Here is a 54942-nt window from a genome sequence, read left to right on the forward strand (position 1 = left end):
CCCAGCCATGCCCACATCTCAGGACATGACGACCGAGCTCGACCCCGGCCTCCTCGATGCCCTCCAGCACCAGGTGGCCGTCTTCGCCCGCCGGGCCGAGCAGACCCGCCTCGGCGGCACCGGACAGCTCCGCAACTCCATGGACCGGGCCGCCTACCTCCTCCTCAACCGCCTCGACCGGGAAGGGCCGATGGGCGTCAAGGCGCTCGCGGCGGGCATGGGGATCGACTCCTCGACCGTCACCCGCCAGGTCGCCCCGCTCGTCGACTCCGGCCTCGTCAAGCGCACCTCGCACCCCGAGGACGGCCGCGCGGTCGTCCTCCAGCTCTCCCCGCGCGGCCTCGACCGCCTGGAGGAGGTCCGCTCCTCGCGGCGCACGCTGATGGCCGAGGTCACGGACGGCTGGACGCCCGAGGAGCGCGCGTCCTTCTGCACCCTCCTCACCCGTTTCAACGCGGCGCTCTCCGCCCGCCAGTCGGCGCACCACGCGGCCGGCGGAGGTTCCTCGCAAGGGGGTTGACCCCGCCTCGGCCCCGGTGGCTGTATGAGGTGTGGGGAAGCAGCGGACCCGATCCGAACGCGCCGCCCGCGCCCGGGAGTTCGAGGACTTCGTCGCGGGGGCGGCGGGGCGGCTGCTGCACGTCGCGACGCTGCTCACCGCCGAGACCCGGATCCGGAACCCGTACGCCCAGGAGCTCCTCGCCGCCGCCCTCGCCCACGCCTACGCGGTCCGCGAGCGGGGCCACGACGAGGATCCGTACGCGCTGACCCGCGACGGCCTCGCGCTGCGCTTCGCCCGGACCGCCCGGCGGCACCGGACCGGCCGGGGCGGGATCCTCGGCGCGCTCACCCCGACGGAACGGCTCGTGCTGGTGCTCTGCCTGTACGAGGGCGTGCCCGAGGAGCAGGCCGGCGCGCTGCTCGGGCTGCCGGAGGCCCGGGTCCGGGCGGTGTGCGCCCGCGCGGTGGCCCGGATGAGGAGCCGTACGGGGAAGGGGGCCGCCGCGTGAGGCAGGGGGACAAGGAGGCGGCCGTCCGGCGGCTGCTCGACACGCCCCATCCGCCCGTCCCCGGCGACCTGGCGGCGCGCGCCGCGGCCCGGGGCGACCGGGCGCGGCGGCGGGAGCGGACGCTGCGGCGGACCGGCGGGGCGCTGGCCGGGATCGCCGCGCTCGCCTTCTCGCTGTGGGCGGCGGAGGCCCGGCCCTGGGAGCCGCCGCCGGCCGCGACGACGCCGCCGTTCGCCGGGCCCTGAGGACGGTTCTAGCCTGGAAGGAGGGGCCGGTCGGAACACCATCACGGGAGGCCGACATGACCAGGAAGGCCGCCGACTGCCGGGACACCCCGAGCGTGTCGGGCTGCACCCTCTACATCTCGGGCGAGGAGGAGGAGGTCGTCCGCGCCGCGACCGAGCACGCGGTCTCCGTCCACGAGCACGCGGACTCCCCGGAGCTGCGGACGGAGGTGCGGGCGAGCCTGAAGGACGCGCTGCCCGGGACCTGAAAGGCCCGCCCGGGGACCCGGACCGTCCGCCCGGGACCTCGGGCGGTCGGGCGGGCCCGGGGTCCGGGGGCGGGCCGCCCCCGGGCCCCCTGCGCGCGTCAGCCCAGCGCCTCGCGCAGGTCGGCGATCAGGTCGTCGACGTTCTCGATGCCGACGGAGAGGCGGACCAGGTCGGCCGGGACCTCCAGGGCCGAACCGGCGACGCTGGCGTGCGTCATCCGGCCCGGGTGCTCGATCAGCGACTCGACGCCGCCCAGGGACTCGCCCAGGGTGAAGAGCTTCGCGCGGTCGCAGACGCCGACCGCCGCCTCCTCGCCGCCCTCGACGCGGAAGGAGATCATGCCGCCGAAGGACCTCATCTGCTTGGCGGCGACCTCGTGGCCCGGGTGCTCGGCCAGGCCCGGGTAGAGGACCTGGGTGACCTTCGGGTGCCGGGTGAGGAAGTCCGCGACCTTCGTCGCGTTCTCGCTGTGCCGGTCCATGCGCACGGCGAGGGTCTTGATGCCGCGCAGCACGATCCACGAGTCGAACGGGCCGGCCACCGCGCCCATCGCGTTCTGGTGGTACGCCAGCTCCTCGCCGAGCTCCGCGTCGGCCGCGATCAGGGCGCCGCCGACGACGTCCGAGTGGCCGCCCATGTACTTGGTGAGGGAGTGCACGACGACGTCCGCGCCGAGCGCCAGCGGCTGCTGGAGGTAGGGCGAGGCGAAGGTGTTGTCGACGACCAGCTTCACCCCGGCCTGGCGGGCCACGCCCGCGACGGCCTCGATGTCGGTGATGCCGAGCAGCGGGTTCGACGGCGTCTCGACCCAGATGAGCTTGGTGCGGTCGTTGACGGCGGCCCGGACGGAGTCGACGTCCGAGGTGTTCGCCACGGAGAAGTCGACGCCCCAGCGCTGCACGACCTTGGCGAAGAGGCGGAAGGTGCCGCCGTACGCGTCGTTCGGGATGACCACGTGGTCGCCCGGCGCGAGGAGGGTGCGCAGCAGGCAGTCCTCGGCGGCCAGGCCGGAGGCGAAGGCGAGGCCGCGCCGGCCGCCCTCCAGCGCCGCGAGGTTCTCCTCCAGGGCGGTACGGGTCGGGTTGGCGCTGCGGCTGTACTCGTAGCCGCCGCGGAGTCCGCCCACACCGTCCTGCTTGTAGGTGGACACCTGGTAGATGGGCGGGACGACCGCGCCGGTCAGCGGGTCGGCGGTGTTGCCCGCGTGGATGGCGCGGGTCTCGAAGTTCTGGTGGTTGTGCTGGTCGCTCATGGTCAGGAGCGTAGTGCCGGGGCCGGTCCGCCGCCGCGATTCGTCCACAGGAGCGGCGTGGGCGGGCGGAGTTCGGGCGGTTGTCCACAGGTCGGTCCCGGCCCGGTCGCCCGCGGGCGGCGTCCTGGACAATGGACGCATGGAGATTCTCTGGTTCCTGATCGCCCTGGGCCTGCTCTTCGGCGTCCTCGGCCCCTATCTGCTGCGCCGCCGCGGCGGCGGCATCCGGCAGGTCGCGCCCGGCACGCCCGACGCCGCCGACCCGGAGGCGTACGGCTTCGTCCGGCAGGAGGAGCTGGACGTGCGGCTCCCCGGGGCGGACCGGGATCTCCTCGACGTCCTCGACGTCGTGCAGGCCACCCAGGACTGGCGGGCCGCGGCCCAGCTCCTCGCCGGCACGGAGAAGGAGGGCGAGGTCCGCTGGCAGCGCGTCCAGGCCTTCGCCGGCGCGGCCTCCCTGGAGCTCGCGTCGAAGCCGGGCGTGGGCGGGGCCTGGCTGCGCGCCTGGCGCGCCGACGCCCCGAAGGACCCCGGCGCGGCCGCCGTGCACGCGGAGTTCCTGGTGCAGCAGGCGTGGCGCTCCTCGGCGGCCGGCACCGACGACTTCCGGATCATCCTGGAGGAGGCCCGGAAGGTCGCCGAGGAGGCGGCGCTCCTCGCTCCCGGCGACCCCGTCCCGTACATCACGCAGCTGGCGGTGGCGCGCGGCCTCGGCTATCCGCACGAGCAGTTCGACCAGGTGTGGGCGAAGGTCATCGACCGCGCGCCGCAGCACATGGGGGCGCACCTGGCGGCGCTGCACTACTGGTGCGAGAAGTGGCACGGCTCGCGCGAGGAGGCCGACCACTTCGCGACGACGGCCGCCGCCCGGGCGCCGCGCGGCTCGCTGCTCGCCGCGCTGCCGCTCTTCGCGGTCTTCGAGCACGTGCCGGACGTGGTGCTGGTGCAGGACTTCTACCGCACGGCGGTGGTGAGCCGGGCGATGGAGGGCGCGCTGTACGCGGTGCACTCGGCCCGCCCCGACGACCCGATGCTGGCGCACGTGCGGCACCTGCTCGTGTGGTTCCTGGTGCGCGGGGAGCGCTGGGCGGAGGCGATGCAGCAGCTGGTGCGGGTGGACGGCCACGTGGGCGCGCTGCCGTGGACCCTGAGCGGCGACCCGGCCGCCGACTACACCCTGCACCGGAACCTGGCGGTGGCGGGGTACGAGGCGAACGGCGGGAGCCCGGCGACGCTGCGGCACTGAACCGACGGGGCCCGGCGGGGGTCCCACGGGGCCCGCCGGCCCCCGCGCGGGGAACACCGGTCCGCGGGCCGGTGTTGTGCGGACTGCCGAACCGTGCCGAGGAGAGATGCAGCATGTTCCTGTCCCGCACCCCCGTCCTGCCCACTCCGGAGCAGGCCCTGCGCGGCCGTCCGGAGCCGGAGTTCTCCGTCCCCGAGCGCCACACGGTGCTCGGCACCCCGCTGCTCGGCCCGTACCCGGAGGGCCTGGAGGTCGCCGACTTCGGCCTCGGCTGTTTCTGGGGCGCCGAGCGGAAGTTCTGGCGGACCGAGGGCGTCTGGACGACGCTCGTCGGCTACCAGGGCGGCCACACGCCGAACCCGGTGTACGAGGAGGTCTGCTCGGGCCTCACCGGGCACGCCGAGGTCGTGCGGGTCGTCTTCGACCCGGCGCGGGTGTCGTACGAGTCCCTGCTGAAGGTCTTCTGGGAGGCGCACGACCCGACGCAGGGCTTCCGCCAGGGCAACGACGTGGGCACCCAGTACCGCTCCGCCGTCTACACCCACTCCCCCGCCCAGGCGGCAGCGGCCGAGGCGTCCCGGGCCGCCTACCAGCGGGTCCTGACGGCCGCAGGCCACGGGGAGATCACCACCGGGGTGCTCCCCGCCGCCGGCCGTCCCTTCTACCCGGCCGAGGGCTACCACCAGCAGTACCTGGACAAGAACCCGGCGGGCTACTGCGGCATCGGCGGCACGGGCGTCTCGTGCCCGGTCGGGGTGGCGCCGGCGGAGTAGGCGGCGCGCAGGGCCGCGGCCGTCGCGGCCGGCGCGTACCCCTCCGGGGTGCCGTCGACCAGCAGGACGTCGCCCGCCATGTGGCGGGTCCGCAGGGGCAGCAGGGCCTGGTACGGCTCGGAGTCGTACCAGGCCCTCGCCTCGTCGTAGGACGGGAAGGCGATGACGACGACGGCGCCCGGCCACTCCCCTTCGAGCACCTCGCGGCGGGGCGCCCCGTGCACGAGGAAGCGCCCGCCGAAGGGGTCCAGGGTGGCCTGGATCCCCTCCATGTAGTCGAGCACCTCGGGGTCGAGGACGGGCTTCGGGCTCAGGTTCGCCATCGCGTAAGCGGTCATGGGAACAGCGTGGCGGGGTGCGGCGGCGGGGTCGATTACCCCGGAGGTCATCCTCCGGCGGCGGGGCGGGCGCGGAGGGCGAGGCGGGCGGGGGCGGTCCGGTACGTCTCCAGCGCCTCGGCCAGGCGGCCGTCCCGGTGGAGGGCGGCCACCAGGCGTTCGCGGTCGGGGCGGCCGGCTTCGGCGAGGGCGGGGGAAAGGTGGCGCGCGGGCTGTGCACCGTGGACGGGACGTACGCGCTGGAGGTCTCGGCCACCGGCCACAAGACCCCGGGGCCCGCTGCACGGCTCGGTCGAGCCGCTGTGCGACAAGGCGTCCTGAGCGCGGCGGGCACGGGAAGGGCCCCCTCCGGAGCGGAGGGGGCCCTTGCCGTGGATCGGGGGGCGGATCAGGCCGCCGAGCCGGCCTTCCAGGCGGACCAGTCCATGTTCCAGCCGTTGAGGCCGTTGTCGGGGGCGATCGTCTTGTCCTTGGAGTTCTTGACGATCACGACGTCACCGATCATCGACTGGTCGTAGAACCAGGCGGCCATCTGATTGGGGTCGCCGGCGCCCTTGACGTCGGCGAGGCCCACGCAGCCGTGGCTGGTGTTGACGGAGCCGAAGATGGAGCGGGAGCCCCAGTAGTTGCCGTGGATGAAGGTGCCGGAGGTGGACAGGCGCATGGCGTGCGGCACGTCCTTGATGTCGTACTCGCCCTTGCCGTCGGAGTCGGTGAAGCCGACGGTGGCGCCGTTCATCCGGGTCTCCTTGAACTTCTCGGAGATCACCATCTCGCCGTTGTAGGTGGTGTTCTCCGGGGAGCCGGCGGAGATCGGGATGGTGCGCAGGACCTTGCCGTCGCGCACGACCGTCATCGTCTTCTTCTCGACGTCGACGGTGGAGACCTGGCTGCGGCCGACCTTGAAGGTGACGGTCTTCTGCTGGACGCCGAAGACGCCGTCGGCGCCCTCGACGCCGTCGAGGTCGAGCTTCAGGGTGACCGTCGAGCCGGCCTTCCAGTAGTCGTCCGGGCGGAAGTCGAGGCGGGTCGAGTTGAACCAGTGCCCGACGACCTCCTGGCCGGAGCTGGAGGAGACCTTGATGCCGCCCTGGACGGCCTTCTTGTCGGTGATCGCCTTGTTGAAGTTGATCGAGACCGGCATGCCCACGCCGACGGTCGAGCCGTCCTCGGGGGTGAAGTTGCCGATGAAGCTGTTCTCCTTCGACACGGTGGTGAAGGAGGAGTTCTCGTGCGCCTCCAGGCCCGCCGCGTCGACGGCGGTGGCGGCGATCTTGTAGACCGTGGCGCGCTCCAGCTGCCCGGCGGGCTTCCAGGAGAGGCCGTCGGCCGCTATCTCGCCCTTGACCTCGGTGCCCTCGGCGGAGGTCATGGTGACCTCGGTGAGCTTGCCCTCGGTGACGGCGACCTTGGCGTCGTTGTTGATGGAGGCGTTCTGCGCGCCGTTCTCCGGCGAGATGGTGATCTGCGCCTTGGAGGTCTTCTGCTCGGCGGCCTCGTCGACCTGGGCCTGTGAGGTGGCGGTGGGCGAACCGGCCGCGGCGCCGGCGTCGTCCCCGTCGTTGCAGGCCGAGAGCACGAGTACGCCGCTGAGCACCGTCGCGGCGGCGGCCAGGCTCCTGCGGTGCTTGCCGACCTTCATCACACGCTTCTCCATCGTCGCCGATTTCCTGTCAATCCATCAGAACACCCATGACACCCCGTCCGGTTCCGGAAGCGGGGGGTTTGTGGGGAACACCACTGATCGACACGCGCGGGGGCCCCTTGCGGTTCCCGGACCGCCGCGACCGGCGCGAAAAGGCCCCGGGACACCGTCCCGGGGCCCGTGGACAGGGGCTCGTCGCCCCTACGGCCGGGTGTCGTCCTCGTCGTGTTCCTCCGCCCCATCTTCCTCGTCGAGGTCCCACTCCATCGCATCGGGGTCGTACTCGACCTCCTCGCTGCTCCAGGCCGCCTGGACGAGCTCGACGCCCGGCAGGTCCCGGACCAGGTCGAAGGGCTCCACCAGGTAGGACAGCGCCTCGGAGGGGTCGCCCTGGACGGCGGTGCGGGCGTGCGCGCGCTCCTCCGCCGGCATGAACTCGTCGGAGTCGATCCGCTCCTCGGCCGCCGCGGTCAGCGCGTCCGCGCCGTCGATCTCCAGGACGATGTCGACGCGGAGCCGGACGTGACGGGTGGTGGTCTCGGCGCCGGTCTGGTTCTCGGGGGTGCTCATGGCTGGGAGCGTAGGCTCCGCCGGGCCCCGGCTTTCCCGCGACCCGCTGGGTTCACTAGCATCTGCGCACCGAGCGGGGGTTCCCGCGGGGCTTTCCGTGAGGGAGATCGAGATCCACGTGTCCGCCGCCCGTCGTCCGCTGCTCACCGCCGCTTCGGCGGGAGCCTTGTTGTGCGCCCTGTGGTTCGTGCCTTCGGCCCACGCCTCCGACGGGGGCGCGGCCGTGCGGGGCGGGGTGACACAACCCTCGGACCGGGACCAGGAGGGGCGGCTCGCGGAGACCGGGGGGCCGGACACGACCGCGTACGTGCTGGGCGGGACGGGGTTCCTCGGGGTGGGGGCGGGGTTCGTGGCGCTGGCGATGCGGCGGCACGGGCGCGCTTCCTGAGCCGGACGCACGCGCGGAGAAGGGCCGTTCCCCTCGGGGGGACGGCCCTTCCCTTCGTACGGGGGCGGGATCAGGCCAGCGGGCCGGTGACCGGCTCCACGGCGGCGACCAGGCGGCCCTCGCGGACGAAGGCGTCGGCGGCGGCCAGGTCGGGGGCGAGGAAGCGGTCGGGGCCGGGCCCCTCGACGCCGGCGGCGCGCAGGGCGTCGATGGCGGCCCGCGAGGCGGGGGCGGGGGTGAGGCCCTCGCGGAGCTCGATGCCGCGGGTGGCGGCGTACAGCTCGACGGCGATGATCCGGGCGAGGTTGCCGACGGCGGTGCGCAGCTTGCGGGCGGCGGACCAGCCCATGGAGACGTGGTCCTCCTGCATCGCCGAGGAGGGGATGGAGTCGGCGGAGGCCGGCACGGCGAGCCGCTTCATCTCGCTGACCAGGGCGGCCTGCGTGTACTGGGCGATCATGAGGCCCGAGTCGACGCCGGCGTCGTCGGCGAGGAAGGGCGGCAGGCCGTGGCTGCGGTTCTTGTCGAGGAGCCGGTCGGTGCGGCGCTCGGCGATGGAGCCGAGGTCGGCGGCGGCGATGGCGAGGAAGTCGAGGACGTACGCGACGGGGGCGCCGTGGAAGTTGCCGTTGGAGCGGACCTCGCCGTTGCCGAGGACGACCGGGTTGTCGACGGCGGCGGCGAGCTCGCGCTCGGCGACGAGGAGGGCGTGGGCCATCGTGTCGCGGCCGGCGCCGGCGACCTGGGGGGCGCAGCGGATCGAGTAGGCGTCCTGGACGCGGGGGGCCTCGCCGGCCTGGAAGTGGCCGGTGAGGCCGGAGCCCTTGAGGACGGCCAGCATGTTGGCGGCGGAGGCGGCCTGGCCCGGGTGGGGGCGGATGGCGTGCAGCTCGGGTTCGAGGACCTTCTCGGTGCCGAGGAGGGCTTCGAGGGAGAGCGCGGCGGTGACGTCGGCCGACTTGTAGAGGGTGTCGAGGTCGGCGAGGGCCATGATCAGCATGCCGAGCATGCCGTCGGTGCCGTTGAGGAGGGCGAGGCCCTCCTTCTCGCGGAGGACGACGGGCTCGATGCCGGCGGCGGCGAGCAGCTCGCCGGCGGGCCTCACCTCGCCGTCGGGGCCCTCGGCGTCGCCCTCGCCCATGAGCGCGAGGGCGCAGTGGGAGAGCGGGGCGAGGTCGCCGGAGCAGCCGAGGGAGCCGTACTCGTGGACGACCGGGGTGATGCCGGCGTTGAGGACGTCGGCCATGGTCCGCGCGACCTCGGGGCGGACGCCGGTGTGGCCGGAGGCGACGGTCTTGAGGCGCAGGAACATCAGGGCGCGGACGACCTCGCGCTCGACGCGCGGGCCCATGCCGGCGGCGTGCGAGCGGACGATGTTCCGCTGGAGCTGGGTGCGCAGCTCGTGGTCGATGTGCCGGGTGGCGAGGGCGCCGAACCCGGTGGAGACGCCGTAGACGGGCTCGGGCTTGGCGGCGAGCGCGTCGACGACGGCGCGGGCGGCGGCGAGCGCTTCCACGGCCTCGGCCGACAGCTCGACGCGGGCGCCGTGACGGGCGACGGCGATGACGTCCTGCGGGGTCGTGCCGGACGTGCCGAGAACGACTGTCTGCATATCCATATTCAGCACCCTACGGATTGAAGAGCGACCTGTCACTAGGCAATGTGTCACCGGCCCACGCCGGTGCGGACCCTTACCGACACCCGGCGCGTCCCTCACGGCCCGGCAGGCGGCTCCACCGGCGGGGCGTCGCGGAAGCGGCGGCGGTCGCGGGCGCCGGGCGGGGCGTCGGCGAGGCGGACGACGGTGCCGTCACGGCCGGCGACGACCGGCTTCGAGGAGCGGGCGGCCTTGGCCTGGTACTGGGCCGCGTCGGCGAGCCGGAAGAGGCGGCGGGCGGACTTCAGGGGGCCGATGGGGTCGCCGGTGGAGGCGACGCCGCAGGCGACGCCCTCGCCGAGCTCCAGCTCCGCCGCGCGGACGCACAGCTCCTCCGCCACCGCGACGACCTCGTCGGCGGTCGGGCCGACCGCGAGGAGGCAGAACTCGTCGCCGCCCAGGCGGGCGGCGAGGGCACCGGGGAGACGGGCGCCGCAGCGGGAGAGGACGGAGCCGAAGCGTTCGAGGAGGCGGTCGCCGACGGCGTGGCCGTGGGTGTCGTTGACCCGCTTGAGGCCGTTCAGGTCGCAGACGACCAGGCTGACGACGGAGCCGTCCGCGCGGTAGCGCTCGATGGCCTCGTCGAGGTGGGCGTCGACCGCGCGGCGGTTGGCGAGGCCGGTGAGCGGGTCGGTGAAGGCGAGCTTGCGGACCTCCTCCAGGCGCTCGGCCTGGGCGATGCCGGCCGCGGCGACGGCGGCGAGGACGTTGGCGAAGTCGGCGTCGGCCCTGGTGAAAGGTTTCTCCCCGCGCGCCCGGGCCACGTACAGCTCGCCCCACGCGCGTCCGTGCAGCACGATCGGCGCGACCACGCAGCAGCAGCGGCCGCGCCGCCGCAGCCCCTGCACACGGCCGGTGACGACGGGGGCGTCGGCGGTCTCGACCCAGGCGTGCGGCCTGCCGCCGGCCGCCCACCGCTCGTGCAGGAACTCGGTGATCTCGGGGAACTGGTGGACCGGATACGTCTCCGCGTCCGGGAACTCCTCCTCGTCCGCGGCCCGGTCCCCGGCGTTCACCAGCACCCGCAGCCGCCCGTGGTCCCGCTCCCAGACGGACAGCGCGCCGAAGCCCGCGTCCAGTCCCGCGCACGCCCCGAGCGCCGCGGCCCGCCAGAACTCGCGCGGGGTGTGCGCCGCCGCCATCCCCTGCGCCAGCGCCACCACGGCCCGCAGCCGCACGTCCTCTCCCATTCCTCCAGCTTAGGGAGGTTTGATCCGTTTTCCCTTCCGAGACGTCACGGAAAGTCACATTTCATAGAAAACGGGACCAAACAGTCAGAAGACGGCCACAAAGGAACGGGGCCGTCCGGTCACTCGCCGGGCCACTGCGGCTTCCGCTTCTCGTTGAAGGCCGCGACGCCCTCCGCACGGTCGCCGGAGAAGGCCACCGAGCGCCAGGCGCCGTCCTCGACCTCCAGGCCGGCCCGCAGGTCCAGGCCCTGGCCCAGCCGCATCGCCTTCTTCGCGGCGCGCAGCCCGACCGGCGAGTTCGCGGCGATCCGCCCGGCGAGCTCCAGGGCGGCCGTCCTGGCGTCCTGGGCGAGCACGTCCACCAGGCCCAGCTCCGCCGCCTCCGCGGCCTCCACCCGGCGGGCCGTGAAGACCAGCTCGGCGGCGCGCGCGGCGCCCACCCGGCGCGGCAGCAGCTGCGTGCCGCCGCCGCCCGGGATGACGCCGACGGAGACCTCGGGGAGGCCGACGACCGCGGTCGCGTCGGCGACGATCAGGTCGCAGGCGAGCGCCAGCTCGTAGCCGCCGCCGAGGGCGAAGCCGTGCACGGCCGCGACGGTCGGCATGGGCAGCTCCAGGACGCCGGTGTAGGCCGCGCGGGCGGTGGGCCGCTGGCGGACCAGCTCGGCGTCGGTGAAGGAGTTGCGCTCCTTGAGGTCGGCGCCGACGCAGAAGGCGCGGTCGTTCGACGAGGTCAGGACGGTGACGCGGACGTCCCGGTCGGCGGCGAGCGCGTCGCAGGCGGCCGCGAGGGAGCGCGCCATCTCGGAGGAGACCGCGTTCATGGCCTTGGGCCGGTCGAGGACCAGCTCCGCCACGTGCCCCTCCGTGCGGACCAGCACGAACTCACCAAAGCGCTGCTCGGACATACTCCAGACCCTCCCGGTTAACGACGGTTCACATGGTTCACCGGGAGGTGATCCTAGGTGGGGCGGCGGCTCAGGAGCCAGGGCTCCACGACGCCGAGGCCGCGGACGGAGCGCTGCCACATGGGCTGGAGCGCGAAGCGGTACGCGCGCGGGATCCGGCCCTCCTTCTCGGCGCGGGCGGCGTCCTCGGCCGCCTCGGCCTCCGAGACGGGCACCTCGCCGGTCCTGGTCAGCTCCTCGGCGAAGGCGCTGTCCACCAGGACGGCGTCCTTCGGGGCTATCGAGGTGAGCCGGGAGGCCAGGTTCACGGTGGTGCCGAAGACGTCGCCCATCCGGGTCGTGACGGTGCCGAAGGCGATGCCGACCCGCAGCGCCGGCATGGTCTCGTCCTGGCTGAGGGTCTCGATGAGGCGGAGCGCGATCTCGGCGGCGATGCCGGCGTCGTCCGCCGCGTACAGCACCTCGTCGCCGAGGGTCTTGATCAGCCGGCCGCCGTGCGCGGCGACCAGGTCGGCGCAGGTGGTCTCGAACGCCTCGACGAGCTCGCCGAGCTCCTCCTCCTCCAGGCGGCGGGTGAGCCGGGTGAAGCCGACGAGGTCGGCGAAGCCGACGGCGAGCCGGCGGTCGACCATCTCCTCGTCGTCGGCGGCCTGCACGACCCGGCCGGTGGCGGCGGCGAGCTGGCGCCGCCACACGTAGATCAGGAACTCCTCCAGCTCCGGCAGGAGCAGCTCGACCAGCGGGTACGTGACCTCGGTGCGGGTCATGCCGGGCTCGGGCGGCTCGGTCAGGCCCTCCAGGAAGGAATCGATCTGCCATTCGGCCAGTCGGGCGGTGGTCTGCCCGGTGGAGCGGGCCACCTGCACCGCCATCGGCTCGCTGAGCAGCCCGGCCTCGACGAGGCCGGCGAGCCGTCGCAGGGCGAGCACGTCGGCCTCGGTGAGCGCCTTGGCCTGCCCGATGTCGGCGAAGCCCATGGCCCGCCAGAAGCGGGAGGCCAGCTCCATGGAGACGCCCGCGGTGCGGGCGGCCTGGAAGGGGGTGTAGCGGCGGTCGGCGCCGAGGATGAGCTGTTCGAGCCGGATCGCGAGCGGGTCGTCGGTCGGCTCAACCGTGTGGTCGACGGCGTGGTGGGGGGTGGGGTACGCCGAGGGCTCGGCGGCCTCGCCGGTGCCGGGGGCCGCGGCGGCGGCCCTGCCCGTACCGGAGGGGGCTCCCGTGCCGCCGGAAGCGGCCCCGTCCCCGCCGGAGGAGGCGGCGGGGCCCGTGCCGGAGGCGGCCCCGGAGCGGCCGGTGCCCTCGTCGGGCGTCCCGGACGGCTCGGGCGGCCCGGGGCGGTCGTCGCCCGCGTCCGCGTCGTCGACGGTCACCGGCCGCCTCCTGCCCGTTCCCTGCCGCTGCTCACTGTCCTGCCGATCTGTTCGCCTGGATCGCGCTCCACGATACGACAGGTGTGGGCTGGCTCACGCCGGAACGGTTCGGGGTGGTTCAGCCCGCCGCGCGCAGGTGGACGATGTCGCCGGCGCCGACCGCCTCCGTGCCGCCGCCCTCGGTGGCGACGACCAGGCGTCCGTCGCCGTCCAGGTCGGCCGCCTCGCCCTCCAGCGCCCGCTCGCCCGGCAGCTCGGCGCGGATCCGGCGGCCGAGGGTGGAGCAGTGCTCCCGGTAGGCCGCCCGGAGGCCGGAGGCGTCGGGGTCGCCGCCGGCCCGCGTCCACGCCCCGTACCGGTCGGCGAGGGAGCGCAGGACGGCCCGCAGCAGGGTATCGCGGTCGGTGGAGACCGCGCCCGCGAGGAGGAGGGAGCCGGCCGTGGGGACGGGCAGTTCGTCGGCGCGCAGGGAGACGTTGACGCCGAGGCCGACGACGACGCCGTCCTCGCCGGCCCGCTCGGCGAGGATGCCGCCGGCCTTGCGCTCCTCGCCGTCGACGGTGACGAGGAGGTCGTTGGGCCACTTGAGGGAGACGCCGGCGCCCGCGGCCCTGGCCAGGCCGGTGGCGGCGGCCACGCCGGTGAGGAGCGGCAGCCAGCCGAGCCGGTGCGCGGGCACGTCGGGCTTGAGCAGGACGGAGAGGAAGAGGCCGGAGCGGGCCGGGGCGTTCCAGGTGCGGTCGAGCCGGCCCCGTCCGGAGGTCTGCTCCTCGGCGACGAGCACGGCGCCCTCGGGGAGTTCGGCGGCGCGCGCGGCCAGGTCGGAGTTGGTGGACCCGGTGCTCGCGACCACGTCGAGGGAGCTCCACAGCCCGTCCGGGAGGAGCAGGGCCTGGCGCAGGACGCGGGCGTTCAGCGGGGGTCGTTCGAGGTCGGTCCAGGGACCGCCGGAGGCGTGGGAGGACGTCATGCAAGCCAGACTAGGTGTGGCAAAGACCGCAGTGCCGAACCGTATCGCCGTCGATACCCTACGGATCAGTAGGCCTTCAGTAGCCCATTCGCAGTCAACGAACCCCCCGTGACCAGGCAGGGAGCCGCATCCCGATGTCCGAGCCGGCAGAGCAGTACAAGATCGACATTCACACGACCGCGGGCAAGATCGCGGACCTCAGGCGCCGCATCGACGAGGCCACGCACGCCGGTTCGGAGCGGGCGGTGGAGAAGCAGCACGCGAAGGGGAAGCTGACCGCGCGCGAGCGGATCGCGCTGCTCCTCGACGAGGGCTCCTTCGTGGAGCTGGACGAGCTGGCCCGGCACCGGTCGACCAACTTCGGCCTGGAGAAGAACCGGCCGTACGGCGACGGCGTCGTCACCGGCTACGGCACGGTGGACGGCCGTCCGGTGGCCGTGTTCTCGCAGGACTTCACGGTCTTCGGCGGGGCGCTCGGCGAGACGTACGGCCAGAAGATCATCAAGGTGATGGACTTCGCGCTGAAGACCGGCTGCCCGGTCGTCGGCATCAACGACTCCGGCGGCGCCCGCATCCAGGAGGGCGTGAGCGCGCTCGGGATGTACGGCGAGATCTTCCGCCGCAACACCCACGCCTCCGGCGTGATCCCGCAGATCTCGCTGGTCGTGGGCCCGTGCGCGGGCGGTGCGGTGTACTCCCCCGCGATCACCGACTTCACGGTGATGGTGGACCGGACCTCGCACATGTTCATCACCGGGCCGGACGTCATCAAGACGGTGACCGGCGAGGACGTGGGCTTCGAGGAGCTGGGCGGCGCCCGGACGCACAACGCGACGTCGGGCGTGGCGCACCACATGGCCGGGGACGAGAAGGACGCCGTCGAGTACGTGAAGCAGCTGCTCTCGTACCTGCCGTCGAACAACCTCTCGGAGCCGCCGGCCTTCCCGGAGACCGCGGACACCGGGGTGTCGGGCGAGGACCTGGAACTCGACGCGCTGATCCCGGACTCGGCGAACCAGCCGTACGACATGCACAAGGTCATCGAGCACGTCGTGGACGACGGCGAGTTCCTGGAGACGCAGGCGCTGTTCGCGCCGAACATCCTCACCGGCTTCGGCCGGGTGGAGGGCTTCCCGGTCGGCATCGTCGCGAACCAGCCGATGCAGTTCGCGGGCTGCCTGGACATCGACGCGTCGGAGAAGGCCGCGCGGTTCGTGCGGACCTGCGACGCCTTCAACGTCCCGGTGCTCACCTTCGTGGACGTGCCGGGCTTCCTGCCGGGCGTGGACCAGGAGTACGGCGGCATCATCCGGCGCGGCGCGAAGCTGATCTACGCGTACGCCGAGGCGACCGTCCCGCTGATCACGGTCATCACCCGCAAGGCGTTCGGCGGCGCGTACGACGTCATGGGCTCCAAGCACCTGGGCGCCGACCTGAACCTGGCGTGGCCGACGGCGCAGATCGCCGTCATGGGCGCGCAGGGCGCCGTCAACATCCTGCACCGCCGCACGATCGCGGAGGCGGAGGCGAACGGCGAGGACGTCGAGGCGGTGCGGGCGCGGCTGATCCAGGAGTACGAGGACACCCTGCTCAACCCGTACATCGCGGCCGAGCGCGGGTACATCGACGGGGTGGTCCTCCCGTCCGAGACCCGCTCGCAGATCGTGAAGGGCCTGCGCCAGCTGCGGACGAAGCGGGAATCCCTGCCTCCGAAGAAGCATGGCAACATCCCGCTCTAGCCCGGGGAGGAACAGCACCATGATCAAGGTCGTACGAGGCAATCCGACGCCCGAGGAGCTGGCCGCCGCGCTGGCGGTGGTCCAGGCCCGCGCCGCGGCCGTGGCCGCGGCCGCGCAGGGCGGCGGCCCGGCGGTGCCCGAGGGCTGGTCCGATCCGTCGCGCATCGCCCGCTCGGTCCGGCCCCGGCCGGGCCCGCGGGCCTGGGCGCGGTCCTACTGGCCGGTCTGAACCCCGTGACGTGAGCGAAGGCCGGACCCCGTGTGCGGGGGGTCCGGCCTTCGTCGTGCGCACTCAGCGCCGCCGCAGGAAGAGCGCGGAGGCGAGGGCGGCCGCCGCCACGAGGGCCGCGTTGACGGCGACGGCCCGCGCGATGCCGCCGGGGAGGGCGGCGGCGGTGACGACGACCGCGCTCATGACCGGGGTGCCGAGGGTGATGCCGATCTGCTGGGTCATGGTGGCGATGCCGGTGGCCATGCCCTGCTCGCTGTCGGGGAGACCCGAGGTGGCGGTGACCATGAAGCCGACGATGGCGAGCATGTTGCCGACGCCGCCGGCGAAGGTGGCGGCGAGCAGCAGCCCGTACGTGCTCCGCTCGTCGCCGATGCCGAGGAGGGCGAGGGTGGCGGCGGCCTGGAGGGCGCCGCCGGCGACGAGGGCGGTCCGGGGCGAGAAGCGGCCGAGGAAGCGGGGGGCGAGCAGGCCGCCGAGGACGGTGCCGGCGCCGAGGACGCCGAAGGAGAGGCCGGCGGCGAGCGGGGAGAAGCCGAGCACGTCCTGGAGGTGCAGGGTCATCAGGAAGACCAGCGAGGTCTCGGTGGCGAAGGCGGCGAGGCCGGCGAGGTTGCCCCAGACGACGGTGCGGCGGCGCAGGATCCGCAGCGGGACGAGGGGCGCGGCGGAGCGCCGCTCGACGAGGAGGAAGGCGGTGAGCAGGGCGGCTGCCGCGGCGAGGGGGCCGAGCGTGGCGGGGGCGGTCCAGCCGTGCTCGCCGGCGGCGGTGAGGCCGAGGACGAGGGCGAGCAGGCCGCCGGTGACGGTGACGGCGCCGGGCACGTCGAGCCGGGGCCGGACGGCGGGACGGCTCTCCTTCAGGACGGCGGGGGCGACGAGGAGGACGGCGAGCGCGACCGGCACGTTGATGAGGAAGGCCCAGCGCCAGGAGAGCAGGTCGGTGAGGACGCCGCCGAGGACGGCTCCGGTGGTGAAGCCCGCGGACATCAGGGCGCCGTTGAGGCCGAGGGCCTTGTCGCGGAGCGGGCCCTCGGGGAAGGCGGAGGTGAGCAGGGAGAGCCCGGCGGGGGTGACGGCGGCGGTGGCGAGGCCCTGGGCGACGCGGGCGGCCATGAGGAGTTCGGGGGTGGTGGCGAGGCCGCCGGCGAGGGAGGCGGCGCCGAGGACGGCCATGCCGGCGAGGAAGACGCGGCGGCGGCCGAGGAGGTCGGCGAGGCGGCCGAAGAGGAGGGTGAAGCCGGCGGCGGCGAGGGCGAAGGCGGTGGCGATCCACTGGAGTCCGCCGAGGGAGAAGCCGAGTCCTTCGCCGATGACGGGGAGGGCGACGTTCAGGATCGAGAAGTCGACGGCCAGCATGAACTGGGAGACGAGGAGGACGACGAGGACGAGCCGGGCGCGGCCGTCCATGCGGGTGCCGGGGCGGCCGGGGGCCGCGGAGGCGGGGGGAGCATCGAGCGCAACCATGACAGGACCCCTTAATGGGAAGCCGGTTCCGTTAAGATGAGGGAGACCGTAGCAGACTGCGGCGCCTTAACGGAACAGGAGACCCATTTGAGCGAGAGCCCGTCGGCCGTGCCCGGCACCCAGCGCCCCGGAGGCCGTACCGCCAAGGTCCGCCGGGCGGTCCTCGACGCCACCCAGGAGACCCTCGCCGCGGGCGGCTTCCCCGCCCTGAACATGGACCAGGTCGCCGCCGCCGCGGGCGTCGGCAAGACCACCGTCTACCGCCGCTGGGGCTCCCCCGTCGGCCTGGTCGCCGACCTCCTGCGGGACATGGCCGAACAGTCCCTGCCGGCCGCCGACACCGGCACCCTCGCGGGCGACCTGCGGGCCAACGCCGCCCTCGTGCGGGAGACCCTCACCGACCCCCGGATGGGCGCCGTCTTCCGGGCCGTCATCGCCGCCGCCGCCTTCGACGAGGAGTGCGCCCGGGCCCTGGGCGGCTTCTACCGCACCCGGCTCGCCGAGTGGGCGGTCGTCGCGGAGCGGGCGGCGGCCCGGGGCGAACTGCCCGCCGGCACCGACCCGCTGGAGCTGCTGCGGGCCGTCTCGGCGCCGCTCTACTACCGGGCCGTCGTCAGCCAGGAGGAGCCGACCCCCGCCGACGCCGAGCGGGCCGCCGCGGCCGCCCTCGCCGCCGCCCGGGCGGGCGCGTACGCCCCCTGAGCGGCGGCGACGCGGTTGAGCGGGTCCGCCCCGTGGCGCTTGAGTATCCGTACTCAGGCGCCACGGGCGTCCCCCGGCGCACCATCGGAGGCATGCTGTGGTCGGACCCGGAGAACAAGACGCCCAAGTTCCTGCGCGAGGCGCAGGAGCGCCTGCGCAGAACGGGCGTACTGCTGGCGCTGGCCATGGTCGTCCTGATGCTCGTGGCGGGCGGTCGCTGAGTACGCTGCCCCCATGACTGCTGATCACCAGGGCGCCGCGCCGCGCCGCCTCGTCCTCGCCTCCGCCTCGCCCGCCCGGCTCGGTCTGCTCCGGCAGGCCGGTCTCGCGCCGGAGGTGATCGTCAGCGGGGTGGACGAGGACAAGGTCCACGCGCCGACCCCGGCGGAGCTCGCACTGGCGCTCGCCGAGGCCAAGGCGGCGCACGTCGCGGCCCGGCCGGAGGTGAGCGGCGCGCTGGTGATCGGCTGCGACTCGGTGCTCGAACTCGACGGGAAGGCGCTGGGCAAGCCGGCCGACGCCGCCGAGGCGACGGCCCGCTGGCACGCCATGCGGGGCCGGGTCGGCGTCCTCCAGACCGGCCACTGCGTGTACGACACGGAGGCCAAGCGGTACGAGTCGGCGACGGCGGCCACGGTCGTGCGGTTCGGCGAGCCGACGGACGCGGAGATCGCGGCGTACGTCGCGAGCGGCGAACCGCTGCACGTGGCGGGCGCGTTCACGCTGGACGGCCGGTCGGCGCCGTTCATCGAGGGCATCGACGGCGACCCGGGGAACGTGATCGGCCTGTCGCTGCCGCTGCTGCGCCGGCTGCTCGCGAAGCTGGACGTGGGCATCACCGACCTCTGGGCCTGAGGGGCCCGGGGCTCCTGAGCCCGCGTCAGGCTCCGGCGGGCTCCGGGGTCTCGGCGGGCTTCGCCGCCGCCGGGGCCGCGGGCTCCTTGCCGTACGCCACCAGGGTGAGCACGACGAGTCCGACGACGGTCATCAGGGCGGCGAAGGCGGTCCAGCCGACCAGGCCGACCGCGACGGCCCCGAGGAGGCCGTGGACGACCGCGCAGCCGATGAGCAGTCCCCGGCCGAGACGGCCGGGGCGGCGGTCGCGGACGCCCGCGAGGAGGGCGACGAGGGAGCAGAGCGCGAGGGCGAGGCCGGAGGCGATGCCGAGGGCCCAGGTGCCGGTGACCATGTGGTCGGGATCGAGGCCGTCGAGCGACATGGACTGGATCTCCACGAACCGGGCCATGACCGCGTTGAGTCCGACGACGGCGGGCGCCTCCACGAGGAGGACGGCGGCCGTGACGAGTGCGATCGGTCTGCGGGCCACCTCGGCCACCCCCTGGATTCACCTGTTACCTGCAGTACGGTCGACAGCGCGAAGGCTACTGGCCGGTAAACCCCTGGACAAGAGTTCGGACCGAACGGGCGGAGGGGGTCGGTCCGGCAAAGAATCATGGAGTCGTTCGTAGGGACCCGACAAAGAAACCCGAACGGCGACTGGCCCCACGAACAGAGACCTGCGCCACACCTCGGAGCTACTGTGCCGTAAAGGAACCCTGCGTACCGTGGTGCGACAAGGGATTTCACGACCCGAGCGAGCCTCGAAGCACACTCCGTGTGGGCAAGCTCACCCGTGGGGGCAGGTCGAGGCGCCGTGTCGGCAGTCCCTAAACTCAGCTTGTTTCAAGGAGGGAGCCATCGTGCGCAAGGTGCTCATCGCCAACCGTGGCGAAATCGCTGTTCGTGTCGCCCGTGCCTGCCGGGATGCCGGGATCGCCAGCGTAGCCGTCTACGCGGAGCCGGACCGGGACGCTCTGCACGTCCGTGCGGCCGACGAGGCGTTCGCCCTGGGCGGTGACACCCCGGCGACCAGCTACCTGGACATGGGCAAGGTCCTGCAGGCCGCGAAGGACTCGGGGGCGGACGCGATCCACCCCGGTTACGGCTTCCTCTCGGAGAACGCGGAGTTCGCCCAGGCCGTGATCGACGCCGGTCTGACGTGGATCGGCCCGCCGCCGCAGGCCATCCGCGACCTCGGTGACAAGGTCGCGGCCCGGCACATCGCCCAGCGCGCCGGTGCCCCGCTGGTGGCGGGCACCCCGGACCCGGTCTCGGGTGCGGACGAGGTCGTCGCCTTCGCCGAGGAGCACGGTCTGCCGATCGCGATCAAGGCGGCGTTCGGCGGCGGCGGGCGTGGCCTGAAGGTCGCCCGCACCCTCGAAGAGGTCCCGGAGCTGTACGACTCCGCCGTCCGCGAGGCCGTCGCCGCGTTCGGGCGGGGCGAGTGCTTCGTCGAGCGGTACCTGGACAAGCCGCGTCACGTGGAGACGCAGTGCCTGGCCGACCAGCACGGCAACGTGGTGGTGGTCTCGACGCGTGACTGCTCGCTCCAGCGCCGGCACCAGAAGCTCGTCGAGGAGGCCCCGGCGCCGTTCCTGACGGAGGAGCAGAACGCGCAGCTGTACGCGGCGTCGAAGGCGATCCTGAAGGAGGCCGGCTATGTCGGCGCCGGCACGGTCGAGTTCCTGGTCGGCATGGACGGCACGATCTCCTTCCTGGAGGTGAACACGCGTCTGCAGGTGGAGCACCCGGTGACCGAGGAGGTCACGGGCATCGACCTGGTCCGGGAGATGTTCCGGATCGCGGACGGTGAGGAGCTCGGGTACGGCGACCCGGCCATGCGCGGTCACTCCTTCGAGTTCCGTATCAACGGCGAGGACCCGGGCCGCAACTTCCTCCCGGCCCCGGGCACGGTCACCCTCTTCCAGCCGCCGTCCGGTCCGGGTGTCCGCCTGGACGCGGGTGTGGAGTCCGGCAGCGTGATCGGCCCGGCGTGGGACTCGCTGCTCGCGAAGCTGATCGTGACGGGTGCGACGCGTGAGCAGGCGCTCCAGCGTGCCGCGCGTGCGCTGGCCGAGTTCAGGGTCGAGGGCATGGCGACGGCCATCCCGTTCCACCAGGCGGTCGTGGTCGACCCGGCGTTCACCGCGGACCCGTTCCGGGTCCACACCCGGTGGATCGAGACGGAGTTCGTCAACGAGATCAAGCCGTTCGCCCCGGCCGGCGCGGAGGCGGAGGACGACGAGGCGGGCCGCGAGACGATCGTGGTCGAGGTCGGCGGGAAGCGCCTGGAGGTGTCCCTGCCGTCGAGCCTGGGCATGACCCTGGCCCGCACGGGTCTGGCCGCCGGCGCGAAGCCGAAGCGCCGGGCGGCGAAGAAGTCAGGCCCGACCGCGTCGGGCGACACCCTGGCCTCGCCGATGCAGGGCACGATCGTGAAGGTCGCGGTCGAGGAGGGCCAGGAGGTCCAGGAGGGCGACCTGATCGTCGTCCTGGAAGCCATGAAGATGGAACAGCCCCTCAACGCCCACAAGTCCGGCACCGTCACCGGTCTCAACGCCGAGGTCGGCGCGTCGGTCACCTCCGGCGCCGGCATCTGCGACATCAAGGCCTGACCACGGACCGGTGACGGTCCGGCAGTCCGGCAGGAGGGCCCGCGGGCAGCCGCCTGGGGGCCCTTCGCCGTACCTGCGGGAAGGCACGGGCGAGGGGGCGGGGCGGCGGCGCACCGCGTACGAGCGCGTGGGGGCGCGTCCGGAGTCGTACGGGTGAGGGGCGCGGGGCCGTACGGGGACGGCTCAGGCGCGTAACGGGTGCGGGGCGGTGCGGAGGCGGGTCACGGGCTCAGCGGCGGCGCAGGTCCGCGACGCGGGCCGTGCGCTCCATCGGGTCGGCGCCCATGCCGGGGGCGGGGCCGCGGTACTGGCCCGTGGGGATCCGGCCGCCGCGCTGGACGGGCAGCGGCACGTCGCGGCGCCGGACGCCCGGCGGCAGCTGCTCGCCGGCGGGGGCGCCGCCCTGGCCGGTGCCGGCCACGGCGATCTGCACGCCCTGGTCGGCGAGGGCCTGGAGCTCGGAGGCGGCCCGCTCGTCGTGGGCGGGCGGCTCGTCGGTGACCAGGCGGGTGATCACGTCCGTCGGCACCGTCTGGAACATGGTGTCGGTGCCGAGCTTGGTGTGGTCGGCGAGGACCACGACCTCGGCCGCCGCCTGCACCAGCGCCCGGTCCACGCTCGCGGAGAGCATGTTGGACGTGGAGAGGCCGCGCTCGGCGGTGAGCCCGCTGCCCGAGAGGAACGCGCGGGAGACCCGCAGCCCCTGGAGCGACTGCTCGGCCCCGCTGCCCACCAGGGCGTAGTTGGAGCCGCGCAGGGTGCCGCCCGTCATGACGACCTCGACGCGGTTGGCGTGCGCGAGGGCCTGGGCGACGAGCAGCGAGTTGGTGACCACGGTGAGGCCGGGCACCCGGGCGAGCCGGCGGGCCAGCTCCTGGGTGGTGGTCCCGGCTCCGACGACGATGGCCTCGCCCTCTTCGACGAGGCTCGCGGCCACGTCGGCGATGGCCGTCTTCTCGGCGGTCGCGAGATGGGATTTCTGCGGGAAGCCGGATTCTCGCGTGAATCCGCCCGGCAACACCGCACCGCCGTGCCGGCGGTCGAGGAGTCCTTCTGCCTCCAGCGCCCGTACGTCACGACGCACGGTCACTTCGGAGGTCTGGACGACGCGGGCGAGCTCGCGGAGCGACACGGCCCCATTGGCTCGCACCATTTCGAGGATCAACTGGCGACGTTCTGCAGCGAACACGAAACTGACAGTAACGTGCACCGCCTTCGGTTTTCAGCACTATGCGCCGGATTGCGGAAGATGCACACGGGCGGGGTCCCCAAGTGGTATGGAGAACCCCGCCCTTGATCCGTGCCGGGCCTGGACTATGCCCCGTCTTGCCGGGGCTTGTCCGAGTCGGTGAACCGTTCCCGCAGGCGGGGGCGGTGATGACCGCCCCCGGCGCCGCCGGGTGACGGTCCGTCAGCCCTCGTCCGCGGTCTTTCGGGTGTGCAACTGCCGTGCCACTTCCGCGATCGAGCCCGACAGGGAGGGGTACACGGTGAAAGCATTTGCGATCTGTTCGACCGTCAGATTGTTGTCGACCGCGATCGAGATCGGGTGGATCAGCTCGCTCGCCCGGGGGGCGACGACGCAGCCGCCGACCACGATGCCGGTGCCGGGACGGCAGAAGATCTTCACGAAGCCGTCGCGGATGCCCTGCATCTTGGCGCGGGGGTTGCGCAGCAGCGGAAGCTTGACGACCTTGGCGTCGATCTTGCCCGCGTCCACGTCGGCCTGGGTGTAGCCGACGGTGGCGATCTCGGGGTCGGTGAAGACGTTCGAGGAGACCGTCTTCAGGTTGAGCGGGGCCACCGCGTCGCCGAGGAAGTGGTACATCGCGATCCGGCCCTGCATGGCGGCGACCGAGGCGAGCGCGAAGACGCCCGTGACGTCGCCGGCCGCGTACACGCCGGGGGCGGAGGTGCGGGAGACCCTGTCGGTCCAGATGTGGCCGGACTCCTTGAGCCTGACCCCGGCCTCCTCCAGGCCCATCCCGGCGCTGTTCGGGATGGCGCCGACGGCCATCAGGCAGTGGGTGCCGGAGATGACCCGGCCGTCCGACAGGGTGACCTCGACCCGGTCGCCGACCCGCTTGGCGGACTCGGCGCGGGAGCGGGCCATGACGTTCATGCCGCGGCGGCGGAAGACGTCCTCCAGGACGGCGGCGGCGTCCGGGTCCTCGCCGGGCAGGACGCGGTCGCGGGAGGAGACGAGCGTGACGCGGGAGCCGAGCGCCTGGTAGGCGCCGGCGAACTCCGCGCCGGTCACGCCGGAGCCGACCACGATGAGCTCCTCCGGGAGCTCCTTGAGGTCGTAGACCTGCGTCCAGTTCAGGATCCGCTCGCCGTCCGGCTTGGCGTCGGGGAGCTCGCGGGGGTGGCCGCCGGTCGCGATCAGCACGGCGTCGGCGGTCAGCGTCTCCTCGGTGCCGTCGGCCGCGGTGACGACCACCTGGCGGGAGCCGTCCACGGCCTGGCGGCCGGAGAGCCGGCCCCGGCCGCGCAGCACGCGGGCGCCGGCCCGGGTGACGGAGGCGGTGATGTCGTGCGACTGGGCGAGCGCGAGGCGCTTCACCCGTCGGTTGACCTTGCCGAGGTCCACGCCGACGACGCGGGCGGCCTGCTCCACGTGCGGGGTGTCGTCCGCCACGATGATGCCCAGCTCCTCGTAGGAGGAGTCGAAGGTGGTCATCACCTCGGCGGTGGCGATCAGGGTCTTGGAGGGGACGCAGTCGGTCAGGACGGACGCGCCGCCGAGGCCGTCGCAGTCCACGACGGTCACCTCCGCGCCGAGTTGGGCGCCCACCAGGGCCGCCTCGTATCCGCCGGGTCCGCCGCCGATGATCACGATCCGGGTCACTGGGATCTACGCCTCGCGCTCTCGTTCTGCCGGGGGTGTGCGGCCCCCGCTGGGTTGCGGTGCGTACGCCATTGTCCCGCACGCCTCAAGTGCGTACCCCATTGTCCCGCACGCGGCGCACTCCCTCGCGCCGGGGCCGGGAACACCCGGGGAAAGTTCCGGGAGAGCCGGAGGGGGAAGGGGGCGCCGGGGCCCCGGAGGCCGGGTCCGCGAGGCCCGGGAGCCGGGTCCCCGCGCCCCCGGCCCCCCCTGCGGCCGGGGGCGCGGGGGTCCCCCGTACGGCCGCCACCTCGGCGTTCGCGGGTTGGCCGGGTCCCTCCCGTACCCTCGGTGCCATGTCGCTCTACGCCGCCTACGCCGGCAACCTCGACGCGCGGCTGATGAGCCGCCGCGCCCCGCACTCCCCCCTGCGCGGCACCGGCTGGCTGAACGGCTGGCGGCTCACCTTCGGCGGGGAGCAGATGGGCTGGGAGGGGGCGCTCGCCACCCTCGTCGAGGCCCCCCGCCAGCAGGTCTTCGTGGCCCTCTACGACATCGCCCCGATGGACGAGGACTCCATGGACCGCTGGGAGGGCGTCGGGCTCGACATCTACCGGCGGATGCGGGTCCGGGTGCACACCCTCGACGGCGACGAGCCCGCCTGGGTGTACGTGCTCAACGCCTACGAGGGCGGCCTGCCGTCCGCCCGCTACCTCGGCGAGGTCGCCGACGCGGCCGAGTCCGCGGGAGCTCCGCACGACTACGTCATGGAGCTCCGCAAGCGGCCCTGCTGAAAGCGGGACGGCGGCGGATTCGTCGGAAACGACAAGACAACGATCGCATGTCCGTCCGCACTGTCATCTACGCGCGTAGGAATTCTCCGGCTAGGCTTCTTCGGACACGAATTCCGTCCGGGGACACCCCCCTCGGACCCCCTCCCCGAGGCGAGAAGAGCCAGTGAACGCTACTGCCACCCCGTACGAGGCCGCCGAGGCCGCGGCCGCGCGCCTGCGCGAGCTCACCGGAGTCGAGACCCACGACGTCGCCCTGGTCATGGGCTCCGGCTGGGCCCCGGCCGTCGACGCCCTGGGCGCCCCCGAGGCCGAGTTCCCGGTGACCGACCTCCCCGGCTTCCCGCCGCCGGCCGTCGAGGGCCACGGCGGCAAGGTCCGCTCGTACAAGATCGGCGAGAAGCGCGCCCTGGTCTTCCTCGGCCGCACCCACTTCTACGAGGGCCGCGGCGTCGCCGCCGTCGCGCACGGCGTCCGCACCGCCGTCGCCGCCGGCGTGAAGACCGTCGTCCTCACCAACGGCTGCGGCGGCCTCCGCGAGGGCATGCGCCCCGGCCAGCCGGTCCTCATCAGCGACCACATCAACCTCACCGCCGCCTCCCCCATCGTCGGCGCGAACTTCGTCGACCTCACCGACCTGTACTCGCCGCGGCTGCGGGCGCTGTGCAAGGAGGTCGACGAGACGCTGGAGGAGGGCGTGTACGTCCAGTTCCCCGGCCCCCACTACGAGACGCCCGCCGAGATCAACATGGTCCGCGTCATGGGCGGCGACCTCGTCGGCATGTCCACCGTCCTGGAGGCCATCGCCGCGCGCGAGGCCGGTGCGGAGGTGCTCGGCATCTCGCTCGTCACCAACCTGGCGGCGGGGCTCTCCGGCGAGCCGCTGAACCACGAGGAGGTCCTCCAGGCGGGGCGCGACTCCGCGGCGCGGATGGGCGAACTGCTGACGCGGGTGCTGGACCGGATCTGACGCGCCGGGGCGGGCGCGGGGAGGCCGGACCGCCGCGCGGGGCCTCTCCCCCGCCCCGCCCCTTCCCGGAACCGGGGCTCCGCCCCGTTACGCGCCCCCTCCTCCCGGGGAGAAGGAACGGACCCGCTCGAATCCCGTCGTACATCGAGCCGCACACCGAGTCGTACACCGAAAGGCACACCACCGTGACGCAGGACGATCTCCTCGCCCGGGCCCAGGCCTGGCTCGCCGAGGACCCCGACAGCGAGACCCGCGACGAACTGGCCGCGCTGATCGAGAGCGGGGACCGGGCGGCGCTGGCCGCGCGGTTCGCCGGGACGCTGCAGTTCGGCACCGCGGGGCTCCGCGGGGAGCTGGGCGCGGGGCCGATGCGGATGAACCGGGCCGTGGTGATCCGGGCCGCCGCGGGTCTCGCCGCGTACCTGAAGGCGCAGGGGCAGACCGGCGGGCTGGTCGTCATCGGGTACGACGCCCGCTACAAGTCCGAGGACTTCGCCCGGGACACCGCCGCCGTGATGACGGGCGCCGGGCTGCGCGCCGCGCTGCTGCCCCGGCCGCTGCCGACGCCGGTCCTGGCGTACGCCATAAGGCACCTGGGGGCCGTCGCGGGCGTCGAGGTGACCGCGAGCCACAACCCGCCGCGGGACAACGGCTACAAGGTGTACCTGGGCGACGGTTCGCAGATCGTGCCGCCGGCCGACGCCGGGATCGCGGCCGAGATCGACGCGGTGCGGGCGCTGGCGGACGTGCCCCGGCCCGAGGACGGCTGGGAGGTGCTCGGCGAGGAGGTCCTGGAGGCGTACCTGGCCCGTACGGACGCCGTCCTGACGCCCGGCTCGGCGCGCGGCGCGCGGACCGTCTACACGGCGATGCACGGCGTCGGGAAGGACGTCCTGACGGCGGCCTTCGCCCGGCACGGCTTCCCGCCGCCCGCGCTGGTCGCGGCGCAGGCGGAGCCGGACCCGGCGTTCCCGACCGTGGCCTTCCCGAACCCGGAGGAGCCGGGGGCCATGGACCTGGCCTTCGAGGCGGCCCGGGCGGTGGACCCCGATCTGGTCATCGCCAACGACCCGGACGCCGACCGCTGCGCCGTGGCCGTGCCGGACGCCTCCGCCGAGGGCGGCTGGCGGATGCTGCGCGGCGACGAGGTGGGCGCGCTGCTCGCCGCGCACCTGGTGCACAAGGGCGCGCGGGGCGTCTTCGCCGAGTCGATCGTCTCGTCCTCGCTGCTCGGGCGGATCGCCGAGGCGGCCGGCGTGGGGTACGAGGAGACGCTGACCGGCTTCAAGTGGATCGCCCGCGTCGAGGGGCTGCGGTACGGGTACGAGGAGGCGCTCGGCTACTGCGTGGACCCGGAGGGCGTCCGCGACAAGGACGGCATCACGGCGGCGCTGCTCGTCGCCGAGCTGGCCTCGGAGCTGAAGGAGCGGGGCCGGACGCTGACGGACCTGCTCGACGACCTGGCGGTGGAGCACGGGCTGCACGCCACGGACCAGCTGTCGGTGCGGGTGGAGGACCTCGGGATCATCGCGGCCGCGATGGCCGCGCTGCGCGAGAAGCCCCCGGTGCGGCTCGCGGGGCTGACCGTGGTCTCGGCGGAGGACCTGACGAAGGGCACGGAGTCGCTGCCGCCGACGGACGGGCTGCGCTACCACCTGGACGGCGACTACAGGGCCCGGGTGATCGTCCGCCCGTCGGGCACGGAGCCGAAGCTGAAGTGCTACCTGGAGGTCGTGGTCCCGGTCGCCGACGCGAGCGGCCTGGCGGCGGCCCGGGCGACCGGCGCCGAGGTGCTGGGCGCGCTGAAGGCGGACCTGGCGGCGGCCGCGGGGCTGTAGGCCGCGTCTTCGGCAGGGTGGGGCGCGAGGGCCGGTGCGGGTGTTCCCGCACCGGCCCTCGCGCGCTCCGTCCCGCGCCTCAGCCGAAGCGGCCGTTGACGTAGTCCGCGGTGCGGGGGTCGGTGGGCGCGCCGAACATCGTCTCCGTGGGGCCGTGTTCGACGATCGCGCCGGGCGTGCCCTGTTCGGCGAGGAAGAAGGCGCAGGAGTCGGAGACCCGGGCGGCCTGCTGCATGTTGTGGGTGACGATCACGATCGTCACCTCGGACTTCAGCTCGGCGATGGTCTCCTCGACGCGCCGGGTGGAGGTCGGGTCGAGGGCCGAGCAGGGCTCGTCCATGAGGAGGACCCGGGGGCGGACGGCGAGCGCGCGGGCGATGCAGAGGCGCTGCTGCTGGCCGCCGGAGAGGGCGCCGCCGGGCTGCCGGAGCCGGTCCTTGACCTCGTTCCAGAGGCCGGCGCGGGTCAGGCACTCCTCGACGAGGGCGTCCTTCTCCTCGCGGCCGGCCCGGACGCCGCCGAGCTTGAGGCCGGCGAGGACGTTCTCGTGGAGGGACATCGCGGGGAAGGGGTTGGGCTTCTGGAAGACCATGCCGATCTCGCGGCGGGCGTGGGTGATGCGGCGGCCCCGGTCGTAGATGTCGGAGCCGTCGAGGAGAACCCTGCCGGACAGGGCCGCGGAGCCGATGAGTTCGTGCATCCGGTTGAGGATGCGGAGGAAGGTGGACTTGCCGCAGCCGGAGGGGCCGATGAGGGCGGTCACCTCGCGGGCGGGCATGGCGAGCGAGACCCGGTCGAGGACCTTGCGGTCGCCGAACCAGGCGGAGACGGCCTCGGCTTCGAGCGCGCCCGCACGGGTGGCGGCGGCCGGTTCCGCCGGGTCCGGGCCGGGTTTTCCGCCGGGGACGGGCGGCAGGGTGACGGTGTCGGCGAGGTCGGTCACGTTGTCATCAACTCCACGCTTTTCAGAGGAGGTTGGGGAGGAGCCGGGTGAGTTCGCCGGAGACGAGGACGCCGAGCGCGAGGAGCACGGGGACGGCGGCGACCCAGGTCTGGCGCCGTCCCCAGCGGCGGCGGGCGGCGACGGTGAGGAGGGCGGCGAGGAGGAGGGCCTGGGCGCCGAGGAAGACGTTCGGCCAGGCGGCGGGGTCCCCGGCGAGGGCCTTCTCGGCGCCGGTGATCCAGCCGGGCCGCAGCGGGCGTTCGGGGCTGGGCCGCACGTCGGAGAGGAGCTTCGCGTCGACGAAGAGGAAGTTCTCCGGGGTGTACGCGCCGCCGCTCGCCGTGACCAGGGTCAGCCGGCCCTCGCCCGCGCCGGGTGCGGCGAGGGTCGGGTCGCCGGGGCGCCGGACGCCCACCACCTCGTACACCGCCTCTCCCTGACCGGTCGTCACCTCGACGCGGGCGCCGGCCGGCAGCCGGTGCAGGTCGTTGAAGGGGCTGCCGTAGCCCCACTGGCGGCCCATGACCACGGCCTGCCCGGCCTGGCCGGGCAGGGGGGTGTCCCGGCGATGGCCGGGCCCGGACATGAGGACCTGCGAGGTGGTGCCCTCGGCGACGACCTCGCGCAGGCCGAGGACGGGGATGCACAGGAGGGCGACGGGGGCGCCGAGGGCGACCGCCTTGCCGTCGTAGGTCGTCTGCCCCACCGGCGCGGTGCCGAGGGCGAGTTGCTCGCGCAGTTCGTCGTAGGCGGTGGACTGGTCGCGGGCGTGCTGGAGGTGGCCGACGACGGTGAGGTTCGCGGCGAAGCCGATGAGGAGCGCGGCGAGGACGCACAGCGCCGCCCCGGCCAGGCCGAGCCCGGCGCGGGGGGCGGCTGGTGCCGGTGCGGTGGTCACGGCCGGGCGCCCGCCCCGCGGCGGCGGACCGTGAGGACGGTGGCTGCGCCGAGCAGGCAGAGCCCGAGCGCCCCGAGCGCGGCGGAGGCGGCGGAGGCCGCTCCGGTGGCGGCGAGGGTGCCGCCGGAGCCGCCCTGCGGGGAGGTGCCGCCGGAGCCCGTGCCCGTACCGGATCCGGAGCCCGTGCCGGAGCCCGTGTCGCCGCCGGAGCCCGAGCCGGAGCCGGAGTCGCCGCCCGAGCCGGAGCCGGACGCGTCGCCGGTGCCGGTCGAGGTGGGCGTGGGGGTGGCGGTGCCGGTGGCGGTCGGGGTGCCGGCCGTGTCCGTGGGGGTGGGCTCGCCGGTCGGGTCGTCCGTCGGGTCGTCGGTGGGCGTGCCGCTCGGGGTGTCCGTGGGCGTCGGGCCGGTGGTCCGCGTGGAGGTGGGGGTCGGCGTCGGCGTCGGGGTGCCCGTGGGGACCGGCACCGGGTAGAACTCGGCGACCTGCCGGGCGGGGGTGTACGCGGCCGGGTCGGCGGGCGTGAACTGCGCGAGGACGGGCATCGGCGCGGTGAGCGAGTCGTGCATGGTGACGGCGAGTTCCGCCCTCCCGTCGGCGAGGTCCTTCGTGCCGAGCTCGACGATCTCGTCGTCGACGAGGGTGAAGAAGGCGACCGTTCCGGTGGCGGTGGCCGGCTGGACGGCGGCCTTCACCGTGAAGGGGAGGCCGACGGGCGGCTGGGCGACGTCGGAGCTGACCACCAGGTTGGTGGCCTGCTGGGCGACGGCGGCCCAGTTCTCCCCGGTGACCTCGATCATCAGGGAGAAGTACGCGTCCCGGGTCTCGGAGGTCGCCGTCTCGCAGGCGAGCCGCAGCTCGTAGCGGCCGTCCAGGGGCCCGGAGGGCACGAGTTCGCGCAGCCGGTCCTGGAGCGTGGCGTGGCCGGCCCCGGTGACGGGCGCGCCCGACACCGGGGTGGTGCCGAGGGGGCCGCCGGGGACGACCTCGCCGATCGGTGCGGTGAGGGTCGGGTCGCCGGGGTTGACCAGGACGAGGACGCCCTTGGTGTACGGCTCGTCCGCCGACGCGGGCGCGGGGCAGGGCCCGTCGGCCGTGACGGAGGCCAGGCCGGCCGCGACGGTCCCCGAGGACGGGGTGGCCGCGAAGGAGCCGTGCCGGGTGACGGCGGCGGCGGACGTCGAGAGGGCGAGGACGAGCGCCAGGCTGCCGCAGAGGAGGGCGAGGGCCGTGAGCAGGGCCACGGGAGATCTGAGGGGTGCTGCCGGGTTCATGGGTGGTGTTCCTCCGGGGCGGACGGCGGGAGAGGGGACGGGTACGCCGGGGGGCCGGGCACCACGGGGGTGCCCGGCCGGCGTGCGGTCAGGGGAGGGTGCTGATCAGCGCTCGCCCTTGAGGGTGGTGGTGCCGCAGTTGGCGCCGAGGGTGCCGAAGCCGTGGTTGGCGATCGTGGTGGCGGCGGCGCAGACCTTGGAGGTGGAGCCGACGAAGGTGGACGCGACGGTCGCGTTCGTCAGCTTCGGGGTCGGGACGACGTTGTAGACGTCACGGGTGAAGGGGAAGGACAGGTTGAGCGTCTTGTCGGCGTTGCGCGGGGCGACGGAGGCGACGGAGCCGAGGACGGCGGCGCCGCGGCGGTCGGTGACGACGGCCTTCTCCTGGGCGGTGTACTGGGCGACCGAGTACGGGGCGATGTCACCGGCGGTGTCGAGGACGGTGCCGTCGTTCTCCTGGACGCCCTGCGTGACGCAGGAGCCCGGGGTGGTCACGCCGATGGAGGAGAGGAAGTACTGCCGGGTGCCGGAGTTGGCCTGGGGCAGGAGGGGCGTGAGGGCCACGCCGTTGAGGGTGGTGAGGTTGCACTCGTAGACGTCCTTCAGCTGGGCCGCCGTCAGGTTGGCCGGCAGGGCGCTGTCGGAGCGCTTCACCCAGGACACCGCGTCCTTGGCGAAGGGGATCCAGGTCAGGTCCGTGGAGGTGGTGTCGACCGGGCCGCGCGAGGAGCGGGCGAAGTCGAGGCAGCCGGAGTTGGTGTCCACCGCGTTGCGGAGGGCGTCGATGCCGGCCGAGGAGCCGTTCGGGCGGTTGATGACACAGCCGGTGGTCTTGGTCTTGATCGTGGCCGTGCCCGTGGCGTTCCAGGAGGCGATGATCTTCTGGTTGAAGGCGTTGACGACGACGTCGCCGAGGCCGTTCAGGACGTCCTGGGTCGTGTCCGAGCCGACACCCGCGAGGGTGCGGTACTGGGTGACCGGGTTGGGGTCGGCCTGGGCCGCCGGGGCGAGGACGGCACCGAGACCGAGGGCGGCCACAGCGAGAGCGGCACCGGTACGAGCGCGGGACTTGACGTTCACTTCTGCTCCTCCGTGGAAACGGATTTCATGGAATGGACGCACAAGCAGGATCCGGATTCTCATTTTCCGGCCGGTCCGTCGACCGGCCGGGGACAACAATTCCGTAAGGGCGGATCCGGGGACCACCACGTTCAGTCGCTTTTCAGGTTACGAATTCCTGTCCTAGGTGGATCCGCGGGGGTCGCGCGGCGGCCCGCGAATCCGAGGAGGGCGGGTCCGGCGACGGCGGCGGCGCCGCCGGCGGCCAGCACGCCGAGGAGGGCCCAGCGGATCGGGCCGAGGAGTTCGGAGGGGGTGGTGCCGGTGGTCGCGGCGAGCTGCGGCCCGGCGCTCCCGCCGGCCCCGCCGCCCGCGCCGGACGCGCCCGCGGACGGGCCGCCCGGCGGGGCGGAGGACGGCGTCCCCGTCCCCGTGCCGCCGCTGCCGGAGCCGGAACCGTCGCCGGAGCCCGTGCCGGGGTCGCCGCCCCCGCCGGTGCCGGAGCCGGTGGCGGAGCCGCCGCCGGTGGTGCCTCCGGAGCCGGCGCCGTCCGGGTCCGGGTCGCCGCCCCCGGGGCCGGGCGCGGTGGCCGGGCCGCCCGTGGTGGTGCCCGGGGCGGGCGGCGCGCCGCGCTCCAGCCGGTCGGCGGCGACCGCCGCCTGCGCCTTGAGCTTCGGCGGCATCGGCGCGTAGCCGAGCGGCAGTTCGCCGGGGGCGACGCCCTGCTTCTGGCCGGGTCCCGCGGCGTAGCGCATCACCCGCGCGTAGTCCTTGCGGGCGTCGGCGGGCAGGCCGGTGGAGGCGACGGCGTAGGCGATCACCGTGAGCGGGTAGGCGGTCTTCCGGGCACCGGCCGGGTCGGGGGCGAGGACGCCGGGCACCGGCGACCGTCCGGCCTGGTCGACGGCGGCGAGCATGGCGGCCGTCGTGGGCAGGACGTAGGTGCCGTCCGCGTTCGGCAGGGCGGCGACCTGGAGCTGGTAGCGGGCGGCCGACGCCGCGTCGGTGAGGCCGTAGGCCCGGCGGGCGCCGGGCAGGACGTCGGCGGTGACGAGCTTCAGGTCGCCGGAGAGCGGGTCGAGGACCGCGTCGTCCTTGGAGCCGTTGGTGCCCCGCCGGACCCACCGGGCGACGTCGTGCATGTCGCTGGCGTACGGGGAGCGGTCGAGGAGTCCGTAGGCGAGGTGCTTCTCCCCGGTCGCGTCGGTCAGCTCGGTGAGGGTCGGGTCGGCCTTGGGGAATTCGTCGGTGCCGGCCGTGGCGAGCGCGAGGTCCTTGAAGTAGGAATTGACCTTCATTCCCCAGGGGTCGGGCGTCCCTTCGAGGAAGGCGCGCGCGTCCTTGTCGCCGCTCAGGTATTTCCAGACCACCCGGACGACGTCCGAGCGTTCGGCGGAGAGGAGAATTCCGCCGGGATAGTTCATGACGGACTGGGGGGTCCGCTCGAATTCCGGGTTCAGCTTCAGGAATTCCGGGTCCTTGACGATGGACTCGGGATTGCCCTTCAGGTGGTCGGGGGCGGGCGCCTTGTCGGTGAGCTCGCGCACGTCGTAGGGGTACGAGGCGGTCAGCAGCTTCGCCAGGAGCCGCGGGTTGAGCCGCAGGTCCTTCACGAGCCCCATCCGGTCGGCCTCCCAGTAGAAGCCGACGGTGAGGGCGCTGACGGCCACGGGGGCGTGCACGAAGCCCGTCTTCCCGCCCTCCCCGACGGGTTCGACGGTGAAGCCGAGGCCGGGCGAGGTGGACGTCGGGGCCAGCAGGCCGGAGCGGGTCAGTTCCTCGCCGCGCTGGGTGAAGGTGAAGCGGGTGGTGCCGCCGGAGCAGAGGGACGCCTGCCAGGAGGTGATGGCGTCCGTGACCAGTTCGGAGCCGCTGGTGCGGCGTTCGGCCTTGTCCGTGGGGCAGGGGTCGCCGACGGGCAGGAAGCCGAGGGGGAAGACGATCCGCTGGTTCCAGTGGGTGGTGGACAGCGGCGAGGTGTGCGGGCGTCCGTTGTTGCCGGCCGAGCCGTCCGGCTCGTGGGAGCCGCGGGGCACCACGACGAGCCAGCACTTCCGGCCGTGCGCCGCCGCTCCGGTGCCCACGGGGTCGCCGCAGCCGAGGTGCGGGGCCTCCCGGGTGGTCTGGAGGTTGAAGGCCGCCTCGCCCGTCCCGTCGACCTGGGTGCGGGCGAACGCCTCCTCGTTGGTGTCGCCGGGGTTGAAGTAGGTCCAGTCGTTGAGCGAGGTCGTGGCGGGACCGGAGACGGGCGTGAAGGGGACGAAGGGATCGGTCGTCTGCCCGGGGACGCCGGGGTACGGGATGGGCTCGTCGTACTGCGTCTCCAGCGGGTCCGAGCCGACGGGGATCAGCCGCTGGGCGATGAACGACCCGTAGTTGCCGTTGCCGGGGCCGATGCGGGAGGCGCCGTACTGGCACTGCTCCCGCTTCGGGCCCGCCGGGTCGTCGCCCCAGCACTGCATGATCTGGAGGTAGTCGGTGGCCGTGCCCTGGGTCGGCTTCCCGCCCTTCCAGGTGATCCGCAGGCCCTGGGCCCGCAGGTTCTCCGTCTGGTGGACGGTCACTTCGAGGCCGGAGAAGTCGTCGTGCGGCCCCTTGGTGCCGCGCAGGGTGACGGCGGAGCCCGCCGGTTCCGCCGCGGCGGCGGGCGGGTCCTGGGGCAGCGGGAGCAGGGCGAGCACGAGGGCGGCGAGGAGGGCGGCGAGGCCGCCCGCGCGGGCGCGGTTCCGCTTCATCGGGCGTCTCCCCCGCGGTCGGCGCGGTGCGCCATGAGGCGGCCGAGGAGGGGCGGGGCGACGACGGTGGCGAGGAGCAGGAGGGCGGAGAGGGCCATCAGCAGGCCGCGCAGGCCGGCGCCCGAGTCGGCGGCGAGGGTGACGGGGGTGCCGACGACGGGGTTCCCGGCGAAGCCGCCTCCCCCGCCGGCGGAGCCGTCGCCCGCCGTGCCTCCGGCTCCGCCGCCTCCGGCGGTGCCGTTCGCGATGACGTCCCCGGTGTCGGGGTCGACGGCGGTCCCGCCGGAGCCCCCGGTCCCGGAACCGCCCGTCGCGGACGAACCGCCGGAGCCGGTGCCGCCGGTACCGGAGGCGCCGGTGCCGGTCGCGCCGGTGGAACCCGTACCCGTGCCGCCGCCCGTGCCGGTACCGCCCGTCGTGGCGCCGCCCTGGGCGGAGCCGCCCGGGCCGCCCGGACCGCCGGAGCCCGGACCTCCGGACGCGGTGGAGCCGCCGGATCCTCCCGGGGCGGAACCGCCGGAGGTGCCGCCGCCGCCGACGACCTGGGTCGGGGTGTTCCTGGCGCCGCCGGTGCCGTCGGGGCACTGCTGGGCGCCCTTCTTGTCGCACGCCTTCGGGCGCGGGGCGTTCCTGGCGAGGGTGTTGGTGCCGTCGGCGGAGAAGGTGGGGTTGCGGCAGGAGGAGAGGTCGACGGCCCCGGTGGGGGCGCCGGGGATGCGGCGGACCTGGTCGAAGCCCGCCTGGACGAGGTTCTTGGGCAGCGGGGAGTAGCCGAGCTCCTCGGCCTGCTGCTGGCCCTCGCAGAGGAAGTAGCGGGCGAAGGTGCCGAGCGAGCGGCCCTTCTCGGTGGTGTGCGGGGCGGTCTCGGAGGTGGGGACGACCATGTAGCTGTAGCTGGAGAGCGGGTAGGCGCGGGTGTCGTCCGAGCGGTAGACGTCGTCGAGGATCTGGGTGAGGTAGTTCGCCGACGAGCGGTCCGTCTCGATCCGGGCCCTCAGGAGGGCGACGGCGACGGCCTGGGCGGTCGGCTCGACGTAGTGGCCGGAGCGGTTGAGGACCTTGACGACCGGGAAGCCGGCGTTGACCGCGTACGAGTACTCGACGTAGGTGATCGCGCCCTCGCCCTGCGGCTGGCGGACGTGCGCCGAGACGCCGAGCGAGCCGGACTTGGCGACGGTGGTGGTGCCGGGCACGACGGGGAAGTACGAGGTCATGCCGCAGGGGGTGGAGCGGCCGGCCCGCCGGCAGTAGTCGTCCCAGGTCCCGCCGTTCTCCTTGGCGAGCCAGGTGGTGAACTGGGCGGTGGTGCCCGAGCCGTCGGAGCGGACGACGGGCACGATCCGGCGGGCGGGCAGCACCAGGCCGGGGTTGTCGGCCTTGATCTCGGGGGCGTTCCACATGGTCAGCCGACCGGTGAAGATCTGCGCGAGGACCGGGCCGGAGAGGCGCAGGTTGGTGACCTGGCGGCCGCCGATGCGGAGGTTGTACATGAAGGCGGTGCCGCCGGCGACGATCGGCATGTAGGCGTAGCCGCGGCGCGGCGGCACGTCGGTGGCGCCGCCGTCGGTGAGGCCGTACGGGATCTCGGAGACGGCGAAGTCGACGGTGCCGTTCTTGAACTGCTCGCGGCCCTGCGAGGAGCCGTTGGCGTTGAAGTTGACGGTCAGGCCGATGTTGGCGCCGATGTTGCGCCGCCACTGCTCGACGGCGTTGGAGCTCCAGGTGGAACCGGAGCCGGTGATCTTCGTGTAGCCGGCGGCCTGGGCGGCGGGCGGGCCCGCCAGGAGGGCGAGCAGCGCGCAGAGCACGGTGCCCAGGCCCAGGAGGGTGCGGGCGAGCGGGACGGGCGATCTCACGACGTGCTCCTCGGAGTTGCGGGTCGGATGCGGGCTCCGCCGGGGCCGGCCGCGGCGGCGATGCGGGCCGCGTCCGCCCGGGAGGCCGCCGCCCGGCGCCTTTCCTGACGCTTCGTCAACTGACCGGGTCCGCGCCCGCCCGCGACGCGCGCGAGCACGAAGAGCAGCAGGACGAGGAGCATCAGCACGGCGGCGGTGCCGAAGCCGCGGGCGATCATGTTCGGTTCGGGCGACTTGACGAGTTCGAAGGTGGCGAGCGGCAGGGAGACCTGGGCGCCGGAGGTCGGCAGCGCGTTCAGCTCGGCGGTGAAGCCGGCGGTGAGCAGCACCGGGGAGGTCTCCCCCACCCCGCGCGCGGTGCCGAGGATGACGGCCGTGGTGAGGCCGGAGCGGGCGGTGGGCAGGACGACGTGCCGGACCGTGCGCCAGCGCGAGGCGCCCATGGCGTACGAGGCCTCGCGCAGGGTGCCGGGGACGAGCCGGATGACGACGTCGGAGGCGCGGATGATGATCGGCAGCATCATCACGGAGAGCGCGAGGGCGGCGGCGAGGCCGGAGCGCTCCATGCCGAGGGCCAGGACGACCGTCGCGTAGATGAAGAGGCCGGCGACGATCGACGGCAGCGCGGTCATCGCCTCGACGATCGTGCGGACCAGGCGGGCGAAGGGGCCGGGGACCTCGTTGAGGAAGACGGCGCAGACGACGCCGGCGGGGACGGTGAGGACGAGCGCGATGCCGACCTGTTCGAGGGTGCCGACGACGGCGTGCAGGACGCCGCCGACGTCGAGCGGCTCCAGGGGCCCGGCGAGGCTCATGTCCTCGGTGAAGAAGTTCAGGTGGACGAGGGCCTTGCGGCCCTCCCAGAGGGTGAAGGCGACGACGAAGACGAGGACGGCGAGGAGGACGAGTCCGAGGGTGCGGACGACCACCCCGGCGACCCGGTCGCGCACGGCGGGACCGTCCTCGTCGAAGGAGACCAGCAGGGCGTAGAGGCCGAGGAAGAGGGCGTACGCGACGAGGACGAAGCCGACGGTGCCGCTGAAGGGCAGCAGCCGGGCGAAGAGCAGCCAGGTCAGGGCGAGCGCGGCGGCCGCGGCGCCGAGGACGGCGTACACGTCGGAGGCGCGCACGGCGCCGGTGGCGCGGCGCCGTTCGGGCCCGGCCGGCTCGGGCCGGCCGGCGGGCGGGCGGAGCCGGGGCCGCTCCGGGGCGATGGTCATCGGTACGGATCCCCCTCGGGAGGTACGGGAGGTACGGGACGGGCGGGAGGCGCGGAGGCCACGGGAGGTACGGACGGGTGGGAGGCGCGGGAGGTGCGGCGGCCCGGCGGTGCGGCGGCGGCCGGTGTGCCGTCACGCGTCGCTGGAGGCACCGGAGCGGCTGCGGGCGACGATCGACGAGGCGGCGAAGTTGACGATCAGGGTCATGACGAAGAGCGCGAAGCCGGCCGCCATCAGGGCGGACATGCCGAAGGCGGTGGCCTCGCCGTAGCGCAGGGCGATGAGCGAGGAGACCGAACTGGTGCCGGTCTGGAGGACGTGCCACTGGATCGTGAAGACCTGCGAGATCACCATGTAGACGGCGATGGTCTCGCCGAGGGCGCGGCCGAGGCCGAGCATGGTGCCGCCGATCATGCCGCCCTTGCCGAAGGGCAGGACGACGGAGCGGATCATCCCCCAGCGGGTGGCGCCGAGGGCGTACGCCCCCTCCCGCTCGCCCGCGGGCGCCTGGGAGAAGACCTCGCGCATGATCGAGCAGATGATCGGCGCCACCATCATCGCGACGACGAGCCCGGCGACGAAGGTGGAGGAGGTGTAGACGGTGGGCGGGGCGAGCGGGTCGTCGGGGTCGGCGCCGTCGACGCGGAGGAAGGGGATCCAGCCGAAGTACGTCGAGATCCAGCGGGCGATCGGCAGGATCGACTCCTCCAGCCAGAACACCCCCCACAGGCCGTAGACGACCGAGGGCACGGCGGCCATCAGGTCGACGGTGGAGATCAGGGTGCGGCGCAGCCGGGGCGGGGCGTACTCGGAGATGTAGAGCGCGGCGCCGGTGGCGAGGGGCACGGCGACGACGATCGCGACGAGGGCGATGAGGACCGTGCCGAGGAGGACGGCGGCGATGCCGAAGTTCCCCGCGTCGGGCTCCCAGTTCTCGGTGGTGAGGAAGGAGCCGCCGGCCCGGTCGAGGGCCTGGCGGGCGCGGTGCAGCAGGAAGCCGCCGACGAGGAGCATCACGGCGAGGACGAGGCCGCCGCCGGTGCGGGCGACGCCCCGGAAGACCCGGTCGGCGGGGCCGGGGTCGGCGTACAGCCGCCTCGGCGTGTCGGTCCGGTCGCCGGGCCGCGCGTCGGTCCGGTCCCCGGTCCGTCCGTCAGGGGCGCCGGGGGCGCCGGACGGCGCGGTCGTGTCGGTGGTGCCGGTCGTGTCGGTCGTCACGACGAGGACACAAGTCCTGCCCGGTGGCCGGGTGGGCCACTCGATGTGAACGAGGGGCGCCCGAGAGGCAACTTCCGTTCACAATAAGGCAGTTGATGCCCAATGGGCGGCCTCGGCGGCCAGCAGCGAACGGAAGCGGTCATAGGCGGAGCGGCAGGTGGAGTGACGCTCGTAGGCGCGTCCGGAGAGGGCGGCGGTGTGCCCCTCGGCGTCGCGCAGCAGCCAGACCCAGCCGTTGCCGCCCGCCGTGTGCTGCACGCCGCCCCCCATGGTGGCGTGCTCCGCGCACAGCGCGGCGAAGGCGGTCCGGCAGGCGGCGTGGTCGGTGAAGCACTGCCCCGACCGTGCCACCACCCGCCCGTTCTGCGCGACGAGCCGCCAGCCGTAGCGCCCGTCGGCTCTGACGTCGACCAGACAGCGCGTTCCGGACACACCGGTGTCCTTGGTCATTGCCCCCACCCCCACAGTCTCGGCACGGGCAATCTATTGACGCCGCCCGGATCGTTGGGCGCTAAACCATCCGCCGGGGACATGCTTCACCCCGCCGTTGCCCCTAGGACACCGGCGGGGTGAGGAGGAGGCGGAGGGTCCGGGAGCGGAGGCCGGCCGGGCCGGCGGCGGCTCGGCCGCCGACGTCTCGACCGGCGGCGGCTCAGCCGGCGGAGGCTCAGCCCGCGGCCGCTCAGCCGGCGGCGGCTCAACCCTTGACGGCTCAGCCCGTGGCGGCGAGGACCACGAAGAGGACCAGGCCGACCACGGCCGGCGCGATGATCTCGTACGCCCAGCGCACCTGGGCCTCGCCCTGCGCCCCGGCCCGGCCCGCGTACCGCTCGGACATCTCCCGCAGGTCGGCCACGGTCCGGTCGCCGGGCGCGACGCGCGCCCCGCTGTCGCGGACGTCGGCGCTGACGGACGTGCGGCCGAGGGGGTCGTCCTGGGAGGCGCGGGCGGCCTGGCGCGCGGCCTTCTTCCGCTGCCGCAGCGAGACGGGCACGGCCCACAGCTGGTAGGTGGCGCCCGCGTGCGTGAAGACCTCGCTGGAGTAGCCGGCCCGGAGGTCGGCGACGGCCGCCCACGGGAGCAGGATCGAGCGGAAGGGGTTGCGGATCCGGAGCCGGTCCTCGTTCGCGTAGACGGCGGGCCGGAGGGTGAAGGCGATGATCAGCGGCACGACGAGGACGAGTCCGGCGAGCGCCAGCCAGGGCGCCCGGCCCTCGCCGCGGGTCAGCGCGTCGATCACGAAGACGAGCACCAGGGCGAGCAGGAAGACGCCCGCCGCGATGCCGGCGTTGGAGCGGAAGACACGGTCGTCGGAGGTCGGCTCGGGGTCCGGCTCGCGGTTCGGCTCGGAGGGTGCGGGGCTCGTCATGCCGCCGATTCTGCCTCAGGAGCCCCGCAGGGACCCGGGCACCCCGCGCGTGACGTCCACGACAGACGCGCACGGCAGGCGTCCGTGGCGGGCGTCCGGACGGGCCAGGACCCTCAGGCGGGGCGGACGGCGGCGAGGTCCGCGTACAGGATGATGTTGTCCGGCCGGTGGCCGTCGACGATCTCGCCGCCGCAGGTGATCACGCGGAGTTCGGGGCGGCGGGTGTCGCCGTAGACCTTGGCCGTCGGGAAGGCGTCCTTGTCGACCTGCTCCAGCTCGCGTACGCGGAAGACGGCGGTGGTGCCGTCCGCGCGGGTCACGGCGATCTCGTCGCCGACCCGGACCCTGGCGACGTCCTTGAGCACGGCCGGTCCGCGCGCGGTGTCGAAGTGCCCGATGAGGACGGCGGGGCCGGTCTCGCCGGGCGTGACGCCCTTCCCGTACCAGCCGATCCGGTCGGCCTGCGCCACCGGGGGCACCTCGACGGTGCCGTCGGCGTTCAGCCCGAGCTCCATGACGTCCCGCGCGTCCACGACGGCCGAGGGCAGCCGGACGCGGACGGGCAGCGAGCGGGCGAGCGGCTTCACGGCGGAGGCGGAGGCGGCGGGCGGGGCCGCGGCCGACTCCACGATCCGGGCGGGCGGGGTGGCTGCGGGCCCGTCCCCCGCCGCGCACCCCGAGAGCGCGAGGAGCACGGCCGCGCACAGGGCGGCGGAGACGGAGGCGGAGCGGTGGTGGTGGTGGTTCACGGGCGGGACTCCGGCGGCGAGACATCAGGACGGCGGGGAGGACGCGGTACGGCGAGGAGCACCGTGCGGCGAGGGGCGGTACGGCGGCCGGCCGGCCGTCACGGGGTGGCGACGGCCGGCCGGGCCGGGATGGGGCGGGACGCTCCGGGCTCGGGTCAGGGGCGTGGAGCGGTGCGCGTACGGGGCGTACGGCCGGGGGCGTACGGGTCGGGCGGCCGGGGGCGTACGGGTCAGCCCCGGTTCGCGGCGGCACGGCGCCGCAGCACGGTGAAGCCGACCCCGGCGGCCAGCGCGGCGGCTCCGGCACCGGCCGCGACCGGCGCGGCGGAGCGGTCCTCGGCGGCGAGCTCGGCGCCGGCCGCGACGCCGCCCCGCGGGACGACGGAGGTCTGGCCGCCCTGCGGGGCGATGCCGGTGCCCCGCGCGGTGCCGGTCACGGTGTTGAGCTTGCAGCCCTTGGGGAGCTTCGGGAAGGCCTGGGTGCCGCCCGTCACGCCGCCGCCCTGGGTCTTGGTGTAGAGGGACGGGGCGGTGCCGTGGGCGTCGACGATCCGGGCGACGATGCCGGCGCTCTTCGGGAGCGACGGGTGGGCGCGGTCGAGGACGGCGATGACCTTCTCGTCGCCGGCGCTGATCAGCTTCGCCTTGGGGCCCTTCGGGCTCATGATCAGCTTGGCGCCGGTGCCCGCGCCGATGTCGACGAACTTCGTGACGGTGCACTCGCCGAGGGCGTCGGGGTCGGTGTCGACCGGGCGCTGCTCGCCCTGGCCGCCGCCGCCCATGCCGTACGGCTGCGGGGCGGCCTGCCGGGCCGCGCCGGGCACGAAGGCGGCGAAGCCCCCGTCGCGCTCCAGGACGACGACGGCCTTGCCGTAGAACCAGACCTGGCGGTCGCCGGCGAGGTAGGTGAAGCCGCGGCCCTTGCCGTCCACGATCTGCTGGAGGCCGTAGCGGCCGTCGCGCCTGGCCAGCTCCAGGACCGTGCCGTCGGCGAGCCGGTAGATGCCGGGGGTGGCGCCGGGGCGGTAGTTGCCGACCCAGTTGTGGGTGGTGCCGTCGGAGCGGAGGACGAGGAACTCGCCGTTGTCGTTGGCGGCGGCGGGGCGGGTGTTGGCGTCCAGGCGGCCGACGATCCGGCCGCCGCGGAGGATCTCGGCGCGGTGGTGGTCGGCGTTGATCTTGTAGATCTTGACGGTGGCGCCGCCGATGAGGGTCCGGGTCCGGACCGGGCCGCCGTTCGCGGGGGTGGTCGCGGCGGCGGTCACCTTGCCGTCGGAGGTCAGCGTCACCGCGTACCCGGCGAAGACCTTGGTCTCCTTCTGCGGGTAGCCGGCGCCGGCCTTCAGCTCGCCGAGCACCGCGCCGCCCTTGAGGACGGTGGCGGTGACGTACGGGTGCTGGTCGCCCTTCTCGTAGACCTTGGCCGACAGGCCGCCGGCCAACTGGACGGTGCGGAGCAGGGTGCCCGCGGCGGGGTCGTGGGCGACGGCGGTCACCTGGCCACCGGCGGTCAGGGTCACCTTGTGGCCCTCGATGATCCGGGTGTCGGACTGGCCGTACCCGGCGCCGGCCTTCAGCTCGTCGAGCACCCGGCCGTTCTTCAGGACGGTGGCGGTGTAGTAGGGGTGCTGGTCACCCCTCTCGTACACCTCGGCCGACAGTCCGCCGGCCAGCCGGACGGTGCGGAGCGGGGCGTCGGCGGAGGCAGCGGCGGTACCGGTCCCGGCCTTCGCGGCGGCCTTCGGCGCGGGCGTGGCGGTCGCCGCGGTCTTCGGCGCCGGGGTCGTCCCGGCGGCGAAGGCGCTGCCGGCAGCGAGGGCCGGGGCGGCTGCGACACCGGCGACGAGCGCGGTGGCGAGGGCGGTGCGAAGGGCGGTGCGCATAACGACTCCCGAGAAAGATCGGTGGTGGATGGAGCAGAGCCGCATGCCGCTGACATCTCCTCGGGGAGGGCCGGTGAGTTCTCGCTGGCTGCTGATAAAGAATCTAAAGATCTCGTATGGGGGATCCGTCTGCTCCGTGTCACGGGCGTGTGACAGCCGTCACCACTCCCGACGGACCTTTCACGCGCCCCCGTTCACGCCCCCGCGCGCCGGTTCGACGCCCCCCGGCCCCGCCCTGCCTCCGACCTGCCCCGGCCCCACCCTCCGTCACCACCGCCTCGCCCTTGACCCGACCCCGCCCCCGCCTCGGCCACGGGCCTCCCCGGCCGGGCTCCCCTGTACAGGTCGCTACGCGCGTAGATATGCTCGACTGGTGACCATGCCCACCACTGCCACCGCAGCAGCAGCTTTCGCCGACGTGACCGCGTCCGAGAGCACGCTGCGCCGCTTCCTCCACGGGCTGCCCGGCGTCGACGCCGTCGGCCTGGAGGCGCGCGCCGCGTCCCTCGGCACCCGCTCGATCAAGACCACGGCCAAGGCGTACGCCATCGACCTGGCCATCTCCATGATCGACCTGACGACGCTCGAAGGCGCGGACACCCCGGGCAAGGTCCGGGCCCTCGCCGCCAAGGCCGTCCACCCCGATCCGACCGACCGCACGACCCCGACGACCGCCGCCGTCTGCGTCTACCCCGACATGGTGGCCACCGCCAAGGCCGCCCTCGCGGGCTCGGACGTCAAGGTCGCCTCGGTCGCCACCGCCTTCCCGGCGGGCCGCGCCGCCCTCCCGGTGAAGCTCGCCGACACCGCCGACGCGATCGCCGCGGGCGCCGACGAGATCGACATGGTCATCGACCGTGGCGCCTTCCTCGCCGGCCGCTACCTGGAGGTGCACGACCAGATCGCCGCGATCAGGGCCGAGTGCGGCGACCGCGCCCGGCTGAAGGTGATCTTCGAGACCGGCGAGCTGTCCACGTACGACAACATCCGCCGCGCCTCCTGGCTCGGCATGATGGCCGGCGCCGACTTCATCAAGACCTCGACCGGCAAGGTCGCGGTCAACGCCACCCCGGCGAACACCCTGCTCATGCTGGAGGCGGTGCGCGACTTCCGCGCGCAGACCGGCGTGCAGATCGGCGTGAAGCCGGCCGGCGGCATCCGCAACACCAAGGAAGCCATCAAGTTCCTGGTGCTGGTCAACGAGACGGCGGGCGCGGACTGGCTGGACAACCACTGGTTCCGCTTCGGCGCCTCCAGCCTGCTCAACGACCTGCTGATGCAGCGCCAGAAGATGGCGACCGGCCACTACTCCGGCCCCGATTACGTGACGGTGGACTGATCGACATGACCTCCCCCTTCGAGTACGCCCCCGCGCCCGAGTCGCGCGCGGTCGTCGACATCGCCCCGAGCTACGGCCTGTTCATCGACGGCGAGTTCACCGACGCGGCCGACGGCAAGGTCTTCAAGACCGTCTCCCCCTCCACCGAGGAGGTCCTGTCCGAGATCGCCCAGGCGGGCGAGGCGGACGTGGACCGCGCGGTGAAGGCCGCCCGCAGGGCCTTCGAGAAGTGGTCCGCGCTGCCCGGCGCCGAGCGCGCCAAGTACCTCTTCCGGATCGCCCGGATCATCCAGGAGCGCAGCCGCGAGCTGGCCGTCCTGGAGACCCTGGACAACGGCAAGCCGATCAAGGAGACCCGCGACGCGGACCTCCCCCTGGTCGCCGCGCACTTCTTCTACTACGCGGGCTGGGCCGACAAGCTCGACCACGCGGGCTACGGCGCGAACCCGCGCCCGCTGGGCGTGGCCGGCCAGGTCATCCCCTGGAACTTCCCGCTCCTGATGCTGGCGTGGAAGATCGCCCCGGCCCTCGCGACCGGCAACACGGTCGTCCTGAAGCCGGCCGAGACGACCCCGCTCTCCGCCCTGTTCTTCGCGGACGTCTGCCGCCAGGCGGGCCTGCCGAAGGGCGTCGTCAACATCCTCCCCGGGTACGGGGACGCCGGCGCCGCGCTGGTCGCGCACCCGGACGTGAACAAGGTCGCCTTCACCGGCTCGACGGCCGTCGGCAAGCAGATCGCCCGCACGGTCGCCGGCACCGACAAGAAGGTCACGCTGGAGCTGGGCGGCAAGGGCGCCAACATCGTCTTCGACGACGCCCCGATCGACCAGGCCGTCGAGGGCATCGTCAACGGCATCTTCTTCAACCAGGGCCAGGTCTGCTGCGCGGGCTCCCGCCTGCTGGTGCAGGAGTCGATCCAGGACGAGCTCCTGGACAGCCTCAAGCGCCGCCTGTCGACGCTCCGCCTCGGCGACCCGCTCGACAAGAACACCGACATCGGCGCCATCAACTCCGAGGAGCAGCTGGCCCGCATCACCTCCCTGGTGGCGCAGGGCGAGGCGGAGGGCGCCGAGCGCTGGACCGCCCCCTGCGACCTCCCGGAGGCGGGCTACTGGTTCGCCCCGACGCTCTTCACGAACGTCACCCAGGCGCACACCATCGCCCGCGACGAGGTCTTCGGCCCGGTCCTGTCGGTGCTGACCTTCCGCACCCCGGACGAGGCCGTCGCCAAGGCCAACAACAGCCAGTACGGCCTCTCCGCCGGCATCTGGACGGAGAAGGGCTCCCGCATCCTCGCGGTCGCCGGCAAGCTCCGCGCCGGTGTCGTCTGGGCCAACACGTTCAACAAGTTCGACCCGACCTCGCCCTTCGGCGGCTACAAGGAGTCGGGCTTCGGCCGCGAGGGCGGCCGCCACGGTCTGGAGGCCTACCTCGATGTCTGAGCAGACCCGACTCTCCGTCTTCAAGACCTACAAGCTGTACGTCGGGGGCAAGTTCCCCCGCTCCGAGAGCGGCCGGGTGTACGAGGTGAGCGACTCCAAGGGCAACTGGCTGGCGAACGCCCCGCTGTCCTCCCGCAAGGACGCCCGTGACGCGGTCGTCGCCGCCCGCAAGGCGCAGGGCGGCTGGGCGGGCGCGACCGCGTACCTGCGCGGCCAGATCCTCTACCGCGTCGCCGAGATGCTGGAGGGCCGCCGGGACCAGTTCGTCCGCGAGGTCGCCGACGCCGAGGGCCTGTCGAAGTCGAAGGCGGCGGCCCAGGTGGACGCCGCGATCGACCGCTGGGTCTGGTACGCCGGCTGGACCGACAAGATCGCCCAGGTCGTCGGCGGCGCCAACCCGGTCGCCGGCCCCTACTTCAACCTCTCCACCCCGGAGCCGACCGGCGTCGTCACCGTGCTCGCCCCCCAGGAGTCGTCCTTCCTGGGCCTGGTCTCGGTGATCGCCCCGGTCATCGCGACGGGCAACACCGCCGTCGTCATCGCCTCGGAGAAGGCCCCGCTCCCCGCCCTCTCCCTGGGCGAGGTCCTGGCCACCTCCGACCTCCCCGGCGGCGTGGTCAACATCCTCTCCGGCAAGGCGTCCGAGATGGGCCCGCACCTCGCGGCCCACCGTGACGTCAACGCGATCGACCTGACGGGCGCGGACGCCGACCTGGCCCGCGACCTGGAGATCGCGGCGGCGGAGAACCTGAAGCGCGTCCTGCGCCCCCGCACCGAGGACTTCGCCGAGTCCCCCGGCACGGACCGCATGACCGCGTTCCTGGAGACGAAGACGGTCTGGCACCCCACCGGTTCGCTGGGCGCCTCCGGCTCCTCGTACTGACCCCGTCCGCGCGAGGTCCCCGGGCGTCCGCACCCGGGGACCTTGCGCACGCCCGTGAGGGACCGGATGATCCGGTCATGCTGAGGGGACTGATCAAGGGGGACAACGCCTTCGTCCCGACGGCGGCGCTGCGCGTCGCCGTCGGGAGCGGGGTGGACGTCGCGGCGCTGCTCGTGACGGAGCGGGGCAGGGTCCGGGGGGACGCCGACATCGTGTTCGACGGCGCTCCGGCGCACGCGTCGGGCGCGGTGCGGCTCGCCGCGGGCGAGGACGGCACGGTGTGGCTGGACACCGACCTCACGGGCGTCGAGGAGGCCGTCGCCCGCGTCCTCGTCGTCGCGTCGACGGAGGAGGGCGCCCTGCGGGACGCGCGCGCCCTGTCCGTGGAGGTCCTCGGGCCGGACGGCAGGACGGTCGTGGCGTACGAGGTCACCGACGCGGGCCCCGAGACGGCGATGGTCGTCGCGGAGCTGTACCGCCGCTCGGGCGGCTGGAAGTTCCGCGCAGTGGGCCAGGGGTACGTCGACGGGCTGACCGGCCTGGCGGTGGACCACGGGGTGGACGTGGGCGAGGAACCGCAGGAGGCCCCGGCGGACGTCCCGGCCCCCGCCGCTCCGGCCCGGGCGGAGGCCCCGGCACCGGCGGAGGCGCGGACGGAGGCCCCGGCGGACGTCCCGGCGCAGGGCCGGCGCCCCACCCGTGACCAGCTCCTGGACATGACCCCGGACCAGATCCGGGCCCTGGCCCGGGCCCAGCGGCAGGCCGGGGCCGAGCCCGGGTCCCCGCCGGCGTCCGCCCCGTCCGTGCCGCCGCCCGACCCGTCGGCCTGGACCTGCGGGCCCGTCTTCAAGCCGCGCACCGTCACCGGCCGGGACAACGACGTGATCACCGTGGAGGACCTCCCGCCCGGTCCCGTCATGGTCGAACTGGCCGTGAAGGGCGAGCACTACACCGGGCTGTGGCCCCTCGACGACTCCAACGCCAAGGGGCGTTACCTCGTCAACAGCACGGAGAAGGACTTCCGGGGCCGGGTGATCGCCTCCGTCCCCGCGCACGGACGCCTGCGCCTGCGACTGGAGGCGGGCGGCCCCTGGCAGGTGCGGATCCTGCCGCTGGCGGAGGCCCGGCGTCTGACCGAGAGCCGGCTGGAGGCATGGGGACCCGAGGTCCTGCTCCACACCCGGGGGACGGCCGACGTCGCCTTCCACTACAAGGGCGGCGGCAACTTCATCGTCCACCTCCACCGGCTGGCGGGGCACACGGACCCCACCGCCCTTCCCGAGCCCGGCCGGGCCGTCGTCAACGAGATCGGCGCGCGCAAGGAGACCCTGCCGCTGCCCGAGGGCCCGCTCCTCGTCCACGTGTCCGCCGCGGACGCCCCCTGGACCGCTCGCCTGAAGGAAGTGCGGCCCCACAGCAGCGGCCGGAACGCCGACCGGCCGATGAAGTCGGCCGAGCCCCGCGGGGCACTGGGCTGGCTGCGCCGCGCGAGGCACTGAGGGGCAGGGGCCCTACGGAAGCAGCTTCTGCGTCAGCGGGCCCGCCACCGGCAGGTCGGCCACGGCCCCGCCCTTCGTGACGTGGTCGGTGAGCAGGTTGGTGCCGACCGGCTTGAAGTCGGCGATCTGGGTGCCGATGCCGTTGGCCAGCGGGTCGACGCCGGTGTTGGCCAGCGGGTCGAGCTGGAGCCGCGTCAGCGGGCCCACCCCGTGTGTGACGCCGGACAGCGCGCCCGCCCCGGCCGCGCCGGCGTCCGTGCGGGTCAGCGAGTCCACCGGCAGCGGCACGGCGGCGCCCGGCGCGGCCTGGGCCGCGGCGCCCGCGCCGAGCACGGCGGCACCGGCCGCCGTGAGGCCGAGACCGGCCTTGAGGAGGAGGCCGCGACGGGGGGCCTTCGGCTCTGCGTGACGCGCCATGGGGATCCTTCCGGGGGGTGATCGGGCGGACACCGACCGTAGTGGAGGTGTGATGCTCGATACCAACGGCCCTCCTCGATGGTCCCCTGGACGGGGTAATGCCTCACACTGGTGTTCCGTGAGTTCCCAACCGATCCCGACCCGGGTCGTCCTGCTCGCGGGCCCCTCCGGCTCCGGCAAGTCGTCCCTCGCCGCCGTCACCGGCCTCCCGGTCCTGCGCCTCGACGACTTCTACAAGGAGACGGGCGATCCCACGCTCCCCCTCGTCGACGGCTCCACGGACATCGACTGGGACTCGCCGCGTTCCTGGGACGCGGACGCCGCCGTCGCAGCGATCACCGAGCTGTGCCGCACCGGCCGCACCGACGTCCCCGTCTACTCCATCGCCACCAGCTCCCGCACCGGCAGCGACCGCCTCGACATCGAGCGGACCCCGCTCTTCATCGCCGAGGGCATCTTCGCCGCCGAGATCGTGGACCGCTGCCGGGAGCTCGGGGTGCTGGCCGACGCGCTCTGCCTGCGCGGCCGCCCGTCGACGACCTTCCGCCGCCGGCTGCTGCGCGACCTGAAGGAGGGCCGCAAGTCGGTGCCGTTCCTGCTGCGCCGCGGCTGGCGCCTGATGCGGGCCGAGCGCGCCATCGTCGCCCGGCAGACCGCGCTGGGCGCCCACGCCTGCGCCAAGCCGGAGGCGCTGGGCCGCCTCGCCGCCGCGGCGGCGGGCCGGCACCGCACCCCGGCGGACCGCTGACCGCTGACCCCGACGCGCCCCGGACGCGGCACGGAGCGGACAGCACGAAGCGGACCGTACGAGACCCCCCGGACTCGTACGACCCGCTTCGTTTCTTTCCCCCGTGGGCTCCAGATCCCCCCTGGAGCCGGTTCCCCCGTGCTTCCCCCCGTGATCCCTCAGGCGACGAGCTCGCCGAAGGACTCCTCCTCGTCACGGCCGAAGCTCAGCACCTCGTCCTCGCGCAGTCGCCGCAGCGAGCGCCAGATGCTCGACTTCACCGTGCCGACACTGATGTCCAGGATCTCCGCGATCTCCGGGTCGGTCCGGCCCTCGTAGTAGCGCAGCACCAGCATGGTCCGCTGGAGCTCGGGCAGCCGGGCCAGGGCCTGCCACAGCACCGCGCGCAGCTCGGTGCCGCGCATCGCGTCCGTCTCGCCGACCGTCTCCGGCAGCTCCTCGGTCGGGTACTCGCTGACCTTGCGCCGGCGCCAGGCGCTGATGTGCAGGTTGGTCATGGTGCGGCGCAGGTAACCGCCGACGGCGGCCTTGTCGCTGATCCGCTCCCAGGCGCGGTACGTGGAGAACAGCGCGCTCTGGAGCAGGTCCTCGGCCTCGAAACGGTCACCGGTCAGGTGGTAGGCGGTGGCGTACAGGGAGGCCCGGCGCTCCTGGACGTAGGCCGTGAACTCGGCCTCCGAGCAGGAACGCTCCCCCGTGGCCTCCCCGTACACCGCTCCCCCGTCAGCGACGGCGACCATGTAGGGCGCCTTGCGCTGACGTCCGACGGTACGAACGCACCCCCGTCCGTTCACACCCCCGGACTTCTCGGTGCTCCGCACGTCGTGGAGACGCGTGACAACTGCGCTGTTGGTGGTGCCGTGCAGTGTGTTCATCTCGCGCCCCCCGTCGTTCGGAGTGAGTGTTTCGGTCCGTGTGCCAAGAAGCTTGCCCGCCGGACTTCATGGCGTTGTCCGCCGACTGTCACAGGCGTGTCACAGGGGCGGTGACGGAAGCGCGCCTCCGGGCGGTCGATCTCGGACGGCTCATGAGCCAGAATGGCGACCGTGCCTTTTCTGTTGCTGATCGAGGACGACGACGCCATCCGCACGGCCCTCGAACTCTCCCTGTCGCGGCAGGGCCACCGGGTGGCCACCGCCGCGTCGGGCGAGGACGGCCTGCTGCTGCTGAAGGAGCAGCGGCCCGACCTGGTCGTGCTCGACGTGATGCTGCCCGGCATCGACGGGTTCGAGGTGTGCCGGCGGATCCGCCGCACCGACCAGCTGCCGATCATCCTGCTGACCGCGCGCAGCGACGACATCGACGTGGTCGTGGGCCTGGAGTCGGGTGCCGACGACTACGTGGTGAAGCCGGTGCAGGGGCGGGTGCTCGACGCCCGGATCCGGGCCGTGCTGCGGCGCGGCGAGCGGGAGTCGACGGATTCGGCGACCTTCGGGTCGCTGGTGATCGACCGGGCCGCGATGACGGTGACGAAGAACGGGCTCGACCTCCAGCTGACCCCGACCGAGCTGCGGCTGCTGCTCGAACTGAGCCGGCGGCCCGGACAGGCCCTGTCCCGGCAGCAGTTGCTGCGGCTGGTGTGGGAGCACGACTACCTGGGCGACTCGCGCCTGGTGGACGCGTGCGTGCAGCGGCTGCGGGCGAAGGTGGAGGACGTGCCGTCCTCGCCGACCCTGATCCGCACGGTGCGGGGCGTCGGTTACCGGCTGGACGTCCCTGCGTGACGAAGGGGAACAAGGGGGTGCTCGCCCGGCTGCGGCTCTCCAGCCTGCGCCTGCGGCTGGTCGTGGTGTTCGCGCTGGTGGCGCTGACGGCCGCGGTGTCGGCCTCGGGGATCGCGTACTGGCTGAACCGCGAGGCGGTGCTGAAGCGCACCCAGGACAGCTCGCTGAACGCCTTCCGGCAGGAGATGCAGAACCGGGTGGCGACGCTGCCGCTGCGGCCGACCCAGGAGGACCTGCGGCGCACCTCCGAGGAGATGACCGCGGGCGGGGGCGGCTACCAGGTGCTGCTGCTCGGCGAGCGGGCCGCGGGCAAGCCCATCGTGGGCGCCTCGGACCCGGACGTGTTCACGCTGGCGGACGTGCCGGTGGCGCTGCGGGAGGCGGTGGACACCCGGCGCCCGGTGACGGACGCCAACCCGTACGCGTACCACCTGTTCTGGCAGCGGACCGAGCGGGGCGGGACGCCGTACCTGGTCGGCGGGACGCGGATCGACGGCGGCGGGCCCGCCGGCTACATGTTCAAGTCGCTCGCGGCGGAGCGGGCCGACCTCAACTCGCTGGCGTGGTCGCTGGGGATCGCGACCGGGCTCGCGGTGATCGGTTCGGTGCTGCTCGCGCAGGTGGCGGCGTCGACCGTGCTGCGGCCGGTGCGGCGGCTCGGCGAGGCGGCCCGGCAGCTCGGCGAGGGCAAGCTGGACACCCGGCTGCGGGTGACCGGTGCGGACGAGCTGTCCGACCTGTCGCGGACCTTCAACAGCGCGGCGGAGAACCTCCAGAAGAAGGTGGCGGACATGAGCGCCCGGGAGGAGTCCTCCCGGCGGTTCGTCGCCGACATGTCGCACGAGCTGCGGACCCCGCTGACCGCGCTGACGGCGGTGACGGAGGTCCTGGAGGACGAACAGGACTCGCTGGACCCGATGATCGCCCCGGCGGTGGCTCTCGTGGTGAGCGAGACCCGGCGGCTGAACGACCTGGTGGAGAACCTGATGGAGGTGACCCGCTTCGACGCGGGCACCGCCCGGCTCGTCCTGGACGAGGTGGACATCGCCGACCAGATCACCGCGTGCATCGACGCGCGGGCCTGGCTGGACGCGGTGGACCTGGACGCGGAGCGCGGCATCGTGGTGCCGCTCGACCCGCGGCGCCTGGACGTGATCCTGGCGAACCTGATCGGCAACGCGCTGAAGCACGGCGGCTCCCCGGTGCGGGTGTCGGTGCACACCGACGACCACGAGCTGGTCATCACCGTGCGCGACCACGGGCCCGGCATCCCCGAGGAGGTGCTGCCGCACGTCTTCGACCGCTTCTACAAGGCGAGCGCCCAGCGGCCCCGGTCGGACGGCTCCGGCCTCGGCCTGTCGATCGCCATGGAGAACGCGCTCATCCACGGCGGGACGATCTCCGCCGCCAACTCGGTGGGCGCGGACGGCGCCGTGGACGGCGCGGTGTTCACGCTGCGGCTGCCCCGGGACGCGTCGGCGGCCGACCGCACCGGGGACACCGGTCCCCGGCCGGGCGAAGGGGTGGACGAGTGAGGGCGCGTACGGCGCTGACGGCGGTGGCGCTGGCGCTGCTGGCGCTGCCGGTCACGGGATGCGGGATCAGGACGACGTCGGTGCCGGTGGACGCGGGCGCGGCCCCGTCGCGGGTGCCGTGCGACGTGCCGGAGTCCTCGGCCCCGGAGCCGGGGGTGCCGGTGCGGGCGTTCCTGGTGTGCGGGTCGCAGCTGGAGCCGGTGGACCGCAGGTCGCCGCAGTCGGAGGACAAGGTGAGCGGCGATCCGGTGCGGACGGCGTCGGCGCTGCTCGCGCAGCTCCTCGCGGAGCCGCCGGAGGCGGAGCGGCAGGCCGGTTTCACCACGGCGGTACGGGCTCCGCTGTCGGTGGCGGCGGGCCGGGCGGGCGATCCGGAGGGCACGCTGCGGCTGAGCCGGCAGCCGGAGGACCTGGCGCCCGCGGCGCTGTCGCAGCTGGTGTGCACCTTCGCGGAGAGTTCGGCGGGCGCGGGCGGGCACACGGTGCTCCTCGCGGGTCCGGGGGCGTATCCGCCGAAGCGCTACCGGTGCACGACGCAGCTGCGGGAGCGCCCGGAGTCGGCCCCGCCGACGGCGCCCGTGCCGTCGGCCGCGGCGACGCCGGCGGGCTGAAGCGGAACCGTTCCCCGCGCGGGCCGCGTCTTGGGGGGCGTGCAGCGTCAAGGTTCGGGCGGGAACGCCGCCGTGGTCGTCCGCGTGACCGGGTTCGTGTTCCTGGTCGCGCATCTGCTGCTCGTCTCCTGGGTCGGGCTCCTGCCACGCGACGTGGCCTGGGTGACCGCCCCGAACACGGTGCCGCTGGCCGGACTGCGGGCCGATCTGGCGCTCGGGCCCGCCGAGGCGGCCCGGCTGATCGCCGGGGGACTGCTGCTGCTCGCCCCGCTCGGGGTGCTGCTGCCGATGTGCGAGGGGCGCCTCGACGTGTCGCGGTGGGGGTCGCTGACCCGGACCGTGGCGGCGGGGGCGCTGGTGTCGCTGGCCCTCGAACTGCTGCAGACGGCGGTGCCGGGGCAGGTCGTGGACGTGGACTCGGTGTTCCTGAACACGCTCGGGGTGGCGCTGGCGCACCTCCTGGTGGTGCCGGCGGCGCGGGCGCGGCTGCGCCGGCGGGCGGCCCGGCAGGGGCGGGGTCAGGGCCGGGGCCGGGGCTTCGGCCGGGGTCGGGTGGTGGCCGGGAGCGATCCGGCTCAGGGTCGTACCCCGAGGATTCCCAGGGTTCCGATCGCCCGGTAGACCGACGCCGAAGGCCGGGGTCCGGCGGCACCATGGAGTCACTGGGAGGCCCGGAGGAGCGGTCGCCCGGATCGACGAAGGAGCCCACCATGGCCGCACTTGTCCGCCCGCGTGAAGGCCGGATGTTCGGCGGGGTGTGCGCGGCGCTCGCCCGGCGCTTCGGCACCTCCGCCTCGACGATGCGTCTGGTCTTCCTGGCCTCGTGCCTGCTGCCCGGTCCGCAGTTCCTGCTCTACGTGGCGCTGTGGGTGCTGCTGCCGGGCGAGTCCCGGACGGGGAAGACGGCGGCCGCCTGGTAGGCCGCGCCGTCCCGACCACGCCGAAGGGGCGCGGACCCGGTCTCCCGGGTGCGCGCCCCTTCGGCACGTGCGGTGGGGGTCAGCCCAGCGCGCCGATCGGCAGGCCGCCGAGCAGGCCGGTGCCGCCGAGGAGGCCGGTGGCGGCGCCGAGCGGGGTGGCGCCCAGGGCGCCGGCGGCGGCGTCGGTGGGCAGGTTCTGGGTGACCTGGCCGGCGGCGCCGGGGAGGGCCTTGGTGCCCTGGTCGAGGCCCTGGCCGAGGGCGCCCTGGCCGGCGCCGAGGGACTCCCCCGCTCCGTCGGGGAGGGTGGTGAGGCCTTCGCCGAGCGGGGCGACCTGGCCGACGGTGGACAGCGCGTCGACGCCGTCGAGCGGTGCCGGGAGCGGGGCCGCGGAGGCCGTGCCGGCGGCGGCAGCGGCGAATGCGGCGCCGAGGGCGGCGACACCGAGCTTCTTGGCGGCAGACTGCTTCATCTGAGGATCTTCCTTGGCTTGGGGAGCTGAGCTTCGGGACATCAGGTGGAGAAATCCGGAACAGGGGAATCCGGATATGCACAGCAGCTCCGCAAACTAACCGTCCCCCCTCGGCTCCGCAAACACCGCGAGACCGCCGGGTGTCGCACCCTCCCGGCGGTTCCGGGCCCTTTCGCCTCCCCTCTGCTCAGCCCTCCCGACCGGAAGAAGCGCTGGTCGTGGCGGTCTGCCGGAAAAGCCACTCGGACTTCAGTTCGGCATATCCGGGCTTGATCACGTCATTGATCATGGCGAGCCGTTCATCGAAAGGAATGAACGC

At 74.0% G+C, this 54942-nt stretch carries 56 protein-coding genes (1 of these 56 only partly in view); 26 read left to right on the forward strand and 30 right to left on the reverse strand.

Translation table 11 applies throughout. The features are described from left to right. The first annotated feature begins 7 nt into the window (after positions 1-7). Genes IE326_RS07425 through IE326_RS07440 form a run of 4 tightly spaced genes read left to right on the forward strand, consistent with a single transcriptional unit; the run spans position 8 to position 1503 of the window. Positions 8-520, forward strand: a complete 513-nt coding sequence (locus IE326_RS07425; RefSeq protein ID WP_170313865.1) for a MarR family winged helix-turn-helix transcriptional regulator — start codon at positions 8-10, stop codon at positions 518-520. Positions 521-551: 31 nt separating this feature from the next. Beyond that, complete coding sequence (locus IE326_RS07430) at positions 552-1010, forward strand: sigma factor-like helix-turn-helix DNA-binding protein (protein ID WP_150231123.1); 459 nt, start codon at positions 552-554, stop codon at positions 1008-1010. Then, entirely contained in the window at positions 1007-1255 is a 249-nt protein-coding gene (locus IE326_RS07435; protein ID WP_190041119.1) for a hypothetical protein, read from the forward strand. Before IE326_RS07430 ends, IE326_RS07435 begins: the two co-directional genes overlap by 4 nt. A gap of 56 nt (positions 1256-1311) precedes the next feature. Continuing rightward, entirely contained in the window at positions 1312-1503 is a 192-nt protein-coding gene (locus tag IE326_RS07440; protein ID WP_150231119.1) for a DUF1059 domain-containing protein, read from the forward strand. Between the two features lie 98 nt (positions 1504-1601). Here IE326_RS07440 and IE326_RS07445 read toward each other — a convergent pair whose 3' ends face one another. After that, positions 1602-2756: a cystathionine gamma-synthase gene (locus tag IE326_RS07445; RefSeq protein ID WP_150231117.1), complete on the reverse strand. Its 1155-nt coding sequence runs from the start codon at positions 2754-2756 to the stop codon at positions 1602-1604. A 139-nt stretch (positions 2757-2895) separates the two neighbouring features. Between IE326_RS07445 and IE326_RS07450 the strand changes: the two genes are divergently transcribed. Both IE326_RS07450 and msrA read left to right on the forward strand, forming a co-directional pair. Then, positions 2896-4002: a hypothetical protein gene (locus tag IE326_RS07450; protein WP_150231115.1), complete on the forward strand. Its 1107-nt coding sequence runs from the start codon at positions 2896-2898 to the stop codon at positions 4000-4002. 113 nt (positions 4003-4115) lie between these two features. Then, positions 4116-4775 (forward strand): peptide-methionine (S)-S-oxide reductase MsrA, encoded by a 660-nt coding sequence (gene msrA / locus IE326_RS07455; protein WP_150231113.1) that lies wholly within the window; start codon positions 4116-4118, stop codon positions 4773-4775. On the opposite strand, the gene IE326_RS07460 is transcribed toward msrA, so the two are convergent. From IE326_RS07460 to IE326_RS07475, 4 genes are all read right to left on the reverse strand, one after another. Next, positions 4715-5113 carry a DUF1330 domain-containing protein gene (locus IE326_RS07460; RefSeq protein ID WP_150231111.1) on the reverse strand — a complete coding sequence of 133 codons (399 nt, stop codon included), beginning with the start codon at positions 5111-5113 and terminating at the stop codon, positions 4715-4717. The two genes, msrA and IE326_RS07460, sit on opposite strands and share 61 nt — an antisense overlap. A gap of 47 nt (positions 5114-5160) precedes the next feature. After that, positions 5161-5376, reverse strand: coding sequence for a hypothetical protein (locus tag IE326_RS07465; RefSeq protein WP_190041120.1), 216 nt, complete (start codon positions 5374-5376; stop codon positions 5161-5163). Positions 5377-5501: 125 nt separating this feature from the next. Further along, positions 5502-6770 carry a L,D-transpeptidase gene (locus tag IE326_RS07470; protein WP_190041121.1) on the reverse strand — a complete coding sequence of 423 codons (1269 nt, stop codon included), beginning with the start codon at positions 6768-6770 and terminating at the stop codon, positions 5502-5504. A gap of 189 nt (positions 6771-6959) precedes the next feature. Then, positions 6960-7328 (reverse strand): hypothetical protein, encoded by a 369-nt coding sequence (locus tag IE326_RS07475; RefSeq protein ID WP_150231105.1) that lies wholly within the window; start codon positions 7326-7328, stop codon positions 6960-6962. A gap of 118 nt (positions 7329-7446) precedes the next feature. Between IE326_RS07475 and IE326_RS07480 the strand changes: the two genes are divergently transcribed. After that, complete coding sequence (locus IE326_RS07480) at positions 7447-7716, forward strand: hypothetical protein (RefSeq protein ID WP_150233058.1); 270 nt, start codon at positions 7447-7449, stop codon at positions 7714-7716. 70 nt (positions 7717-7786) lie between these two features. Here the strand turns inward: IE326_RS07480 and hutH are convergent, their stop codons facing one another. From hutH to IE326_RS07505, 5 genes are all read right to left on the reverse strand, one after another. Beyond that, complete coding sequence (gene hutH, locus IE326_RS07485) at positions 7787-9328, reverse strand: histidine ammonia-lyase (RefSeq protein ID WP_150233056.1); 1542 nt, start codon at positions 9326-9328, stop codon at positions 7787-7789. 101 nt (positions 9329-9429) lie between these two features. Next, entirely contained in the window at positions 9430-10563 is a 1134-nt protein-coding gene (locus IE326_RS07490; protein ID WP_150231103.1) for a GGDEF domain-containing protein, read from the reverse strand. 119 nt (positions 10564-10682) lie between these two features. After that, positions 10683-11471, reverse strand: coding sequence for an enoyl-CoA hydratase/isomerase family protein (locus IE326_RS07495; RefSeq protein WP_150231101.1), 789 nt, complete (start codon positions 11469-11471; stop codon positions 10683-10685). Positions 11472-11524: 53 nt separating this feature from the next. Continuing rightward, positions 11525-12841 (reverse strand): adenylate/guanylate cyclase domain-containing protein, encoded by a 1317-nt coding sequence (locus IE326_RS07500; protein ID WP_150231099.1) that lies wholly within the window; start codon positions 12839-12841, stop codon positions 11525-11527. A 118-nt stretch (positions 12842-12959) separates the two neighbouring features. Continuing rightward, the gene (locus IE326_RS07505) at positions 12960-13811 is read right to left on the reverse strand and encodes a biotin--[acetyl-CoA-carboxylase] ligase (RefSeq protein ID WP_190041122.1); all 852 of its coding nucleotides are present in this window, start codon (positions 13809-13811) and stop codon (positions 12960-12962) included. A 134-nt stretch (positions 13812-13945) separates the two neighbouring features. Between IE326_RS07505 and IE326_RS07510 the strand changes: the two genes are divergently transcribed. Continuing rightward, positions 13946-15550 (forward strand): acyl-CoA carboxylase subunit beta, encoded by a 1605-nt coding sequence (locus IE326_RS07510; protein ID WP_190041123.1) that lies wholly within the window; start codon positions 13946-13948, stop codon positions 15548-15550. 19 nt (positions 15551-15569) lie between these two features. After that, positions 15570-15779, forward strand: a complete 210-nt coding sequence (locus IE326_RS07515; protein ID WP_190041124.1) for an acyl-CoA carboxylase epsilon subunit — start codon at positions 15570-15572, stop codon at positions 15777-15779. A 63-nt stretch (positions 15780-15842) separates the two neighbouring features. Here IE326_RS07515 and IE326_RS07520 read toward each other — a convergent pair whose 3' ends face one another. Next, positions 15843-17246, reverse strand: a complete 1404-nt coding sequence (locus IE326_RS07520; RefSeq protein ID WP_150231091.1) for an MFS transporter — start codon at positions 17244-17246, stop codon at positions 15843-15845. A gap of 36 nt (positions 17247-17282) precedes the next feature. Between IE326_RS07520 and IE326_RS07525 the strand changes: the two genes are divergently transcribed. The 3 genes from IE326_RS07525 (at position 17283) to IE326_RS07530 (ending at position 18803) form a co-directional block, all read left to right on the forward strand. Further along, positions 17283-17948, forward strand: coding sequence for a TetR/AcrR family transcriptional regulator (locus tag IE326_RS07525; protein WP_150231089.1), 666 nt, complete (start codon positions 17283-17285; stop codon positions 17946-17948). Between the two features lie 92 nt (positions 17949-18040). Beyond that, positions 18041-18169, forward strand: coding sequence for a morphogenic membrane protein MmpB (gene mmpB / locus IE326_RS41420; protein ID WP_267882343.1), 129 nt, complete (start codon positions 18041-18043; stop codon positions 18167-18169). A gap of 13 nt (positions 18170-18182) precedes the next feature. Continuing rightward, complete coding sequence (locus IE326_RS07530; protein ID WP_030760031.1) at positions 18183-18803, forward strand: Maf family protein; 621 nt, start codon at positions 18183-18185, stop codon at positions 18801-18803. Positions 18804-18828: 25 nt separating this feature from the next. Here the strand turns inward: IE326_RS07530 and IE326_RS07535 are convergent, their stop codons facing one another. Further along, on the reverse strand, positions 18829-19275 hold the full coding sequence (locus IE326_RS07535) for a hypothetical protein (RefSeq protein ID WP_229915236.1): 447 nt from the start codon (positions 19273-19275) through the stop codon (positions 18829-18831). A gap of 373 nt (positions 19276-19648) precedes the next feature. Between IE326_RS07535 and IE326_RS07540 the strand changes: the two genes are divergently transcribed. Further along, a complete protein-coding gene (locus IE326_RS07540; RefSeq protein ID WP_190041125.1) occupies positions 19649-21403 on the forward strand; it encodes an acetyl/propionyl/methylcrotonyl-CoA carboxylase subunit alpha in 1755 nt (584 codons plus the stop codon). A 229-nt stretch (positions 21404-21632) separates the two neighbouring features. On the opposite strand, the gene IE326_RS07545 is transcribed toward IE326_RS07540, so the two are convergent. Both IE326_RS07545 and IE326_RS07550 read right to left on the reverse strand, forming a co-directional pair. Further along, complete coding sequence (locus IE326_RS07545) at positions 21633-22592, reverse strand: DeoR/GlpR family DNA-binding transcription regulator (protein WP_150231082.1); 960 nt, start codon at positions 22590-22592, stop codon at positions 21633-21635. Between the two features lie 222 nt (positions 22593-22814). Beyond that, on the reverse strand, positions 22815-24254 hold the full coding sequence (locus IE326_RS07550; protein ID WP_150231080.1) for an NAD(P)H-quinone dehydrogenase: 1440 nt from the start codon (positions 24252-24254) through the stop codon (positions 22815-22817). Positions 24255-24589: 335 nt separating this feature from the next. Here IE326_RS07550 and IE326_RS07555 point away from each other — a divergent pair, with 335 nt between their 5' ends. From IE326_RS07555 to IE326_RS07565, 3 genes are all read left to right on the forward strand, one after another. Continuing rightward, the gene (locus tag IE326_RS07555; protein ID WP_030761817.1) at positions 24590-25027 is read left to right on the forward strand and encodes a gamma-glutamylcyclotransferase family protein; all 438 of its coding nucleotides are present in this window, start codon (positions 24590-24592) and stop codon (positions 25025-25027) included. Positions 25028-25190: 163 nt separating this feature from the next. Then, entirely contained in the window at positions 25191-25994 is an 804-nt protein-coding gene (locus tag IE326_RS07560; RefSeq protein ID WP_150231078.1) for a purine-nucleoside phosphorylase, read from the forward strand. A 185-nt stretch (positions 25995-26179) separates the two neighbouring features. Further along, complete coding sequence (locus tag IE326_RS07565) at positions 26180-27832, forward strand: phospho-sugar mutase (protein WP_190041126.1); 1653 nt, start codon at positions 26180-26182, stop codon at positions 27830-27832. Between the two features lie 79 nt (positions 27833-27911). Here IE326_RS07565 and IE326_RS07570 read toward each other — a convergent pair whose 3' ends face one another. From IE326_RS07570 to IE326_RS07625, 12 genes are all read right to left on the reverse strand, one after another. Beyond that, positions 27912-28775: a phosphate ABC transporter ATP-binding protein gene (locus IE326_RS07570; RefSeq protein WP_229915238.1), complete on the reverse strand. Its 864-nt coding sequence runs from the start codon at positions 28773-28775 to the stop codon at positions 27912-27914. A gap of 22 nt (positions 28776-28797) precedes the next feature. After that, a complete protein-coding gene (locus IE326_RS07575) occupies positions 28798-29673 on the reverse strand; it encodes a sortase (protein ID WP_190041127.1) in 876 nt (291 codons plus the stop codon). After that, positions 29670-30944: a hypothetical protein gene (locus IE326_RS07580; RefSeq protein WP_190041128.1), complete on the reverse strand. Its 1275-nt coding sequence runs from the start codon at positions 30942-30944 to the stop codon at positions 29670-29672. The genes IE326_RS07575 and IE326_RS07580 overlap by 4 nt, the downstream gene beginning before the upstream one ends. A 105-nt stretch (positions 30945-31049) precedes the next feature. Next, positions 31050-32024, reverse strand: a complete 975-nt coding sequence (locus IE326_RS07585; protein WP_170313863.1) for a substrate-binding domain-containing protein — start codon at positions 32022-32024, stop codon at positions 31050-31052. Positions 32025-32155: 131 nt separating this feature from the next. Next, entirely contained in the window at positions 32156-34738 is a 2583-nt protein-coding gene (locus IE326_RS07590) for a hypothetical protein (RefSeq protein WP_190041129.1), read from the reverse strand. Beyond that, the gene (gene pstS / locus IE326_RS07595) at positions 34735-36594 is read right to left on the reverse strand and encodes a phosphate ABC transporter substrate-binding protein PstS (RefSeq protein ID WP_229915239.1); all 1860 of its coding nucleotides are present in this window, start codon (positions 36592-36594) and stop codon (positions 34735-34737) included. The genes IE326_RS07590 and pstS overlap by 4 nt, the downstream gene beginning before the upstream one ends. Then, entirely contained in the window at positions 36591-37814 is a 1224-nt protein-coding gene (pstA, locus tag IE326_RS07600; RefSeq protein ID WP_150231069.1) for a phosphate ABC transporter permease PstA, read from the reverse strand. The genes pstS and pstA overlap by 4 nt, the downstream gene beginning before the upstream one ends. 132 nt (positions 37815-37946) lie before the next feature. Further along, entirely contained in the window at positions 37947-39032 is a 1086-nt protein-coding gene (gene pstC, locus IE326_RS07605) for a phosphate ABC transporter permease subunit PstC (RefSeq protein WP_229915240.1), read from the reverse strand. A 78-nt stretch (positions 39033-39110) separates the two neighbouring features. Further along, positions 39111-39464 (reverse strand): DUF1508 domain-containing protein, encoded by a 354-nt coding sequence (locus tag IE326_RS07610; RefSeq protein WP_190041130.1) that lies wholly within the window; start codon positions 39462-39464, stop codon positions 39111-39113. A gap of 280 nt (positions 39465-39744) precedes the next feature. Next, positions 39745-40401: a PH domain-containing protein gene (locus IE326_RS07615; protein ID WP_190041131.1), complete on the reverse strand. Its 657-nt coding sequence runs from the start codon at positions 40399-40401 to the stop codon at positions 39745-39747. Positions 40402-40514: 113 nt separating this feature from the next. Continuing rightward, positions 40515-41150, reverse strand: coding sequence for a class F sortase (locus IE326_RS07620; RefSeq protein WP_190041132.1), 636 nt, complete (start codon positions 41148-41150; stop codon positions 40515-40517). 230 nt (positions 41151-41380) lie between these two features. Then, positions 41381-43033: a hypothetical protein gene (locus IE326_RS07625; RefSeq protein WP_190041133.1), complete on the reverse strand. Its 1653-nt coding sequence runs from the start codon at positions 43031-43033 to the stop codon at positions 41381-41383. Positions 43034-43412: 379 nt separating this feature from the next. Here IE326_RS07625 and deoC point away from each other — a divergent pair, with 379 nt between their 5' ends. The 4 genes from deoC (at position 43413) to IE326_RS41425 (ending at position 48196) form a co-directional block, all read left to right on the forward strand. Next, positions 43413-44372, forward strand: a complete 960-nt coding sequence (deoC, locus tag IE326_RS07630) for a deoxyribose-phosphate aldolase (RefSeq protein WP_150231059.1) — start codon at positions 43413-43415, stop codon at positions 44370-44372. Between the two features lie 5 nt (positions 44373-44377). Next, on the forward strand, positions 44378-45814 hold the full coding sequence (locus IE326_RS07635) for an aldehyde dehydrogenase family protein (protein WP_150231057.1): 1437 nt from the start codon (positions 44378-44380) through the stop codon (positions 45812-45814). Beyond that, the gene (locus tag IE326_RS07640; RefSeq protein ID WP_190041134.1) at positions 45807-46697 is read left to right on the forward strand and encodes an aldehyde dehydrogenase family protein; all 891 of its coding nucleotides are present in this window, start codon (positions 45807-45809) and stop codon (positions 46695-46697) included. The genes IE326_RS07635 and IE326_RS07640 overlap by 8 nt, the downstream gene beginning before the upstream one ends. Positions 46698-46774: 77 nt before the next feature. After that, entirely contained in the window at positions 46775-48196 is a 1422-nt protein-coding gene (locus IE326_RS41425; protein ID WP_190041135.1) for a TerD family protein, read from the forward strand. A gap of 12 nt (positions 48197-48208) precedes the next feature. Here the strand turns inward: IE326_RS41425 and IE326_RS07650 are convergent, their stop codons facing one another. Further along, complete coding sequence (locus tag IE326_RS07650; protein WP_030762928.1) at positions 48209-48613, reverse strand: hypothetical protein; 405 nt, start codon at positions 48611-48613, stop codon at positions 48209-48211. A 52-nt stretch (positions 48614-48665) separates the two neighbouring features. Between IE326_RS07650 and IE326_RS07655 the strand changes: the two genes are divergently transcribed. Then, on the forward strand, positions 48666-49361 hold the full coding sequence (locus IE326_RS07655; RefSeq protein ID WP_150231051.1) for a uridine kinase family protein: 696 nt from the start codon (positions 48666-48668) through the stop codon (positions 49359-49361). Positions 49362-49519: 158 nt separating this feature from the next. Here the strand turns inward: IE326_RS07655 and IE326_RS07660 are convergent, their stop codons facing one another. Further along, a complete protein-coding gene (locus IE326_RS07660) occupies positions 49520-50236 on the reverse strand; it encodes a SigE family RNA polymerase sigma factor (RefSeq protein WP_150231049.1) in 717 nt (238 codons plus the stop codon). 171 nt (positions 50237-50407) lie between these two features. On the opposite strand from IE326_RS07660, the gene afsQ1 reads away from it, so the two are divergent. The 5 genes from afsQ1 (at position 50408) to IE326_RS07685 (ending at position 54151) form a co-directional block, all read left to right on the forward strand. Then, positions 50408-51085, forward strand: a complete 678-nt coding sequence (gene afsQ1, locus IE326_RS07665) for a two-component system response regulator AfsQ1 (RefSeq protein ID WP_190041136.1) — start codon at positions 50408-50410, stop codon at positions 51083-51085. Further along, complete coding sequence (locus IE326_RS07670; RefSeq protein WP_506417382.1) at positions 50983-52620, forward strand: ATP-binding protein; 1638 nt, start codon at positions 50983-50985, stop codon at positions 52618-52620. The genes afsQ1 and IE326_RS07670 overlap by 103 nt, the downstream gene beginning before the upstream one ends. Next, positions 52617-53231 (forward strand): hypothetical protein, encoded by a 615-nt coding sequence (locus IE326_RS07675; RefSeq protein WP_150231043.1) that lies wholly within the window; start codon positions 52617-52619, stop codon positions 53229-53231. The genes IE326_RS07670 and IE326_RS07675 overlap by 4 nt, the downstream gene beginning before the upstream one ends. A gap of 39 nt (positions 53232-53270) precedes the next feature. Next, positions 53271-53852 carry a VanZ family protein gene (locus tag IE326_RS07680; protein ID WP_190041138.1) on the forward strand — a complete coding sequence of 194 codons (582 nt, stop codon included), beginning with the start codon at positions 53271-53273 and terminating at the stop codon, positions 53850-53852. Between the two features lie 89 nt (positions 53853-53941). After that, positions 53942-54151 carry a PspC domain-containing protein gene (locus IE326_RS07685; RefSeq protein WP_170313861.1) on the forward strand — a complete coding sequence of 70 codons (210 nt, stop codon included), beginning with the start codon at positions 53942-53944 and terminating at the stop codon, positions 54149-54151. 79 nt (positions 54152-54230) lie between these two features. Here the strand turns inward: IE326_RS07685 and IE326_RS07690 are convergent, their stop codons facing one another. Then, positions 54231-54623, reverse strand: a complete 393-nt coding sequence (locus tag IE326_RS07690; protein WP_190041139.1) for a hypothetical protein — start codon at positions 54621-54623, stop codon at positions 54231-54233. A 187-nt stretch (positions 54624-54810) separates the two neighbouring features. Then, on the reverse strand, positions 54811-54942 hold the end of the coding sequence (locus IE326_RS07695) for an adenosine deaminase (protein ID WP_150231034.1). The gene runs 1023 nt beyond the window's last position; 132 of the gene's 1155 nt are visible here — the last part of the coding sequence; its start codon lies beyond the right edge, outside the window — the gene reads right to left on this strand; the stop codon is at positions 54811-54813.

It is taken from the genome of Streptomyces filamentosus (genome assembly GCF_014654895.1).
Lineage (GTDB): Bacteria > Actinomycetota > Actinomycetes > Streptomycetales > Streptomycetaceae > Streptomyces > Streptomyces filamentosus.

Coding starts and splice junctions, on each gene's coding strand:
- hutH (WP_150233056.1), bottom strand. CDS start 9,328: ATGCAGACAGTCGTTCTCGGCACGTCCGGCACGACCCCGCAGGACGTC.
- IE326_RS07640 (WP_190041134.1), top strand. CDS start 45,807: ATGTCTGAGCAGACCCGACTCTCCGTCTTCAAGACCTACAAGCTGTAC.
- IE326_RS07450 (WP_150231115.1), top strand. CDS start 2,896: ATGGAGATTCTCTGGTTCCTGATCGCCCTGGGCCTGCTCTTCGGCGTC.
- IE326_RS41425 (WP_190041135.1), top strand. CDS start 46,775: ATGCTGAGGGGACTGATCAAGGGGGACAACGCCTTCGTCCCGACGGCG.
- IE326_RS07590 (WP_190041129.1), bottom strand. CDS start 34,738: ATGAAGCGGAACCGCGCCCGCGCGGGCGGCCTCGCCGCCCTCCTCGCC.
- IE326_RS07690 (WP_190041139.1), bottom strand. CDS start 54,623: ATGAAGCAGTCTGCCGCCAAGAAGCTCGGTGTCGCCGCCCTCGGCGCC.
- IE326_RS07520 (WP_150231091.1), bottom strand. CDS start 17,246: ATGGTTGCGCTCGATGCTCCCCCCGCCTCCGCGGCCCCCGGCCGCCCC.
- IE326_RS07495 (WP_150231101.1), bottom strand. CDS start 11,471: ATGTCCGAGCAGCGCTTTGGTGAGTTCGTGCTGGTCCGCACGGAGGGG.
- IE326_RS07650 (WP_030762928.1), bottom strand. CDS start 48,613: ATGGCGCGTCACGCAGAGCCGAAGGCCCCCCGTCGCGGCCTCCTCCTC.
- IE326_RS07660 (WP_150231049.1), bottom strand. CDS start 50,236: ATGAACACACTGCACGGCACCACCAACAGCGCAGTTGTCACGCGTCTC.
- IE326_RS07445 (WP_150231117.1), bottom strand. CDS start 2,756: ATGAGCGACCAGCACAACCACCAGAACTTCGAGACCCGCGCCATCCAC.
- IE326_RS07470 (WP_190041121.1), bottom strand. CDS start 6,770: ATGGAGAAGCGTGTGATGAAGGTCGGCAAGCACCGCAGGAGCCTGGCC.
- IE326_RS07460 (WP_150231111.1), bottom strand. CDS start 5,113: ATGACCGCTTACGCGATGGCGAACCTGAGCCCGAAGCCCGTCCTCGAC.
- pstA (WP_150231069.1), bottom strand. CDS start 37,814: ATGACCATCGCCCCGGAGCGGCCCCGGCTCCGCCCGCCCGCCGGCCGG.
- IE326_RS07685 (WP_170313861.1), top strand. CDS start 53,942: ATGGCCGCACTTGTCCGCCCGCGTGAAGGCCGGATGTTCGGCGGGGTG.
- IE326_RS07635 (WP_150231057.1), top strand. CDS start 44,378: ATGACCTCCCCCTTCGAGTACGCCCCCGCGCCCGAGTCGCGCGCGGTC.
- IE326_RS07525 (WP_150231089.1), top strand. CDS start 17,283: ATGAGGGAGACCGTAGCAGACTGCGGCGCCTTAACGGAACAGGAGACC.
- IE326_RS07655 (WP_150231051.1), top strand. CDS start 48,666: ATGCTCGATACCAACGGCCCTCCTCGATGGTCCCCTGGACGGGGTAAT.
- IE326_RS07530 (WP_030760031.1), top strand. CDS start 18,183: ATGACTGCTGATCACCAGGGCGCCGCGCCGCGCCGCCTCGTCCTCGCC.
- IE326_RS07440 (WP_150231119.1), top strand. CDS start 1,312: ATGACCAGGAAGGCCGCCGACTGCCGGGACACCCCGAGCGTGTCGGGC.
- IE326_RS07555 (WP_030761817.1), top strand. CDS start 24,590: ATGTCGCTCTACGCCGCCTACGCCGGCAACCTCGACGCGCGGCTGATG.
- IE326_RS07615 (WP_190041131.1), bottom strand. CDS start 40,401: ATGACGAGCCCCGCACCCTCCGAGCCGAACCGCGAGCCGGACCCCGAG.
- msrA (WP_150231113.1), top strand. CDS start 4,116: ATGTTCCTGTCCCGCACCCCCGTCCTGCCCACTCCGGAGCAGGCCCTG.
- IE326_RS07505 (WP_190041122.1), bottom strand. CDS start 13,811: ATGACGTCCTCCCACGCCTCCGGCGGTCCCTGGACCGACCTCGAACGA.
- IE326_RS07580 (WP_190041128.1), bottom strand. CDS start 30,944: ATGAACCCGGCAGCACCCCTCAGATCTCCCGTGGCCCTGCTCACGGCC.
- IE326_RS07515 (WP_190041124.1), top strand. CDS start 15,570: ATGATCAAGGTCGTACGAGGCAATCCGACGCCCGAGGAGCTGGCCGCC.
- IE326_RS07510 (WP_190041123.1), top strand. CDS start 13,946: ATGTCCGAGCCGGCAGAGCAGTACAAGATCGACATTCACACGACCGCG.
- IE326_RS07490 (WP_150231103.1), bottom strand. CDS start 10,563: ATGGGAGAGGACGTGCGGCTGCGGGCCGTGGTGGCGCTGGCGCAGGGG.
- IE326_RS07425 (WP_170313865.1), top strand. CDS start 8: ATGCCCACATCTCAGGACATGACGACCGAGCTCGACCCCGGCCTCCTC.
- IE326_RS07475 (WP_150231105.1), bottom strand. CDS start 7,328: ATGAGCACCCCCGAGAACCAGACCGGCGCCGAGACCACCACCCGTCAC.
- IE326_RS07625 (WP_190041133.1), bottom strand. CDS start 43,033: ATGCGCACCGCCCTTCGCACCGCCCTCGCCACCGCGCTCGTCGCCGGT.
- deoC (WP_150231059.1), top strand. CDS start 43,413: ATGCCCACCACTGCCACCGCAGCAGCAGCTTTCGCCGACGTGACCGCG.
- mmpB (WP_267882343.1), top strand. CDS start 18,041: ATGCTGTGGTCGGACCCGGAGAACAAGACGCCCAAGTTCCTGCGCGAG.